Consider the following 56,752-nt stretch of genomic DNA (forward strand, 5'->3'; position numbering starts at 1 on the left):
CGAAGAAGCCCATGTGCCCCACCCCCCAGTCGAAACCCGGTCAGACGCCGCGGGGGGGGCGGGGGCGCCCGCCCCCCCCCCCGGGACTCTCTTCGTCCGGCCGTCAGTCGCCGCGTGTCACGACCCCGCGCACGATCCCCAGGTCCACCAGGTCCTGGGGCCGCAGCCGGAGCTGGTCGGCGGTGGCCGGGGCCTGGTCGTCGGGCCTCTTGAGGATGGCCGAGGCGAGTTCGGGGGCGATCACCGAGAAGTAACCGTCGGGCGTGGACCAGGTGTTGTCCCGCGCGGCAAGCGCCAGGGCACCGCCCGAACCGCCCTCGCCGACCAGGAGCGAGGTCACCGGGACCCGCGCCTCGGCGACCGCGGTGAACGCGTCCGCGATGGCCGGTCCCGCCCCGGCCCGTTCGGCCTCGGCGTCGTTGGCGGCGCCCGGTGTGTCGATCAGGGTCAGCACGGGGATCCCGAGCCGGTCCGCGAGCCGGATCAGCCGGGCGGCGGTGCGGAAGCCCGCGGGCCGCGTCGCCGACCCGTCCTGCGCGGCGTACGCGACGGTCCGCCCCTCATGGAGGCCGAAGCCGCACTCCACCCCGGGGTCCACCCCGCCCGCCCGGTCGCCGCGGAGGGCCGCTCGGGCGGTGAAGTAGGCGTCCAGATAGGCCCCGGCCCGGGGGCGGCCGGACGACCGGGCCCGTACGACGGCCTCCCAGCCGCTGCCGGGCGGCGCGGCCTCGGTGAGCGCGCGGGGCGGGGGAGCCGGGAGGGCGGGCGAGGAGCCTTCCTCCGGGACCGTCAGCAGACGCAGCCACAGGGAGAGCGCCGTCCGCAGCTCCTCCGGTGCGACGAGCGCGTCGACATGCCCGTACTCCCACTGACTCTCCGCCGTGTACGCGGCCGGGTCGGCGTCCCGCGGACGGACCCGGGAGCCGGCGAAGGCCACCTGGGCGGAGGGGAGGGCGAGGACGACGTCGGCGCCCGCGCCGACGGTCGCCCAGCCGCCGCCGGTGGACGGGTCGCGCAGCACCGTGACATGAGGGACGCCGGCGCCTCGCAGCCGTACCGTCGCCTCCGCCACGCGCTGGAGCTGGGCCAGGGCGATCATGCCCTCCTGCATCCGGCTGCCGCCCGTCGCCACCAGCGACACCAGCGGGACCCGGGCCTCCACGGCCGTGCGGTACGCGGTGACGAGCCGGTCGCCGGCCGCCTGCCCGAGCGACCCGCCGAGGAAGCCGAACTCGAAGGCGACCAGGACCACCCGGCGCCCGTCGATCGTCGCCCTGCCGTGCAGGACGGACTCCTCCTCGCCGGTCCTGGCGGCCGCACGCGCGCGTGCGGCGTCGTACCCCGTCCAGCCGATCGGACCGTCGGCCGGCGGCGGCGCCAGGGGGGCGGGGGTGGGCAGCGGGGTGAAGTCGTCGGTGACCAGCGCGATCACCTCGCGGGCCGTGAGGCGCTCAGCCATGGAGGGCCCCAGGGAGGGCCTTCTTCAGGAGCTTGCCCATGTCGTTGCGGGGCAGCGCCCGGAGGAAGCGGACCGCGCGCGGGCGCTTGTGCGGCGCGAGGAGCCCGGCGACATGGTCCGCCAGCTCGTCGGCCGTCGGCGGCTTCTCCGCGTCGGCCGGCACCACCCAGGCGACGATCCGCTCCCCGAGATCGGGGTCCGGCTCACCGGTCACCGCGGCCTCCCGCACCGCCGGATGGTCCAGGAGCGCGTTCTCTATCTCGCCGGCGCCTATCTTGTACCCGCCGCTCTTGATCAGGTCCGTGGCCTTGCGGCCCACGATCCGTACGTACCCGTCGGGTTCGCGGACCGCCATGTCGCCGGTGCGGAACCAGTCCCCGTCGAAGGCGGCCGCCGTCGCGTCCGGCCGGTTCAGATACGCGGTGAACAGGTTCGGCCCCTTGACCTGGATCTCGCCGACGCTCTCCCCGTCGTACGCCCCGAGCTCCGTGCCGTCCTCCTCCACGAGCCGCAGCTCCACGCCCCGGAGGGGGAGCCCGACGGACCCGGGGCGCGGGCGGGAGTCCACGGGGACGGAGGTGTTCATGAGCGTCTCGGTCATGCCGTACCGCTCGATCACCGTCCGGCCCGTCGCCGCCGTGATCCGCTCGTGGTCGTGGACCGGCAGCGCTGCCGAGCCCGAGACCAGCAGCCGCGCCGCGGCCAACGCCCGTACCAGCGCCGGATCGTCACCGAGCGCGTCCGCGATCCGGTGGTACATCGTCGGTACGCCGAACAGCATCGTGCCGCCCGCACCCAGTTCCCGCGCCACACCCTCGACGGAGAACGTGCCGAGGTGCCGCACCGATCCGCCACGCCGCAGCGGCCCGAGGATCCCCAGGATCAGCCCGTGGACGTGGAAGAGGGGCAGCGCGTGGACGAGCACGTCGTCCTCGGTCCACGCCCAGGCCTCCTCCAGCGCGTCGAGTGAGGCGGCGATCGCCCGGTGGGAGAGGACGACGCCCTTGGGCGGGCCGGTGGTGCCGGAGGTGTAGACGATCAGGGCGGGCGACTCGGCGTCCACCGGCCGCCCGTACGCCGTCCCCCGCTCCCGTACGTCGACGTCGATCCGGGGCAGCTCCGCGAGCCCCGCCGGCAGAACGTCCTCCGGCCCCGCCAGGACGGCCCCCGGAGTGCTGTCGCCGAGGATGTGCGCCAGTTCCCGGTCCCCGGTGCGCGGGTTGAGCGGGATCGCCGGTACGCCGGCCAGCAGCGCGGCCACCACCGCGACCGCCGTCCCGGCGGTCGGCGTGGTCCAGACGGCGACCCGCCCCGCGCCCCCGATCCGCGCGGCCAGAGCCCCGGCGGCCCCGGCCAGTTCCTTATAGGTCAGGGCGTCCGCGCCGAAACGCAGCGCGGGTTGGTCCGAGCCGGCCACCAGGGCCGGGAAGAGCGCGCTCAACGGTCGTCCTCCTCGCGTAGCGGGATGCGAGAGGCATTCTTCCCCCCACTCAGTTGGGGCGCGCTGCGACCTTGCTCACCTCCGGGGAGCCGCCGCCGTCCTCGGTCGGCCGGATCGTCCGCATCCGCCCGTACGCGTACACGCAGCCCGCGAGCGCCAGGTCGGACAGGAGCATGAAGCCGATCGAGTAGGAGTCCTTGGCGCTGTAGATGGCTCCCATCACCAGCGGCGGCACGAACCCGCCGAGTCCGCCCATCGCGCCGACGATGCCGGTGACGCTGCCGACCTGCGGCTGCGGGGTGACCTGGGAGACCAGCGCGAAGACCGATCCGCTCGCCGTGCCCAGCCCGGCGGCCATGCAGAGCAGGGCGATCGTGCCGCCCGGGTTCAGCGGCGGGTCGAAGGCCTGGACGATGGCGAAGAGCGCGGCGATGCCGAGCGCGGCGGCGGTGACGAGCGCCGGGTGGATCCGGTCCGAGAACCAGCCGCCGATCGGCCGGAAGACGACGGTGACGAGGGCGAAACCGGCGGCCTTGGTGCCGGCGTCGGTCGGGTCGAGCTCGTACCAGGTCTTCAGATACGTCGGCAGGTACACCCCGAACGCGACGATGCCGCCGAAGCCGATCGCGTACAGCGCCGACAGCTCCCAGGTCACCCGCAGCCGGCCCGCCTTGCCCAGCCGGGAGCCGAGGGAGGCCGTGGGGACCGGCCGGTCGGGGCGGTCGGTGATCAGGAACACGGCGAGGACGGCGTAGGCGGCGAGGGCGACCGCGACGACGAAGAACGGCAGATCGTCGCCGTGCTTGGCGATGCGCGGGGTGAAGTACCCCGAGAGCGCCACACCGCCCATGCCCATGCCGAAGACGCCCAGCGCCAGGCCCCTCTTGGCGGGCGGGAACCAGGAGTTGACCAGCGGGATGCCGATGGCGAAGGTCGTGCCGCCGAGACCGAGGAGGAAACCGACCGCGAGCATCGCGCCGTACGAGTTCTTCGCCGGGATCAGCAGCAGCACGGGCACGATCGTGAGCGCCGACACCAGGGGGAACATCACCTTGGCGCCGTAGCGGTCGGTGAGCGCGCCGGCCGGGATCCGGCCCAGGGAGCCCACCAGGACCGGGACGGCGACGAGAAGCGACTGCTGGAACGAGCTGAGGTTCAGCCGCTCCCCGTAGTCGCCGGCCAGCGGCGCGATCAGGTTCCACGCCCAGAAGGTGAGAGTGAATCCGATCGTGGCCATGACCAGGTTCCGGTAGGCGGTGCCGGAGGGCTTCTCGAGGGTGTCCACGTGATCAGTCAAGTTCGCGGAGGCGGGCGGGGCGCGCCGGATTGGGCCGTACGGGGGCGCGCCGGGCGGCCCCGTACGGCGTCCGCTACGGCCAGTCCACCGTCGTCGGCGGGCTGCCGTCGTCCGTCACCACCAGGCGCGGGCCCTCCGGGGTCGCCGCCACCCCGACCGTGATCGCCGTGACGCCCGGCCTGCGGTGGGCGGCCGCCAGGGCGCCGCGCAGGGCGGACAGGAGCCGGTCGGCGTCGGCGGGCTCGACGAGCGTGTCGACCGCGCCGGAGAAGTGCACCGAGGGCTGGAAGCCGAGCAGCACCGCCGCGCCGCCCGTCTCGCGCAGGACCCGCCCCCGGAACGTCGTCGGCGCGTCCGCGGGCGGCTGCTGGAGGGCGAAGATGGCCGTCCGCACCTCCTGGATCGTGGAGTCCAGCTCGTCCACGGCCCGCGCGAGCAGGGCGGCCTCCTCGGCGTCGGCCCCCGCCTCTGCCGGGCTCGCGTCGGCAGCCGCGCGACGGCGGGTCGACTCCAGCATCATCTCGGTCGCGAAGAGCCGCTGGACCACGAGATCGTGCAGGTCACGGGCGATCCGGTCGCGGTCCTCGTACACCGCCAGCTGCTCCCTGTTGTGCTGTGCGTCCGCCAGGACCAGCGCGAGCGCGGCCTGGGAGGCGAACTGCGAGGCGAGCAGCCGCTCCACCTCCGTGTACGGGCGTCCGCCGCGTCGCCGGGGGAGGGCGAGGGTGCCGATGAGCCGGCCCCCGCTCTGCAGCGGCAGCATCATCGACGGCCCGAACCGCGACCGTACGTGCGTCGTCATCCGCGGATCGGTCGCCGAGTCGTCGAGGAACACCGGCTCCCCGCCCAGCAGTTGCTCGAGAACCGGCGACCCCGGCGCGATCGTCGTGCCGACCAGGTCGCCCGGGTCGTCCACCGTCGACGCCGCCACGATCTCCATGCCGCCCTCCTCGGTGGGCTGGAGGACGACCCCGGCCGAGGCGTCGGCGAGCAGCCGCGCCCGCTCGGCGACCGCCATCAGCGCGTCCGCCGCCGGCTCTCCGGTGAGCAGCGCCGTGGTCACCGCCGCAGCGCCCTCGATCCAGCGCTCGCGCTGCCGGACGGTCTCGTACAGCCGGGCGTTGCCGATGGCGATGCCGGCCTGCGAGGCGAGGACGCGCAGCATGGCCAGGTCCTCGTCGGTGAACGGGCCACCGTGCTTCTCGGTGAGGTAGAGGTTGCCGAAGACCTCCGTGTGGACGCGGATGGGGACGCCGAGGAACGAGTGCATCTCGGGATGCCCCTCGGGCACCCCGCCGGAGCGCGGATCCGCCGTCAGATCGTCCAGCCGCAGCGGCTGGGGGTCCTGGACGAGGACGCCGAGGAGCCCGCTGTGCCCGTCCGGCAGCCGGGGGATCCGCTGCCGCTCGGCCTCCGTCATCCCGGCGGTGAACAGCTCGGTGAGCCGGCCGCGCTCGGGGTCGACGACCCCGAGCGCTCCGTAGCGCGCTCCGATCAGTTCGATCGCGGAGTCCACGAGGTGCTGGAGCGTGGCCCGCAGTTCGAGGTCGCTGCCGACACTCAGGACCGCCTGGAGGAGGAGAGGCAGACGGGGGGCCGGTTCGTCGTCCTGGGCCTTGAGTGACATAGGACCATTGTCCGCGGAGCGGGGGTTCGCGACGGTCAGTGGGCGTCGGCCAGCGGGTCGAGGACCATCGGCTGGATCTTGCCCTCCAGCATCGCGCCGAGACCGAGGATCGCGCACACGTCGGGGCGTTCCGCGATGGCCACGGGCATGCCGGTCGCCTCGCGCAGCATCTGGTCGAGGCCGGGGAGCAGCGCGCTGCCGCCCACCATCATGACGCCGCGCTCGGCGAGGTCGGCGACGAGGTCGGGCGGGCAGTCGCGCAGGATCTTGCCGATGCCGTCGAGGACGGCGGTCAGCGGGGTGTGGATCGCCTCCCGTACGGCGGCGGTGTCGACGGTCACCGAGCGGGCGAGGCCGGTGGCCACGTCGCGGCCGTGGATCTCGGTGTAGCTCGGGCCCTGGAGGGTCAGGCCGTTGCCGCTCAGGGCGAGTTGCAGGGGGCGGACGGACTGGCTCGGCAGCATCAGCTCGTGCTGGTGGCGCAGGTGCTGGATGACGGCGTGGTCGATGGCGTCGCCGCCCACGGGGATCCGCTCGGCGGTCACGATGGAGCCGAGGGAGAGCACGGCGACCTGGGTGGTCGCCGCCCCGCAGACCATGATCATGGTCGCGGTGGGCTGCTCGACGGGGAGCCCGCAGCCCACGGCGGCCGCGATCAGGGTGTCGACCAGCTCGACCCGGCGGGCGCCGAGCCCGACGAGGGTCTCCACGGCGGCGCGCTGGGCGAGCGGGTCGCTGTCGTGCGGGGTGCTGGCGGCGGCGCGCAGCCGGGGCTTGCGGCGCAGCTGGCGGCGGAGCTTCTCGCCGAGGAGATGACGGAGCATCCGCTGGGCCATCTCGATGTCGACGACGGTGCCGCCGGAGACGGGCCGCACGACGCGGATGTAGTCGGGAGTTCGGCCGGTCATCTTCTCGGCGAGGGCGCCGACGGCGATGAGGGCGCCGGTACGGGTGTTGACGGCGGCGACACTGGGCTCGTCGACGACGAGCCCGGCGCCCTTGACGAAGACCCGGGTCCTGGCGGCCCCCAGGTCGACGGCGACATGGCAACGGCGCAGCTGCTCAAGGCTGACGGTCACGGCAGATCCTCCGGAGTGCGGTGCTGGCACGGAGCGAGGCAGGAGCGCTCTGGCGCCCTTGTTCGCATCGTGCGACCCCCGCACCCCCGGCGCGCGCTGGGCTGAGCCGCCCGGGGGTGCCCCTCCGCCTGACGGCGGCTCAGCGGGTCGCGCGCACGTCGGGGTGGTGGGCTCGGGTCAGAGAAGACGCTGGAGGAGGCCCCAGGTGAACTCCGCCGCGCGGGGGGTGCCGTCCGGGAGGGTGAAGTCCAGGCGGAGGCGCGTCGGGGCGCTGCCGTCGCGGGCCCGGGCCGGAGGGAAGGCGTTGCCGACCTCGGCGAGGGTGCAGCCCCAGGGCCGGAGGTCGGACTCGCCGCGCAGCTCGGGCACCGGGGCGCCCGGCGCGCGGACCAGACCGCTGCCCCAGACCGCCGCCCGCTCTCCCACGATCACCTGCCACCGCAGCTCCGGCCAGAGCGGAAGCTCCCACTCCAGCAGCTCCGCCGCCAACTTCGGCACCGCGCGCCGCGCCACGGGATCGCCCAGGACGGACCGGTAGCGGGCCAGTTCGCCGCGGCCTGCGCGGCCGTGCGCCCACGCCTGCCAGCGGCGGTTCGCCTCACGCGACTCGGCCCTGGTCGCCCCCAGCTCCCGGAGCGCGTCCTCGACGAGATCCGGCTGGTGGTCGGCCATGCGGCGCAGCAGGACGAGCTGGAACTCGCGGGGCCCGAAAGGCTCGGACGGTGTCATGAGCCCATCCTGCCCGAAGCGGGAGATTCACGACGACACGCCGCCCACCTGGGGTTTCCTCACAGGATCCTCACGTTCCCGCCTACCTCTGGTGTCCCGTCGACACATACTCTGCGGCAGCCATGGACTACTGCCACCAGTGCCGACGGCACCTCAACGGCGCACTCGCCTGCGCCGGATGCGGGACCCCCGTCGAGGAGCTGCGGTAGGAGACCCCGCAAACGGCCGCGCCCCGCGCGGTCGCGGCCGAGCGTGTCGAGTACGTCGAGCACGGTGCGCGTGCGGAGCGCGAGGAGCGGGCCGAGCACGTCTACGAACTGGACCCGCTGGAGCCGCCGCGCGCGGCCGCCGCTCCCGGCGGTCGTGCCGCCCGTCGCGGCGCGGCGCCCGGTCGCGCCGGTGCCCGCCGCAGCCGGCGGGCCCGCAGCCGCAAGGGGCGCAACCTTCTCGTGGGCACCCTCGGGATCGTCCTCGCGGCGGGCGCGCTGAGCATGGCCAAGCTGGCGCTCGAGCCCCCGGACGAGGGCGGCGCCGCCACTGCCGTACAGGAGGAGGAGGTCGTCGAGACCTCGCTCCCGCCGGTGCCTTCGGAGACCGTCCAGCCGACGGGCGGTACGACTCCGGTCGAGGTCACCACGTCCACCGCCCCCCGGGACACCGAGACGCCTGCCCCCGGCCACACGGGCATACCCGGCGCCGGGTCCGGGGGGTCAGGTTCCGGCTCCGGCGGATCGGGCTCCGGTGGGAGCGGGAGCGGCTCCGGGAGCGGGAGCGGGAGCGGGGGCGCGGGCCCGCAGGGCTCGGACGGTGGTCAGGGCGGCCCGACGAGCGCCCCGCCGACCGTTTCGCCGTCGGCGCCGCCGCCCGGCCCCGCGCCGACCGCCACGGATGGCGGCAGCCCGACCTCGACGCCGCCCGGCGAACCGCCGGCGCCGACCACCCCGACACCCACGCCCGCCCCGAGCTGCTGGCTCTGGATCTTCTGCTAGGCGACCGGGGTCGCGCTAGAGCACGTCCTCGCCCAGCATCCGCTTCAGCAGATCCCGCAGCAGCGTCCGCTCGACGTCCGTGAGCTGTCCCAGCGGCTCGCGCGCGAAGTCCAGCGACTCCCCGAGCCGGCGAGCCGTGTCCAGCCCCTCGGGCGTCGGCGCGGCCAGCTTGACGCGGCGGTCGGCCGGGTCGGGGCGCCGCTCCACCAGGCCGCGCGATTCGAGGCGGTCGACGATCCCGGTGACGTTGGACGGCTCGCACTGGAGCTTCTGGGCGATCTTCCGCATCGGGACCGGCTCCAGGGAGAGGAGCCCGAGGACACGGGCCTGGGCGCCCGTGAGCGAGTGCTCCGAGGCCGCCTGCTCGTACTCCTGGTGGTACCGCGCCACGACCGCGCCGATCAACTCGACGACTTCGAGGGTCAGGGGGTCTGTGCGTGAGGTGGCCATGTGGTTCATCGTACCCAGATACTTGACAACATGAAATATCCAGGCGCATGGTTGTTTCAGGTAGTGAAGTAATTTTCTTTTTCCAGGAGGCAGTGCTGATGTCCGTTCTTCCCGCGACCAACCGTGAGTGGCACCTCGTCGCCCGTCCGAACGGCTGGCCGACCCCCGCGGACTTCGCGCTCCGTGAGACCCCCGTCGCCGCGCCCGCCGAGGGCCGGATCCTGGTCAAGAACCTGCACTTCTCCGTCGACCCGTACATGCGCGGCCGGATGAACGACGTGAAGTCGTACATCCCGCCGTTCAAGCTGGACCACCCCATGGACGGCGGCGCGGTCGGCGAGGTCATCGCCTCCAACGCGGAGGGCTTCGCCGTCGGCGACCACGTCCTGCACGGTCTCGGCTGGCGTGAGTACGCCGACGTGCCCGCCCAGCACGCCACCAAGGTCGACCCCGAGCTCGCACCCCTCTCCACGTACCTCGGCGTCCTCGGCATGACGGGCCTCACGGCCTACGCCGGGCTCTTCGAGGTCGCCTCCTTCAAGGAGGGCGACGCGGTCTTCGTCTCCGGCGCGGCCGGCGCCGTAGGCAGCCAGGTCGGCCAGATGGCGAAGCTCAAGGGCGCCTCCCGCGTCATCGGCTCCGCCGGCTCCGACGAGAAGGTCAAGCTGCTCGTCGAGGAGTACGGCTTCGACGCCGCGTTCAACTACAAGAACGGCCCGGTCAAGGACCAGCTGCGCGAGGCCGCCCCGGACGGCATCGACGTCTACTTCGACAACGTCGGCGGCGACCACCTCGAAGCCGCGATCTCCTCGCTCAACGTGCACGGCCGCGCCACCATCTGCGGCATGATCGCGCAGTACAACGACACCGAGCCGGTGCCCGGACCGCGCAACATGGCCATGATCATCGGCAAGCGGCTGCGTCTCCAGGGCGTCCTCGTCGGCGACCATTACGGCATGCAGCAGCAGTTCGTCCAGGAGGTCGGCGGCTGGCTGCGCTCCGGCGAGCTGAAGTACGGCGAGACCTTCGTCGAGGGCATCGAGAACGGCACGGACGCCTTCCTCGGACTGCTCCGCGGCGAGAACACCGGAAAGATGATCGTTTCGCTGACCCGTTAGTCTTCCCTCAGCCGTCGCGATCGTGGGCGCGAGTCGCGGCGAACCAGCAGAAGGAAGACCCAGATGTCGATCCAGCACTCCGACGTCCTGTACACCGCCGTCGCCACCGCCGAGAACGGCCGGGACGGCCGCGTGGCCACCGACGACGGTCAGCTCGATGTCGTCGTGAACCCGCCGAAGGCCATGGGCGGCTCCGGCACGGGCACCAACCCCGAGCAGCTCTTCGCCGCCGGGTACAGCGCGTGCTTCCAGGGCGCGCTGGGCGTCGTCGCCCGCAACGAGAACGCCGACATCTCGGGCTCGACGGTCACCGCCGAGGTCGGCATCGGCAAGAACGACGACGGCTTCGGTCTCATCGTCAAGATCTCGGCGTCCATCCCGAACGTGGACGTCGAGACCGCGAAGAGCCTGATCGAGAAGGCCCACCAGGTCTGCCCGTACTCCAAGGCGACCCGCGGGAACATCACGGTCGAGCTGGCCGTCTGATTTTGCGCGTAGGCTGAAGAGGACCGCACCCCGACCGACCGGGGTGCGGTCTTCTGCGTCCCGGCCTGCGGGGGGCGCCCGATAGGGTGATCGACATGCGCGATTTCGGGGCCGGGTTCGGTTATCTGGTACAGGGGCAGAAGTGGGTGGGCCGGCACGGCCGGTGGTTCGGCTTCGGGCTGCTGCCCGGGCTCGTGACCCTCCTGCTGTACATCGGCGCGATCATCGGCCTCGGCTACGGCGCCGACGACCTGACCGCCTGGGCGACGCCGTTCGCCGACGACTGGACCTCCCCCTGGCAGGGGATCTTCCGAGGCTTCCTCACCGGCCTCGTCTTCGCCCTCGGGCTCTTCCTCGCCGTCATCACCTTCACGGCGGTGACCCTGCTGGTCGGCCAGCCGTTCTACGAGTCGCTCTCCGAGCAGGTCGACCGCACCGAGGGCGGCGACGTCCCCGAGTCCGGCCTGCCGCTCTGGCGCGAGCTGTGGATCTCGGCCCGCGACAGCCTGCGCGTCCTGCTGCGGGTCGCGCTGTACGGCATCCTGCTCTTCGCCTGCGGCTTCATCCCGGTCGTCGGCCAGACGGTCGTCCCGGTCATGGGCTTCTGCGTCTCCGGCTTCTTCCTCACCCAGGAGCTGACGTCCGTCGCCCTCCAGCGCCGCGGCGTCGAGCTGAAGGACCGCCTCGGCATGCTCCGTGGCCGCAGGATGCTCACGCTGGGCTTCGGCGTCCCGCTGGCCCTGTCGTTCGTGGTCCCGTTCGTCGCCGTGTTCCTGATGCCGGGCGCGGTCGCGGGCGCGACGCTGATGGCCCGCGACCTGACGGGCGAGGCGCACACGGACCAGAAGCGGTCCGCTCCCGTACCGGCGGGCTCCCCGCACCCGCACCCGTACCCGTACCCCCCGAACGCGTAACCCGGGAGCCCCGGCGGCCATGTAACCCAGGAGCGCCGGCGGTCGCGTAACCCGGGAGCCCCGGCGGACCCGCGCCCGTACCACCACCCGGGCGCACAGCCCCCGGGAGCCCCGGTTCGGCGGTGCCTCAGCCCACCTCGGCGAGGGCGAAGCCCTCACGGTCGGGTCCCGCGTCGGCGATCAGCTGGCCGTCCGGGCCCCAGACACCGCTGTGGCCCTCGCACGTGCCCTCCTCGCTCTCGCCGAAGACGTTGGCCATCGCCACGTACAGCCCGAAGTCCCTGGCCCGCGCCGGATAGACCGTCTCGAACGAGTCGTTGCCGACCGAGAGCACCGAGCTCGCCAGATAGACCGTGCAGCCGTCGGCCGCCGCCCGCTCCGCGAGCTCGGGGAAGCGGTTGTCGTAGCAGGTGGCGAGCGCGAAGCGGATGCCGTCGAGCGTGAAGCGGCCGTCGGCCGTGCCCGCGGTGAAGACCTCGTTCTCGAAGCCGTGCAGATGGGTCTTGTCGTAGCGGGTGAGGAGACCGCCGTCCGGGCCGAGGACGAGCGAGGTGATGCCCGGCGGCAGGCCCTCGGCCGTGAGCACCGGGCCGTTCACGACGGCCGCCGCGCCGACGGCTCGGCAGGCCTCCCGTATCGGATCGAGCCGCCCGTCGTCCTCGGTGAGATGCGTGGCGGGGGTCTTGTGGACGAGGGTCGGCTCGTAGCCGGTGAGGGCCAGCTCGGGGAGGACGACGACCCGCGCGCCCTCCGCGCCGGCCCGGCGGATCAGGTCGGCCGTCGTACGGACGTTGGCGTCGATGTCCCCGGCGACCGGGGCGAACTGCGCTGCTGCGACGATCATGACCCCCATCATCCCGCCCGCCCGGCCCGCCGGGAAACCCCCGGGCCGGGCCGGCAGGGGCGGCGGGCCCGGGGGACAGGTGTCAGGAAGCCGCCACCGCGATGATCGCCCGCACCTGGTCGATGATGTCCACCCGATTGCGTACGAACTCGGGGTCCGTGACCGTGCCCGTGGCCGGATCCGTGTTCCCGGCGCCGAACTGCAGCACCGGCGTGTGGACGTGACCGCCCGGCAGCTGCCGCAGGCCGAGCCGGTCGCGGAGCAGGGTCGCGCGGTAGGCGATCTCGTTGGAGAGGTAGTCCCCGCCGCCGCCCGCGCGGGCCGTCGAGCCCGGCGTCGGACCGTCCGCGCGGACCACGGGCCCGGTCCCGCCCGCCGGGATCTCGGTCACCGCGGTGTTGTCCCGGACCGGGAAGCGTCCGGTGTCCGCCGCGACGATCGAGGCGTACGGCAGGGTCGTCGCCGTCCACTGCGGCTGCGCGGCCGGGTCGGCGACCGGGACGGTCTCCGTGCGCGAGAGGTTCTCGTTGTCGGGGAACCCGCCCCGCCAGGCCCCGTTGAACCGCTCGATGTCGAAGCGGCCGATCCGGCCCTGGCTGACCGTGGTGAAGAGGTCCGCCTCGGGCAACTGCCCGCGCAGCGTCCGCTCGACCGTGCCGTCGGCGAAGTCCTGCCAGCGGACGGGGAAGACGGCCGTCTCGATCCGGGCCGGACTGCCGTCCGCCGTACGGATCCAGGTACCGTCCAGGGCGAGGGCGGTGGCCCCGGAGGGGTTGGAGATCCGGGCGTCCCGGTCGAGCGTGAACGGGTCGAAGCCGGTCATCAGGATCCGCTTCACGCCCTTGCCCAGGGGGAAGCGGATCGAGTCCTGGCCGCGCGAGGAGCGCTCCAGCCGGTCGAGCAGCCGGGCGCGGCCCTCCGGGGAAAGCGTGAACTCCGGGCTCCAGGAACGCAGTTCGCGCGTCATCGACAGCCGCGCCCAGTACAGCGGCCGGTCGTCGTCCCGGCTCAGGTCGCCGCGTACGAGACGCCCCTGCGCCCGGTCGACGGCGTCCCGCCAGAGCCGCTCCCCGTGCCGTACGACCGCGCGCTCGGCCTCCCGGTACGACTCCGCGCCCGCGAGGGCACCGGCGAACTCCGGCGCCACGGAGGCGAATCCGCCCCGCCGCAGGATCTCCTGGGGTGCGGCCCGGTCGAGCCGGGCCTCCTCCACCGTGCCGGCGAGCGTGCCCACGTCGTCGGCCGATGCGGGTGGTGTCGCCGCGACCAGCGTGGCGGTGATGAGGGCGAGACCGAGCGAGGCATGGCGTATCCGGGACAGCACGGGTGAGCCCTCCGGCGGGTCGGGAACACGGGTCGTGGAACACCGGTCGGTGACCGGCCCGCGCAGTATCCCGACTCACCCGCAACTCCCGCTACGGTGCCCTCACTTGTCGCTTCCGTGCAGGAGGCGCAGAAAGTCCCGGAACGCCTCCGGCATGTCCACCGACGCCGGGTCGAGCAGCCACTGGTACTGCAACCCGTCCATCACGGCCGTCAGGAGGGGCGCCGCCCGCTCCGGGGTCAGCCCGCTCGGCAGGCGCTCGCCGAACTCCAGGCGCAGGACGTTCGCCATCTCGTCGCGGACCTGGGTGTAGCGCTCGGTGAAGAAGGCGCGCGCCGGATGGTCCTCCGTCACGCTCTCCCCGAGCAGGGCGGAGAACGTCTGCACGATCCCCGGCCGCATCGCGTTGTACTCGACGAGCGAGTCGATCAGATCGAGCCGCCAGCCCTCGCGCGTCCCCGCCCCGCTGGTGTCCCACTTGTCGCGCTCGGCGAGGACCGCGACGAGCAGGGCCTCCTTCGTGGGGAAGTAGTGCAGCAGCCCCTGCTGCGTCAGCCCGACGCGCTCGGCGACGGCGCCGAGCGACGCGCCCCGGTAGCCGCGCTCGGCGATCACTTCCAGGGCCGCGCGCACGATGTCCGAGCGCCGCTCCTCGCTCCTGGCCCGCACCATCGCCGTGGCCCCCCTCTCCCTGTGTTCCTGCCGCCGCCATCCGGCGGACGTCCGGCCCCGCGGGACCGTACGAGGACCGTACGACATCTCATGGTAACGAAACGATAACCAAACCTACCGCTCTACAGGCATCGGGTCCACCATGGGCGCCACTAGGGACGTCAACAAGGAGGTACGGCCGTGTCGGAGATCAGCGCGGAGACCGTCCGGGAGCAGGCCGTCGAGACGGCGCTCGGCAAGCTCGACCTGGACACCAAGGCACGGCTCCTCGCCGGCCAGGACATGTGGTCACTGCCGGCCGTGCCCGAGATCGGGCTGCGGTCGATCGTGATGTCGGACGGCCCGATCGGAGTTCGCGGCGTCCGCTGGACCGCCGACGACCCCTCCGTCGCCCTGCCGTCCCCGACCGCGCTCGCCGCCGCCTGGGACCCGGCCCTCGCCCGCCGCGCCGGCCGGCTGCTCGCCCAGGAGGCGCGCCGCAAGGGCGTCCACGTCCTCCTCGCACCCACCGTCAACCTGCACCGCTCCCCGCTCGGCGGCCGCCACTTCGAGGCGTACAGCGAGGACCCCTACCTCACCGGCGCCATCGGCACCGGCTACGTCCAGGGCGTCCAGGACGGCGGGGTCGGCACGACGGTCAAGCACTTCGTCGCCAACGACGCCGAGACCGACCGCTTCACCGTCGACAACAAGGTCGCCCCGCGCCCGCTGCGCGAGCTCTACCTCGCCCCCTTCGAGGCCATCGTCAAGAACGCCCGCCCGTGGGGCATCATGACCGCCTACAACCAGGTCAACGGCGTGACCATGACCGAGCACCACGAGCTCGTCAACGAGGTCCTGCGCGGCGAATGGGGCTTCGACGGCTACAACGTCTCCGACTGGATGGCCGCCCGCTCGACCAAGGGCGACATCGAGGGCGGTCTCGACGTCGCCATGCCCGGCCCGCGGACCGTCTACGGCGAGGCGCTCGCCGCCGCCGTCCGCGCGGGCGAGGTCGAGGAGTCGACCGTCGACGCGGCCGTACGGAACGTACTGCGGCTCGCCGCCCGCGTCGGCGCTCTCGAAGGCACCCCGCCGGTCGTCACCGAGACCCCCGAGACCATCGACGGCGACGCCCTCGCCCGCGAGATCGCCCACCGCGGCTTCGTCCTCGTCCGGAACGAGAACGCGGCCCTGCCGCTGGCCGCGAGCGGCACCGTCGCCCTCTCCGGCGCGGCCGCCCGCGACGCCCGCGTCCTCGGCGGCGGCTCCGCCCAGGTCTTCCCCGACCACACCGTCTCCCCGCTCGCCGGCCTCACCGCCGCCCTGCCCGAAGGCGCCCTCACCTTCACCGTCGGCGCCGACCCCAGCGACGAACTCACCCCCGCCGACCAGGGCTTCACCCTCCGCGCGGTCTGCCGCGGCGCCGACGGCGCCGTCCTCGGCGAGGGCACCCTGCCCAACGGCCAGGTCCAGTGGATCGGCGACGACCTCCCGGCGGGCGTCACCCACGAGACCCTGCACTCCATCGAGGTCACCGGCACGTTCACCCCGCGCGAGTCCGGCGAGCACTCCTTCGGCACCCGCGGCCTCGGCGCCTTCACCCTCGGCGTGGCGGGCGAGACCCTCTTCGAGGGCGTCCAGGCGATGGGCCCGGAGACCGACCCCTTCGAGGCGTTCTTCGGCGCCCCCGTCGAGCGCGCCAAGGTCGCCCTCACCGCGGGCGAGTCCGTCGAGGTGTCCCTGCTCCACACGCTGGACAAGGAGTTCGCGGCCCCCCTCGCGGCGGTCATGTTCTCCTTCGTCCACCTCGGGCCGCGCCGCGACCCCGACGAACTGATCGCCGAAGCCGTCGAGGCCGCCCGCGGCGCCGACACCGCCGTCGTGGTCGTCGCCACCACCGAGCGCGTCGAGTCCGAGGGCTTCGACCGCAAGGACCTCGCCCTGCCCGGCCGCCAGGACGAACTGGTCCGCGCCGTGGCCGCCGCCAATCCGAACACCGTGGTCGTCGTCAACGCCGGCTCCCCGGTCGAGATGCCCTGGCGCGAGGACGTCGCCGCCGTCCTGCTCAGCTGGTTCCCCGGCCAGGAGGGCGGCGCCGCGCTCGCCGACGTGCTGACCGGCGCCGCCGAGCCCGGCGGCCGGCTCCCCACCACCTGGCCCGTCGCCCTCGCCGACGTCCCCGTCACCGAGGTCACCCCGACCGACGGCGAGCTCGACTACACCGAGGGCGTGCTCATCGGCTACCGCGCCTGGGACAAGGCCGGCGCCACCCCCGCGTACCCCTTCGGGCACGGCCTCGGCTACACCACATGGAGCTACGACTCCCTGGAGGTCACCCCGACGACGGCCAAGGTCGCGCTCACCAACACCGGCACCCGCACCGGCCGCGAGGTCGTCCAGATCTACCTGGCGCCGACGGCCGACAGCGTCGAGCGTCCGGCGCGCTGGCTGGCCGGCTTCGCCTCCGTCGAGGCGGGCGCCGGCGAGTCCGTCGAGATCGGGATCCCGCTGCCACGCCGCGCCTTCGAGATCTGGGACGAGGAGCAGCACGACTGGACCTTCGTCCCCGGTTCGTACGAGGTCCGGGCCGCGCACTCGCTCGGCGACGCGCGTGTCACCGCCACGCTGGAGGTCTGACCTCCCCGTGTCCGGCCCCGGGGCGGAACCTGACAACCGCCCCGGGGCTCCGCCCCGTCCTTCAGCGCGTTCCGAAGCGGAAGACCGTGGCCGAGGCGTAGACATCCCCCGGCCGCAGCACCGTCGACGGGAACTCCGGCCGGTTCGGGGAGTCCGGGAAGTGCTGGGTCTCCAGGGCGACCCCGCCCAGCTCCCCACTCGCGTACACCTGAATCCCGGGCTCGGTGGTCTCCACCGTCACGGTCCGCCCGGTCTCCGGCGCGTACAGCTCCGCCGCCTCCGGCCCCCCGTGGTCCAGCACGAAGTTGTGGTCCAGCGGGATCGCGAGCGGCCTGCCCGTACGGAAGTCCAGCTCCGTGCCCGCGACCTCGGCAAGCTCCCCGGTCGGAACGCCCGTCGCGTCCGTCGGCGTGTACCGCTCGGCGGCGATCCGCAGCGCGTGGCCGCCACCGCCCAGGTTCCAGTACGTGTGGTTCGTCAGCGCCACCACCGTCGGCGCGTCGGTCTCCGCCCGGTAGCCGATCCGCAGCGCGCCGTCGTCGTCGAGCGTGTACGTCGCCGAGACCTCCAGCCGCCCGGGGAAGCCCTCCTCGCCGTCCGGGCTCACCCGGGACAGCCGTACCCCGCCCTCGACCTCCTCCGCGTCCCACACCCGCTTGTCGAAGCCCCGCTCCCCGCCGTGCAGCGAGTGCGGACCGCCGTTGCGGGCGAGGCGGTACTCCGTGCCGTCCAGGGCGAAGGTCCCGTCCGCGATCCGATTGGCGTAACGGCCCACCAGAGCGCCGAAGTACGGCTCCGGGCGCTTCAGGTACCCCTCCAGATCGGGGAAGCCGAGGGCCACGCCGTCCGGGACGCCGTCCCGGTCGGGGGTCTCGACCGACTGCACGATGCCGCCGTAGGTCAGCACCCGTACCCGCACCGCGCCCCGCTGGAGCGTCCAGCGCGTGACGTCCGTACCGTCGACCGAACCGAAGGGCTCACCCGTGATCCTCATGATCCGGAACCCTACGCGGGCGGTTCCGGCGCCGTCACCTGCCGGTGGGCGATCTCCGCGAGCCGCGCCTGCCCGTTCTTGCTGGGGTGGAACCAGTCCCACGGGCTGAGCTGCCTGCCGTCGAAACGGAAGCCGAACACCGCGCCGCCGTCGTACCGGCAGCGCCGGTCCTTCGCGCAGACCTCCTCCAGGACCGTGTTGTACGCCACCACCCGGTCCCGCACGAGCGTCCGGCGCCGCTCGGCCGGGGCGCTCAGATCCTGTGCGTCGGCCAGCATCGAGGCGCAGATGCCCAGCTTCCAGACCTGGCGGCCCATCGGGCTGTCCTTGCCCTGCGCCCACAGCCGCTTCAGGTCCGGCACGCTCGTGACGTACACCTGCGCCTTGGGCGCGGTCTTCCGCAGCGCGGCGAGGGCCGCCTCGAAGTCGGCGCGGAACTCCTCGACCGGGGTCATCAGTTCGACGCGGTCACGGCACGCGTCGTTGGCGCCCATCATCACCGTGACCAGCTCCGGCTTCCGGGCCCCCGCCCGCGCCATCTGCTGGGGCAGCTCCGCCATCCGGGCCCCGGTCCGCGCCAGGTTCCAGCTGCTGTCGGTGACACGCTCGGCGCCGAGGAGCCGCAGGGCCAGGCTGTTGACGCCGGCGTCCGTGCCGGTCGCCCAGGACACCTCGGGGCAGTCCGCCAGGACCGAGCAGGCGTCGAACGCGCGGGTGATGGAGTCGCCGACGGCGGCGAGGGAGGCGGGCGTACGGTCCCAGACGGGCGTGGGCCGCGGCGTCGGCGACGCCGTCACGGCCGGTCCGGCCGTCTCACACCCCGTCAGGGCGCCCGCGCACAGCAGCAGCGCGGCTCCCGCCGCGGCGACAGTGGTACGGAAACGGCGTCTGCCGCGCATCCCTCGGCTCCTCCTCCGGCGTCCGTTCGGCGTCCTGGCGAGTGAAAGCTTGGTGTCCACCCCACCCCGGACCGACCGTACGTCACCCCAAGGGCGGTGCGGCACGGTAGCTTTTCCCCCGTCGAACCAGAGGCACCTTTGCCAATCGGCTCCGGTAAATTACATCACGTCACATGCTGTCCCTTTTTCGGGGGTTTACGGAGTTTCACTCCCGATGCTGTTTACTGAGGCCGCTGGGAAGGCGAACCTCGTCCCACACTGGAGGTCCCGGTGACGACACGTGGAGTCCTGTACGTACACTCCGCACCGCGCGCGCTGTGCCCGCACGTCGAATGGGCGGTCGCGGGTGTCCTCGGTGCGAGGGTCCAGCTCGACTGGATCCGCCAGCCGGCGTCGCCCGGCACCTGGAGAGCCGAGTTCTCCTGGCAGGGCGAGACCGGCACCGCCTCCAAGCTGGCCTCCGCGCTGCGCGGCTGGCAGATGCTCCGCTTCGAAGTCACCGCGGAACCCTGCCCGACGGCCGAGGGCGAGCGCTACAGCGCCACGCCCGAGCTGGGCATCTTCCACGCCGTCACCGGCATGCACGGCGACATCCTGATCCCGGAGGACCGCCTGCGGGCCGCCCTGGCCCGCTCGGTGCGCGGCGAGACGGAGCTGGAGTCGGAGATCGCCAAGCTCCTGGGCAAGCCCTGGGACGACGAACTGGAACCCTTCCGCTACGCCGGCGAGGGCGCCCCGGTCCGCTGGCTCCACCAGGTGGTCTGACCCCCGACCCACCGAAGGCCCACCCCGGTCTCGGGGTGGGCCTCAGGCATCCGTCCGGGGCGCCCCGCACCGAAACCCGAACCCACGCACGGCTGAGGCCCACCCCGGGTGTGGGGTGGGCCTCGCAGATGGGTGCGGGTCAGACCGTGCGGAAGGCCAGCACCACGTTGTGGCCGCCGAAGCCGAAGCTGTTGTTGATCGCGGCGATCGTGCCCTGCGGGAGGTCGCGGGGCTCGTCGCGGACGATGTCCGCGTCGACCGCCGGGTCCAGGTCGTCGACGTTGATCGTCGGCGGGGCCACCCGGTGGTGCAGCGCCAGGACCGTCGCGACGGTCTCGATGCCGCCCGCGCCACCGAGCAGGTGACCCGTCATCGACTTCGTCGCCGAGATCGCGACATGGTCCAGGTCGTCGCCCAGCACCTTGCGCAGCGCCTTGATCTCCGCCACGTCACCCTGCGGCGTCGACGTCGCGTGCGCGTTGAGGTGGACGACCTCCGCCGGCTTCAGGTCCGTCGAGTCCAGCAGGTTCTGCATCGCCGCGGCGATGCCCCGGCCGGTCGGCTCGGGCTGCGCGATGTGGTGGCTGTCGGCCGACAGGCCCTGGCCGAGCACCTCGCAGTAGATCCGCGCGCCACGCGCCTTCGCGTGCTCCTCGGACTCGAGGATCACCACGCCCGCGCCCTCGCCGAGCACGAAGCCGTCACGGCCCGTGTCGTACGGACGCGAGGCCTTCGTCGGCTCGTCGTTGTTCTTGGACATCGCCATCATGTTGGCGAAGGCCGCGATCGGCAGCGGGTGGATCGCCGCCTCCGTGCCGCCGGCCACGACCACGTCGGCCCGGCCGGTACGGATCATCTCGACGGCGTAGCCGATCGCCTCGGCACCCGACGCACACGCCGAGACCGGGGTGTGGACGCCCGCCCGGGCGTTCACCTCCAGGCCGACGTTGGCGGAGGGGCTGTTCGGCATGAGCATCGGCACGGTGTGCGGGGACACGCGGCGAACGCCCTTGTCCTTGAGCACGTCGTACTGGTCGAGCAGAGTCGTGACACCGCCGATACCGGAGGCGATGACGGAGCCGAGCCGCTCGGGCGCGATGCTCTCGTCCTCACCGGCCGGGGCGGTGTAGCCCGCGTCGGCCCACGCCTCACGGGCCGCGATCAGCGCGAACTGCGCCGAGCGGTCCAGCTTGCGGGCGAGCGGGCGGGGCAGAACGTCACCCGGGTCGACCGCGGCGAGCGCCGCGATCTGTACGGGCAGTTCGGCGAATCGTTCGCCCTCGAGGGGCTTGACGCCGGAGCGTCCCGCGAGCAGACCTTCCCAGGTCGAAGCGGAGTCGCCACCCAGCGGTGTGGTTGCGCCGATACCGGTGACGACCACGGTGCGATTGGTCGAGTTCACAGGAATTCTTTCTCCACGTGTGTGATGGTCGAAATACGGCGCCACCGCCGGGTGGCTGACCGAGTCAGCAGGGGCCGAATCAGCCCTGGTGCTTCAGGATGTAGTCGGTCGCGTCGCCGACCGTCTTCAGGTTCTTGACGTCCTCGTCCGGGATCTTGACGTCGAAGCGCTCTTCGGCGGCGACAACGACCTCGACCATGGACAGGGAGTCGACGTCGAGGTCGTCCGTGAAGGACTTCTCGAGCTGGACGTCCTCGGTCGGGATGCCGGCGATCTCGTTCACGATCTCGGCGAGACCTTCGACGATCTCTTCCTGGGTGAAGGCCATGTTGGCGCTCCTTCTGTGATTGCTTCGGTAAATGGCTTCCGGAAGATCCGGAGTGCCTAGGGGAGAGTAACGACCGTCGCGGCGAAGACGAGACCCGCCCCGAAGCCGATGATGAGCGCCGTGTCGCCGCTCTTCGCCTTTCCGGTCGCCAGGAGCCGCTCCATCGCGAGCGGAATCGAGGCGGCCGAGGTGTTGCCGGTGGTCTCGACGTCACGCGCGACCGTGACGTGCTCCGGCAGCTTCAGCGTCTTCACCATCGAGTCGATGATCCGCATGTTCGCCTGGTGCGGAATGAAGACGTCAAGGTCGTCCGCCGAGATTCCGGCGGCGTCCAGCGCCTGCTGGGCGACCTTCGCCATCTCGAAGACGGCCCAGCGGAAGACCGCCTGACCCTCCTGCGTGATGGCGGGGAACTTGATCTCGCCCTGCTCGTTGAGGGGGAGCTTCGAGACGTCGCCGATGTGGAACTCGTTCCACGGGACGGTCTGCTTGATCGTCTCGGACTTGTCGCCCTCCGAACCCCACACGGTGGGGCCGATGTGCGGCACGTCGGACGGGCCGACCACGACCGCGCCGGCGCCGTCGCCGAACAGGAAGGCCGTCGCGCGGTCCTCCAGGTCGGTCAGGTCGCTCAGCCGCTCGACGCCGATGACGAGGACGTACTCGGCCGAACCCTCGACGATCATGCCCTTGGCGAGGGTCAGGCCGTAGCCGAAGCCCGCGCAGCCGGCGGAGATGTCGAACGCGGCGGGCTTGCCCGCGCCGATCTTGTCGGCGATCTCGGTGGCGACGGCCGGGGTCTGCTTGAAGTGCGAGACCGTGGAGACGACCACGGCGCCGATCTGCTCGGGGACGATCCCGGCGTCGGCGATGGCCTTCCCGGAGGCCTCGACGGACATCGCGGTCACGGTCTCCTCGGGGGAGGCCCAGTGGCGGGTGGAGATGCCGGAGCGCGAGCGGATCCACTCGTCGGAGGAGTCGATCTTCTCGAGGATCACCTCGTTCGGCACGACCCGGGTGGGGCGGTAGCCGCCGACACCCATGATCCGCGCGTACGGGGCGCCCTTGCTGGGCTTGATCTTCGACATGCTCTACGGCTCCTTACTCAGGCTGCAGTGTGCTCGGCGACGAGCGTGCGGGCCGCGTCGAGGTCGTCGGGGGTCTTCAGGGCGACGGTCGCCACGCCCGGAAGCGCGCGCTTGGCCAGACCGGTCAGGGTGCCACCCGGGCACACCTCGATCAGCGCCGTCGCGCCCAGGGCCTTGAAGGTGTCCATGCACAGGTCCCAGCGGACCGGGTTGGCCACCTGGCCGACGAGGCGCGCGATGACGTCCGCGCCCTCCGTGACGACCTGGCCGTCCTTGTTCGAGACGTAGCGCACGCGCGGAGCGGCGACCGTCAGCTCCTTCGCGGCGGCCTCCAGCTTCGTCACCGCCGGTGCCATGTGGTGCGTGTGGAACGCGCCGGCCACCTTCAGCGCCACGACACGGCGCACACCCTCGGGCTTGTCCGCCTCCAGGGCGGCCAGCTGCTCCAGGGTGCCGGCGGCCACGATCTGGCCCGCGCCGTTGACGTTGGCCGGGGTCAGGCCGAGCTTCTCCAGGTGCTGAACCGTCACATCAGGTTCGCCGCCGAGCAGCGCGGACATGCCGGTCTCGGTGACCGCGGCGGCCTCGGCCATCGCCAGACCACGCGTCCGTACGAGACGCAGGGCGGCGGTGTCGTCGAGGACGCCGGCGAACGCGGCGGCGGTGATCTCACCGACGCTGTGACCCGCGACGGCCCCGGGGGACACGTCGCCGAGCGCGGCCGCGGAGAGCAGGCCGGCGGCCACGAGCAGGGGCTGGGCCACGGCGGTGTCGCGGATCTCGTCCGCGTCCGCGTTCGTGCCGTAGTGGACGAGGTCGAGCCCGATGACCTCGGACCAGGCCGCCAAGCGGTCGGCGGCACCGGGGAGTTCGAGCCAGGGGGTCAGGAAGCCGGGCGTCTGGGCGCCTTGGCCGGGAGCGACGAGTACGAGCACCCTCACACTCTCTCGTGGGGACGGCTTCAAGCGCCCGTGGGGACTAGCACGAAGAACCGTCGGGGGAATTGTTGGTATTCGACAAAAGTCTAGGGCTGCGAATCTCCGTCGGCCAAGCGCCCGAGAATGAGCGCGATCCGCAGCGTGAACGCGGAGCGCACATCGGAGGGTGACCATCCGGTGACGTCTGTCACACGTCGAAGCCGGTAGCGCACGGTGTTGGGGTGGACGAAGAGCATCCGAGCCGCGCCTTCGAGGCTGCTCGCCTGCTCCAGATAGACACTCAGTGTTTCGAGCAGCGCCGAGCCCGCTTCCTCCAGCGGTCTGTAGATCTCCTCCACCAACTGCTCACGCGCCGAAGGGTCGGAGGCGATCGCACGCTCCGGAAGCAGATCGTCCGCCAGAACCGGCCGTGGCGCGTCCTGCCACGCCGAACAGGCCTTGAGACCGGCCGCGGCGGCCTGCGCGGAGCGGGTCGCCGCGAGCAGGTCGGGGACGACGGGGCCCGCGACGACCGGCCCGGCGGCATACGGCCCGATCAGCGCCTTCGCCACTGCGAGCGGATTGTCGTTGCCGCCGGCGATGACGACGAGCCGATTGCCGAGGACGCCGGTGAGGACCTGGAGCTTGGCGTGCCGCGCGGCGCGGCGGATGGCCTCCACGGTCAGCTCGCTGTCGCCGTCGGGGGCGGTGCCGAGGACGACGCAGACATGCTCGGGGGAGTTCCAGCCGAGGGCGGCGGCCCGGGAGACAGCGCCCTCGTCGGCCTCCCCGGAGAGGACCGCGTTGACGACGAGCGACTCCAGGCGGGCGTCCCAGGCGCCGCGTGCCTCGGCGGCCTGGGCGTAGACCTGGGCGGTCGCGAAGGCGATCTCCCGGGCGTAGACGAGGAGCGCCTCGCGGAGGATCGACTCGTCGCCGGGGGCGGCGACCTCCTCGATCGCCGTCTCCATGACCTCGATGGTCGTGCGGACCATCTCGACGGTCTGCCGCAGCGTGATGGCGCGGGTCAGCTCACGGGGAGCGGTGCCGAAGACGTCGGTGGAGATGGCCTGAGGGGTCTCCGGGTGCCGGAACCACTCGGTGAACGCGGCGATACCGGCCTGGGCGACCAGACCGATCCACGACCGGTTCTCGGGCGGCATCGCCCGGTACCACGGCAGCGTCTCGTCCATCCGGGCAATGGCGTTGGCGGCCAGCCGCCCGGAGGACTGTTCGAGGCGCTTCAGGGTCGCGGAGTGCGGATGGGAGGCGTTCATCGGTTCAGACACGGACTAAGGGTGCCTCATCGGGCCACGGATATGTGGCCGGGGGGCGGTGGGCCTTCTGTCCGCGCGGACCCCGCGACCGGCGGGGGCCGGGGATACCGTGGCTCCGTGATTCGTATCCAGCGTGCCGCCGACCGCTACCCCGGGGGTGATCCGCAGGCCGGGATCGAGACCCGCCACGCGCTCTCCTTCGGCGCGCACTACGACCCCGACAACCTCCGTTTCGGCGCGATCCTCGCCTGCAACGAGGAGCGGCTCGCGCCCGGGGCCGGGTTCGACGAGCATCCGCACAGCCACACCGAGATCGTCACCTGGGTGGTCGAGGGCGAGCTGACCCACCACGACACGGCCGCCGGACACAGCACGGTCGTCCGCCCCGGGGACGTCCAGCGGCTCAGCTCCGCGGCGGGCGTACGGCACGAGGAGCGCAACGACGCCGAGGTGCCGCTGGTCTTCGTCCAGATGTGGCTCGCGCCACTGGCGCCGGGAGGCGACCCCGCGTACGAGATCGTCCGCGGCATCGCCGACTCCACGCCGTACGCCCTCCCGGAGGCGGCCGCGATGCTCCACGTCCGCCGTCTGGAGGCGGGCGAGCGCACGGCGGTCCCGGACGCGGACTTCGTCTACGCCCACGTCGTGCGGGGCACGGTCCGCCTGGACGGCGAGGAACTCGCCCCCGGCGACGCCGCCCGTGTCACCGACGCGCGGGCCCTCGCCCTCCTGGCCACCTCCGACGCGGAAGTGCTCCTCTGGGAGATGCGGCGCGTCTGACCGCTGCCGCCACGCCTGCCGGGCTGAGGGGCCGTGGCTGCCGGGACCTCCACCGTCCGCGGGCGGCGGGGCGCGCGGGCCGCGGGACCCGGGGCGCGCACACTCACCGGGCCCGCGGGCCGGGCGCGCACACCCACCGGGCCCGCGGGCCGGGGCGCGCATGCTCACCCCCGGGCCGTGGGGTCGCGTGGGCCCCGCCGCGACGCCCGCGCTCGCGACCGAGGCAGCGTCAGCGGCCCGCCGCGCTCTTCGCCTGCCACTGCTCCCAGGTCAGGTTCCACGCCCCGTAGCCGTTGCCCTCCGCGACCGTGCCCTTCGTGTCCGCGCCGCGGATCTCGAAGGGGTCGCCCGCGCGGACCTGCCCGTAGAACCACGCCGCGTCGGCGTCGCTCATACCGATGCAGCCCGAGCTCTTGTTGGCCCGGCCGAACCAGGCCGCGTTCCACGGCGCCGCGTGCGCGTACATCCCCGACCAGGTCAGGCGCATCGAGTAGTCGACCATCTTGTCGTAGGCGTCGCCGAGCCCGACCGTCTCCGAGTTCATGTTGATCGTGCCCTCCTTCGCCATCAGCACCGCCGTCCCCCGCCACGACCGCTTGTCACCGCCGGGCGTCCCGCCCGACACGGGGATCGTGCGCACCGCGCGCCCGTCCCGCTCCAGCACGAGCTTCTTGCGGTCCAGGTCGACCTTCACCACCTGCGCCGCGCCGCCGACCGTGAACCCGGTCCGGTAGTCCCGTACGAACCAGCCCCCGCCCGAGTCCGTACCGTTCAGCGCCGCGTCGAGCGTGATCTTCGTGCCCGGCTTCCAGTACTCCTTCGGCCGCCAGTCCACCCGGTCCTTGCCCGAGTAGTCCTTCAGCCAGCCCCACGACCCGACCGTGCCGTTCGACGTGGTGACCTTGAGCTGCTTCTCCACCTCGGCCTTCCGGGTCACCGGCCGGTCGAAGACGATCGACAGCGGCTGCGCGACCCCGACCGTGGTGTCCTTCCCGGGCGCCAGCGTCAGCTTGTTGACCTCCGACGCCTCCGCCGTCGTGAACGTCGACCGGGTCGTCGCCTCCTGCCCGCCCGGCGTACGGGTCGTCGCCTCCACCCGGTACGACGTGCCCGGCACCGCCTTCCGGTCCGAGACCCACGACGTCCCGCCCGCCCCGGTACGGCCCGCCAGCGCGGCACCCTCCGCGTCGACGACCTTCACCGACGTCAGTTTCCCGCCCGTCGCCGTGACCGTGACGGTCCGTCCCGCCGCGGGGCTCACCACGGTCACCTTCGCCGGCGACTCCATCGACTCCGCGCTCCCCTCGTCACGGGGCGCGCCCACCGCCCCCGCCGAACAGGCGGTGAGGGAGCCGCAGAGGGCGAGGGCCGCCAGCGCCGGGCGTATTCGGGCGCGGGCTCGGGTGCGTACGGACATCACGGAAGCCTCCGGAAAAGGTGTGGGATGCCCGGACTGTAGGCCGCGGGAAGCACCTCCGACGCTGTGTGACAAGGGCTGGTGAGGAACGGTCATCGTCCGGTCACACACGACGCGCGGCACGGTCAAGGACGGCTGTGAGCATCCTGTGCGCCCCACGACCGAGGGGCGGAAACAAGGAGGCTCCCGTTGTGTCAGCTCTGCTCGTGACGGCCGCACCCCAGCACGCCACCCGCGTGCGGCCCCTCACCTCGGAGGAGTACCGCGCCCACCTCGCCCGCACCGGTGCGGCTGCCGGGTTTCTCCAGCTCCCCTCCTGGGCCGGGGTGAAGGACGGCTGGAGCCATCAGCTCCTCGGCTGGGGGCCGGAGAACGGCCACTTCACCGGCGTCGCCCTCGTCCTGCTGCGGGCGTTCCCCGGCACCCGCAAGTACTTCGCCTACCTCCCCGAAGGGCCCGTCGCCGACTGGGCCGACCCCGACATCGACGGCTGGCTCACCCCGCTGCTCCGGCACCTGCGCGCCGCCGGCGCCTTCGCCGTACGCATCGGACCCTCGCCCGCCTTCCGCCGCTGGAACGCCGCCACCCTCAAGGCGAACACCGGGCCGGGCCGGCGCCTCGCCGACGTCCTCGCCGACGAGGTCGACCCGCTCGGCACCGCCGTCGCCGAGCGGCTCCGCTCCCGCGGCTGGCGCCGCTGCGGAGGCGACTCCACCAGCGCCTCCGACGGCGCCGACGCCCAGCCCCGCCACGTCTACCAGGTCCCCCTCGCCGGCCGCGGCGCCGACGACCTGTGGAAGGGCCTCAACCAGGAGTGGCGGCGCAACGTACGCAAGGCACGCGCGTCGGGTGTCGAGATCGTCGTCGGCTCGGCGGCCGATCTGCCCGAGTTCTTCCGGCTCCTGCGGATCACCGAGGAGCGCGACGGCTTCCGGCTCGGCCGCTCCCTCGCGTACTACGAGCGCCAGTACGCGGTCCTCAACGCCGAGGAACCGGGCCGGATGAAGCTCTACCTCGCCCGCCACGAGGGCGAGACGCTCGCCGCCCACACCATGATCACGGCGGGGAAGCGGGTCTGGTACCAGACCGGCGCCTCCGCCGACCACCGCCGCGAGGTCCGCCCCTCCAACGCCCTGCAGTGGCGGATGCTGCTCGACGCCCAGGCGCTCGGCGCCGACGTCTACGACATGCGCGGGATACCCTCCACCCTTGATCCGGACGACCGCGCCCACGGTCTGCTGCGCTGGAAGCTCGGCACGGGCGGACAGGCCGTCGAGACGCTGGGGGAGTGGGAGACACCGTTGGACGGCACGACGAACCACACGCTGTACCGGGCCTTCCAGGCCTACCTGGCCCGTCGATGACGGCGACCGTGCTGGAGGCGCCGAAGCAGCGCGCGTCCTCCGTGCTCCGCAGCGGCGCGCTGATGGCCGCCGGGTCGCTGGTCTCGCGCGCCAGCGGATTCGTACGGTCCGCGATCGTCGCCGCCGCGCTGGGCGTCGGGGCTGTCGCCGACGGCTACGCGGTCGCCAACTCCATCCCCACCATCGTCTACATGCTGCTCCTCGGCGGGGCCCTCAACGCGGTCTTCGTGCCCGAGCTGGTCAAGGCGGCCAAGGAGCACGACGACGGCGGTGTCGCGTACACCGACCGGCTCCTCACGGTCTGCGTCGGCGCGCTCCTGGTCCTGACGGCCGGCGCGGTGCTCGCGGCGCCCGCGATCGTCGACGCGTACACCGACTACAGCGGCGCGCGGCAGTCCATGACGGTCGCCTTCGCCCGCTACTGCCTGCCGCAGATCTTCTTCCTGGGGCTCTTCACCCTCCTCGGCCAGGTCCTCAACGCCCGGGGCCGGTTCGGCGCGATGATGTGGACGCCGGTTCTCAACAACGTCGTCGTCATCGGGGTGTTCGCGCTCTACCTGGCGACCGCGTCCGGCGGCGGACTGACGGCGGGCGAGACCGCGCTGCTCGGCTGGGGCACGACGGCGGGCATCGCGCTGCAGGCGCTGGCGCTGGTGCCGTCGCTGCGGGCGGCCGGCTTCCGCTTCCGCCCGCGCCTCGACCTGCGGGGCAGCGGGCTGACGGCGCCGCTGCGGTCGGCGGGATGGCTGGTGCTTCTGGTCCTCACCAACCAGGCCGCGTACTGGGTGACGACGAAGCTGGCGACGGCGGCGGGCACGCGGGCGGAGGAGCTCGGCGCGGGCGGGGGCTTCGGCTTCGCCGCGTACAACAACGCCTATCTGCTGTGGGCGGTCCCGCACGGCATCGTCACCGTCTCGCTCGTGACGGCGCTGCTCCCGCGGATGAGCGGGGCGGCGGCGGACGGCGACCTGACGGGGGTGCGGCGGGACGTCTCGTACGGCCTCCGCACGAGCACGGCGGCCGTCGTCCCCGCGGCCTGCGCCCTGTTCGCGCTGGCGGTGCCGCTGATGGGCCTGGTCTTCCAGTACGGCAGGACCGGCGCGGACGACATCCGGGCGATGGCCTGGATCCTGATGGCGTTCGCGCCGGGGCTGATCGCCTTCTCCGGCCAGTACGTCTGCACCCGCGCCTTCTACGCGCTGCGGGACACCAGGACGCCCTTCCTCCTCAACCTGGTGATCGCGGCCGTCAACGCGGGCCTGTCCGTGACCGCGTACACGTTCCTCCCGCCGACCTGGGCGGTGGCGGGCATGGCGGCCGGCTACTCGCTCGCCCTGTGGTCGGGCTGGGCGCTGACGGCGTACGCACTCCGCCGCCGCCTGAGCCGCACCCGGCGGGGCGGGGAGGGCACGTCGGGCGCGGTGGTCCCGGGCGCGCCCGGTTCCGGCTCTCGGGGCGCGGCGACGTCGGGCGTGTCCGGTGCGGCGTCCACACTCGGCGCGGGCGTGTCCGGTTCCGGCTCTCCGGGCGCGGCGGGCGTGTCCGGTTCCGGCTCTCCCGGTTCGGCCTCCGCGCTCGTGCGGCTGCTCGTGGCCGCCGTGCCCGCGGCGGGGTTCGGGCTGCTCGCCGCCGACACGACCGCCCCGGCCGGCGCGCTCGCCGCCGGCGCGGCGGGGGGCCTCGTCATCCTCGCCGTCTTCGCGCTCCTCGCCCGGCCGCTCCGGCTCACGGAGGTCCAGGCCCTGATGGCGGGCGCGGGCGGGCGCCTGCGCGGTCTCGCCCGCCGCGCCTGATCCGTCCCCGACGCCCCACCCGACCGGACCGACGCCCGACCCGACCGACGCCCGACCCGACCCGACCGGACCGACGCCCGACCCGACCCGACCGGACCGACGCCCGACCCGACCGGACCGGGGCCCCGAACCGACCGGGGCCCCGAACCGACCGACGCCTCGACCGGCCCACCTGCCCCTCTCCTCACCCTGGGATACTGCCGATATGCCTCGCGTTCTTCTCATCGAAGACGACCCCTCCGTCCGCGAAGGGGTCGAACTCGGGCTGCGCCGACGTGGGCACGACGTCCGCGGCGCCGCGACCGGCGAGGCGGGGCTCGCGCTGCTCGCCGAGTTCCGGCCCGATCTCGTGCTGCTCGACCTGATGCTCCCCGGCGTGAACGGGGTCCAGGTCTGCCGCCGGATCCGGGAGACCAGCCAGCTGCCGATCATCATGCTCACCGCGCGCGGTGACGACTTCGACATCGTCGTCGGCCTGGAGGCCGGCGCCGACGACTACATCGTCAAACCCGCCCGTACGGAGGTGATCGAGGCCCGCATACGCGCCGTCCTGCGGCGCATCGAGGAGCCCGGCGCCGGCCGCCCCGCCGTCGAGTTCCACGGCGACATAGCCATCGACCGCGCCGGACTCACGGTCGCCAAGTCCGGTGAGCGCATCGCCCTCGCCCCCTCCGAGCTCAAGCTCCTGCTGCATCTGACCGCCCACCCCGAGCAGGTCTTCAGCCGCCAGCAACTCCTCGAACACGTCTGGGAGCACAGCTACCACGGCGACGCCCGCCTCGTGGACGCCTGCGTCCGCCGGCTGCGCACCAAGATCGAGGACCCGGCCGGTGCGCCCCGCTACATCCAGACCCTCCGCGGTTTCGGCTACCGCTTCGGGCCGCTGTGAGCCGCCGCGCCCCGCGACGCCGCCACCGCCCCTTCGGTCTCCGCACCCGGCTCGTCCTCGCCTTCCTCCTCGTCGCCGCCGTCGGCTGCGGCACCACCGCCGCCCTGACCTACCGCGCCGCCCGCAACGCCATCCTGGAACAGGCCCAGGACACCGCCGTCTCCGCCTTCCGCGAGCAGGTCCAGACTCTCGGTGTCTCGCTGCCCATCGAGGCGGACTCGCTGCGCGACGTACTCCTGCACATCGCCCGGCAGGGCAAGCCCCGGCAGTGGCGCGTCTACGCCGAGTACGGCTCCGTCCGCGTCTCGTCCGCCGAACGCCCCACCTCCACCGTCATCACCGCCGAGCTCCGCTCCCGGGCCAAGGCCTCCGCCCACGGCAGCTTCCAGCGGGTGGTCAAGAACGGCCGGCCCTACCTCACCATCGCCGTCCCCGCCGTCTTCAGGGCGCACACCCCGGCCACCGCCATCCACCGCACCGGCCTCGTGCTGTACGCCGTCATGGAACTCGACGAGGAGGAGGCCAACGTCGAGGCGATGGTCCTCGCCGCCCGCGACGGCGCCCTGCCCGCCCTGGCGATCGCCCTGATCCCGGCTCTGCTCGCCGCCCGCAGCGTGCTGCGGCCGGTGCGGGAACTGCGGCGCGCCGCCGACTCCATGGGACGCGGCCGGCTCGACACCCGGATCCTCGCCAAGGGCAGCGATGAACTCGCCGACCTCGCCCGTACGTTCAACGAGTCCGCCGCCGCGCTCGAACGCTCCGTCGTCGAGCTCCAGCACGCCGAGGCGCGCGCCCGCCGGTTCGCCTCCGACGTCTCCCACGAGCTGCGCACTCCGCTCGCCGGGATGCTCGCGGTCACCGAGGTCCTCGACGAGGACGCGGCCGGCCTCGACAGCGACACGGCCCGGGCGGTACGGCTCATCAGCGCCGAGACCGGCAAGCTGGCGGTGCTCGTGGAGGACCTCATGGAGATCTCCCGCTTCGACGCGCGCGCCGCCGAGCTCCACGTGGACGAGGTCGACGTGGCCGACAGCGTCCGCAAGACACTTCAGCACCGCCACTGGACCGACCCCGAGCTGGTCCGCACCGAGCTGCCCGTCGGGGTGCGCGCCCGGCTCGACCCGCGCCGCTTCGACGTCGTCGTCGCCAACCTCGTCGGCAACGCGCTGCGGCACGGCCGGCCGCCGGTGACCGTACGGCTGCGGGCCGAGGGCGACTGGCTCGTGACCGAGGTCGCCGACCGGGGGCCCGGCATCGCCGAGGAGGTCCTGCCGCATGTCTTCGACCGCTTCTACAAGGCGGACCTGGCCCGCACCCGCTCCGCGGGAAGCGGACTCGGCCTCGCCATCACCCTGGAGAACGTCCGGCTGCACGGTGGCACCGTCACGGCCGCGAACCGCCCCGACGGCGGAGCCGTCTTCACGGTGAGGATCCCGCGATGAGGCGCCGGACCGGGCTCGCGGCCCTCTTCGCGGGCGTCCTCGCGCTCACCGGCTGCGGTATCCAGCAGAGCGATGTCGTCGAGGCCGGCGGGCCCGCGACGATCGCCGTCCTCCCGGTCGACGACAGCCGGTTCCTCCTCTTCTACGTCGACGCCGACGACAGGCTGGTCCCGGCCGCCCGCGCGCTGGCGGGGCCGTTCGGGGAGGAGTACCAGTTGCCCGACCAGGGCGTGGCCACCCATCCGCTCGGCAGCGGGTCCGTCGCCCCGAAGGCGCTCACCTTGCTGCTCGCGGGCCCGTCGGAGGCGGAGCGCGCGGCGGGCCTCCGGACCCGGCTGCCGCAGCCGAGCGCGTGGAAGAACGCCGAGGCGGGTCTGCACGTGTCCCTCGAGCACGACACGGCCGACGGCGTTGGCGAGTTCACGCTGCGGATCAGACTCCCCTTCCCGCTCGACGAGCTGGACGGCGCGGCGATCCGCCAGCTGGTGTGCACGGCGGCCTACGCGGAGGAGTCGGACGGCCGGGCGTCGGTCATCCTGTCGGGACCGGGCGGCTCGCTCCCGGCCGAGCGCTGCGACGACTTCATCGTCGACAAGCCCGCCACGACGACATCGGACGCCCCGAGCGTCACCGGCCGGGCGACGGGGACCACGGACTCGCCGGACACCCGGCGCGACCCGAACGCCACAGGCACCGGGCGCCCGGGGGCATCCCTGACACCCCCGGAGACCCCGCGCACGACGCCTACGCCGACAGCTCCCTGAAGGCCCGGGCACGAGCCCATGCGGGGCCTCCGCCCGCAGCCCCCTGAACGGCCGGGAACCAGCCGTCCGGCGGGGCTTACGCCGGCAGCTCTCTCAGGGGCCGGGGCGCCGACCGCCCGGCGGGGCCTACGCCGCCCGCAGCTCCCTGATGCTGCCGCCGCCCTGGGATCCCCGGGGTAGGACGCCTACGCCCGCAGCTCCCTGAGCACCGCGTCCGTGAACGGCGGCCACGCCTCCACGGCCCACGGTCCGAAGGGCCGGTCGGTCAGCGCCACGCACGCGGCGCGCGCGTCCGGGTCGATCCACAGGAACGTGCCCGACTGCCCGAAGTGCCCGAACGTCCGCGGCGAGGACGAGGCCCCCGTCCAGTGCGGCGCCTTGCCGTCCCGGATCTCGAAGCCGAGCCCCCAGTCGTTCGGCCGCTGATGGCCGTACCCGGGCAGAATGCCGGTCAGTCCGGGGTACGACACCGTCATCGCGTCGAGCACCGTGCGCGCGTCGAGCAGCCGGGGCGCCTGCACTTCGGCCGCGAACCGCACCAGGTCGTCGACCGTCGAGACGCCGTCCTTGGCGGGCGAGCCCTCCAGCGATGTCGAGGTCATGCCCAGCGGCTCCAGGACGGCCTGGTGGAGGTAGTCGCCGAACGGGATGTCCGTCGCCTTGGCGACATGGTCGCCGAGCGCCTCGAACCCGGTGTTGGAGTAGATACGCCGCGTGCCCGGCGCGGCCATGACCCGCGGTTCGTCGAAGGCGAGCCCCGAGGTGTGCGCCAGCAGATGCCGGACCGTCGCGCCCTCGGGCCCGGCCGGCTCGTCGAGCTCGATCGCCCCCTCCTCGTACGCGACGAGGACGGCGTACGCCGCCAGCGGCTTGGTGACGGAGGCGAGCGGGAACCGCTGTCCGGTGGGGCCGTGCGCCCCGGCCAGGGTGCCGTCCGCGCGGACGACGGCGGCGGCCGCGGTCGGGACGGGCCAGTTCTCGATCAACGCCAGGCTCTGCAAGGACATGGAGCCGAGCCTACTTGCTTAGAGTGCACTCAAGGGTTCTAGCGTGGAGGCCATGAGCGTGATCGAGAGCAGCGCCGCCCACTTCACCATCAGCGAGGTGGCCGCCCTGACCGGCCTGTCGGCGCACACCCTGCGCTGGTACGAGCGGATCGGGCTGATGCCGCACGTCGACCGTTCGCACACCGGCCAGCGGCGCTTCTCACAGCGCGATCTGGACTGGTTGGCGTTCGTCGGCAAGCTCCGGCTGACCGGGATGCCGGTCGCCGGGATGGTGCGGTACGCGGAACTGGTGCGGGAGGGCGACCACACCAGGGACGAGCGGCGCGAGCTTCTGGAGAGCACCCGCCGGGACGTCCTTTCCCGGATCGGCGAACTCCAGGACGCGCTCGCCGTGCTCGACATCAAGATCGGGCACTACGGAACCATCTGCGGAGGCACGACCTCATGACCACCAGGATCGACACGGTACGGCTCGGCGGCCAGGACGGACCGGAGATCGGCGTCCAGGGCTTCGGCGCCATGGGCATCAGCGAGTTCTACGGCGACACGGACGAGGCCGCGGCCCGCGACACCCTCGACGCCGCACTCGAGGCCGGCGTCACCCTGATCGACACCGCGGACGTCTACGGCAGCGGCGCCAACGAGGAGTTCCTGGCGCCGTTCCTCGCCCAGCACCGCGACGAGGTCACGCTCGCCACCAAGTTCGCCATCGAGCGGCGCGCCGACGACCCGCACTACCGGGCCATCCGCAACGACCGGGCGTACATCCGCCAGGCCGTGGAGGGGAGCCTGCGCCGTCTCGGCATCGAGACGATCGACCTCTACTACATGCACCGGCACGACCCGGAGGTCCCCTTCGCGGAGTCGGTCGGGGCGATGGCGGAGCTCGTACAGGAGGGCAAGATCCGGTACGTGGGCCTGAGCGAGGTGACGGGCGCGGAGCTGCGCGAGGCGTACGCGGTGCACCCGATCACGGCCCTGCAGTCGGAGTGGTCGCTCTTCTCGCGCGACGTGGAACGCAGCGCGGTGGGGGCGGCGGCGGAGCTCGGGGTGACGTTCGTGCCGTACTCGCCGCTGGGCCGGGGCTTTCTCACGGGCGCGTTCGCGGACGCCTCGAAGGAGCTGTCGAGCGGCGACTTCCGTGCGTACCAGCCCCGCTTCTCGGGCGAGAACGCGGTGCGGAACGCCGCGCTGCTGGCACCGGTCCACAAGATCGCGGCCGATCACGGTGCGACGGCGGCGCAGGTGGCCCTGGCCTGGGTCCAGCAGCGTGCCACGGTCCACGGCCTGACGGTGGTCCCGATCCCGGGCACCCGCAAGCGCACGCGCCTGGAGGAGAACGCGGCGGCGACGCGCCTGAAGCTGACGGAGTCGGAACTGGCGGAACTGGAGCCGATCGCGTCCCAGGTGGCGGGCGACCGCTACCCGGACATGCGCTCGACGGCGACGGCGAGGGAGTAGGCGCCCGAGGACGCGAGCTCCTGCCGGCCGGCCGGGAGGGAGGGGCCCCGGGGCCCACCCGCCGGGCCGGCCGATCCGCCGGGGTGGACCGATCCACCGGTTTTCCCGGCTCCCGCCCCGGGCTGCTCGCGCAGCCCTGGCTGCTCATGCCAGCCCCAGGGCGAAGGCGGCGAAGCCCGCGGCGAGGAGGCCTGCCACTGTGCGGCGGGCGGGGCCGGTGCGGGTCCAGGGGGACTCGAAGTGGCGGGTGAACCGCCCGATCAGGACCAGCAGCCCGGCGAAGAGCGGCATCCAGGCGAACCTGGCCAGGATCCAGCCGACCGCATCCGGCGCGCCGACGAGGCCCGGGACCTCACCCCCGTACGACGCGGGGATCGCGGCGGCGAGCATCGCCGTCTGGTGCCAGCACAGGATCGTCATCGCGGACAGGTTGACGACCACGACCGGCGCCCACAGCGCGGGCCGCCGCAGCAGCTTCCCGAACCGTTCGCGGAGCAGGATCGCGGCGCCGCTCTGTGCGGCGGCCAAGGCGAGGACGAGCAGCGACGGCGGGTGGGAGTTGGTACGGGCCTCGCCAGGCACACCGACCATCGAGGCGGGGTAGCCGAAGGCGAGGAGCAGGGCCGCGAAGAGCGCGGCGCCGCCGAGCAGCAGACCCCAGGCGTGGCGCCGGGTGACCCGCCCCTCGCCCCAGGAGACACCGAGCTGGTAGGCGAAGAGCCAGCCGGGGAGGATGTTCAGGACGCTCAGCCAGGACGGCATGGCGTCCGCGTACGGGCCGTAGCGCAGGAAGTCGACGACGGCGACGGAGCCGAGCAGGGGCGCTGCGGCCCAGACGCCGGCGCGGCGGGCGGCGCGGACGCACAGGGGGGTGAGGGCGGTGACGACCGTGTACACCCCGACGAACCAGAGCGGCTGGATGACCAGCGTGGAGGCCGTCCGCAGGGTGTCGCCGGGGACGTCGAACCCGTAGTGGAGGAGCGGGAGGAGCAGGGCCCAGACGGCGGTGACGCCGAGGACGGGCCGGCCGAGGCGGGCGACGCGGCCCTTGAGCCAGGCGGCGGTGGACCCCTCGTGGCGGCGGTAGGACAGGACGGAGGCGTAGCCACCGACGAGGAAGAAGATCCCGAGCATCTGGAGGATCCAGCTGGCGGGGGCGAGGGCGCCGAAGGCGGAGAGCGGGCTGGCGTTGTGGATCGCGCCGTCGGAGGAGAGCGTGAACCCGCCGAGCAGCCAGTGGCCGGTCGGCACGGCGAGGAGGGCGAGGGCACGCAGGCCGTCGATCGCGCGGTCGCGATGGGCGGGGGTACGGGCCTCGATGCGTTCGGCGAGCGCGTTCATCGGGCATCCCCCTGGGCGATGGCGGCGAAGGTACGGAGGGACTGCGTGCCGGTCGCGAAGTAGCCGTTGTGGCCCTGGGCGTCGTCGGCGGGGACGCGACGGGCGCCGAACGCGGGCTCGGCGGGGTCGGCGCCGTGGCCGAGCCCGGCGAACGAGACGTTGGGGACGCGGTCGATCCAGTCGGACGGGTCCTTGGCGGCCCAGACGCGGGCGGAGGTGCGCAGCTCGCCCACGTTGGCGGCGCGCATGCCGGGGGAACCGAAGACGACGAGGTCCTTGGCCTTGAGGTCGTGGGCGGCGAGGCCGCAGACGACGGAGCCGTAGCTGTGGCAGAACAGGGAGGGGGCGGGCGCCCCGACGGCGGCCAGGCCGTCGGTGAGCCGGGCCAGCCGCTCGGCCCCGGCCTCGGCGAGGTCGCCCGTGGCGGCGTCGACGCCGACGCCGACGGGGGTGGTGTAGCCGGCCCAGGCGATGACGGCGGTACGGCTGTCGGTGGCGCGGCGCAGGGCGTCGGCCATGTCGGTGAGGGGCCGGATGTTGCCGGCGTCGATGTCGGAGCCGGGGACGACGACGGCGACGTGCTCGGCGGTGGTGAGGTCGCCGGAGACGAGGGCGATCTGGCCGCGTCCGCGCGGGTCGGAGGCGAGGACCTGCTGACCGGCGTACTGGCCGCCGAGGGTAAGGGCGTTGGCCTCGTACCGAAGCGTGGGCGGCACGCCGTCGAGGTTGCCGACGACGGAGGGGTGGGCGCGGAGCAGTTCCTGCTGCCGGGCGGGGCTCAAGCCGTGGAAGAACGCGGCGACTTCGGAGGGGCTGGTGCGCTCGGGGTCGGGAAGCCCGGCGGCCGTCCAGGCCTCCGCCCCGACGGGCGGCCCGGTCACGGCCCGCTGCGCGCTCCCGGACGCCCACCCGGCGGTCCCGGCGACGACAGTGACGGCGAGCGCGGCGGCGACCAGAGTCCTCGTGTAACGGCGCATGCGGCGCCCTCCCTCTTCATGTCTCGTTGCGATGGCGAGAGGAAGGTAGGAAGACGACGCCTGACACGACGTCACACCGGAGGGCCAACTCGGGTCTCATACCGGGGTAGGGGCGGGAGGAGGCGCCAACCCCCGCGAGGGGGTGGGGTTCTCCCCCGTGGCGGTGGGGGGCGGGGACGGGGGTTCTCCCCCAGGGGAGGTACGGGGCGGGCACGGGGCGACGGGTCCGGCGGGGGCCACCGTTCCGAGGCGGGTACGGCCGCGGACGCCCGCGACGGTTCGGGTGGGGCCACCTCTCCGAGGGGGCGTGGGGACGGGGGTTCCCCGGGGGAGGTCCGGTGGGCGCGCGGCGGGGCGGGCCCAGCTCTCCGAGGCGGGGTGGCCGGGGACGGGGGTTCCCCGGGGGAGGACCCGTGGGCTCGCAGCGGGCCCGGCGGGGACGGGGGCTTCGGTGAGCCCGCGACGGTTCGGGTGGGGCCCCGTACGCCCCACCCCCGCGGCTGGCGGACATCGCCCGAGGCGCCGCGGTCAAGGCGCCCTGGGAACCCGGCCCCCACGCCCGCCCCCGTGGCGGCCCGTGGCTAGCGGGCGTCGCCGGGGGTCACCAGGCCTGATTCGTACGCGAAGATCACCGCCTGTGCCCTGTCCCGCAGGTCCAGCTTCGCCAGCACCCGGCCGATGTGGGTCTTCACCGTCTGCTCCGCGAGGACGAGCCGCTCCGCGATCTCCTGGTTCGACAGGCCCCGCGCGATCAGTTCGAGGACCTCCGTCTCACGCGGCGTCAGACCGTTCAGCCGCAGCGCCGCCCGGTCCGCCCGCGGCGCCGGCCTCGACGCCGCGAAGTCGGCGATCAGACGCCGCGTCACCGACGGCGCCAGCAACGCCTCGCCCGCCGCCACCACCCGTACCGCCGCGATCAGATCCGCCGGCGGCGCGTCCTTCAGCAGGAAACCGGACGCGCCCGCGCGCAGCGCCTCGTACACGTAGTCGTCCACGTCGAACGTCGTCAGCATCAGCACCTTCGGACGGTGCACCACCCCCGCCGGCGGGTCCAGGATCTCCCGCGCCGCCGCCAGCCCGTCCATCTCCGGCATCCGTACGTCCATCAGCACCACGTCCGGGTGCGTCGCGCGCGCGACATCCACCCCCTGCCGCCCGTCCGGCGCCTCGCCCACCACGTCGATGTCGGCCTGCGCCGACAACAGCGCGGCGAACCCCGCCCGCACCATGGCCTGGTCGTCGACGATGATCACGCGGATGGGGGTCACGGAAGTCCGTCCTTCGTGCGCAGCGGGAGCCTGGCCGCGACCCGGAAGCCGCCGTCCGGCAGCGGCCCGGTGTCCAGCGTGCCGCCCGTCAACCGTACGCGTTCCCGCATGCCGACCAGCCCGTGACCCGTCCCCGTCCCGCCCTCCAGCGGCGAAGTCGGCCCAGGTGCGGGCCCGTTGACGACCACCACGGTCAGCGCGCCGTCCTCGGACCGTACCGACACCCGGGTCTCCGCGCCCGGCGCGTGCCGGACCACGTTCGCGAGCGCCTCCTGCACGATCCGGTACGCCGACAGATCCACCGCCTGCGGTACGTCGCCGCGGTCCTTGAGGTCTGCCGCCATCGACAGCTCCGCCGGCACCCCCGCCCGTACCGTCGCCTCGATCAGCTGCTGCACCCGGTCCAGGCCCGGCTGCGGGGCCCGTTCGCCCTCCGTACCCTCGCTGCGCAGCACCACGAGCAGCCTCCGCATCTCCGCGAGCGACTCGCGCGCGCTCGCGGCGATCGAGGTGAACTCCTCGCGCGCCGCCTCCGGCAGATCCGGAATCCGGTACGGCGCCGAGTCCGCCTGCACGGTGATCACGGACATGTGGTGGGCGACGACGTCGTGCAGCTCGCGCGCGATCCGGGCGCGTTCCTCCAGGAGCGTCGTACGGGCCCGCTCCTCCTGTGTGCGGCGCTCGGCGTCCCCGCGCTCCCGCAGCGTCGCCGTGATGAGCAGGACGACGCCGCTCAGGACGAAGAGCAGGATGTGGACGCTGTCGTCCCGCTCCGGCCAGAGCGCGACGAGGACGAACCCGGCGGCCCCCGTCACCAGCCACACCCCGAGCAGGGCCTTGCGGGACTCGCGGAGCCCGAGGGCGAGCATCAGAGCGAGGTACCCGACGACGACCATCGGCGTCCACGGCCAGGACCGTCCGTCCAGACCGTCCGCGCCGAGCAGCACGACCGCGCCGAGGACGTCGGCGATACCGATGATCCACCAGGCCTGAAGGGGACGGGTGACGGCGAGCAGCAACGGCGCGGTCTGCGCGGTGGCGAGCGCACCCGCGACGGCACCGTTCACTTCGTAGTCCTGCACGAGGACGGTGACGGTGACGGGGAGCAGCGAACAGACGAAGCCGAGCGCGACGGCGTACGGGAGCATCCTCAGCCACCGGTTGCGCACATCGGCGAACAGGGGTGCGCCCGGCTCGGTCGGGGTCGCGAGAGCGACCCCGAAGGACCGCAGCGCCAGGCGCGCGGGCGCGAGTCGCGCGGCGAGGCCGGGGGAGGTGGGTGTCTTCTTCATGGCCCGCCCAGGTTAGGCAGCCGGGCCCGCGCGGGACGTCATACCGAGGGGCCGGTCCAGGGGTGATACCTGGGTATCACCCGAGCCCGCCACGGGCTCGTCCCCGAGGCCGCCCCCGGACTCGTCCCCGAGTTCGCCCCCTGGCCCGTCCCCGAGGCCGCCCGTCCCCAAAGCCCCCAACTCGCCCCCGAGGCCCCCCAACTCGCCCCCGAGGCCCCCCTCACAGCTCCGCCAGCAGCTCCGCCTTCTTCACCGTGAACTCCTCGTCCGTCACCAGCCCCGCCCGGTGCAGCTCCCCCAGGTGCCGGATCCTCTCCGCGATGCCCGCCGGGTCGCGGGGCTCCGGCGCCGGCAGCGCGTCCGCGGGCTCCGGCGCCGCAGTGCGTCCCGCGCCTCGGATCGCCGCCAGGACCGCCGCGGCGAACGGCAGGGACTCGTGGACCGGGCCGTAGCCGAGGCCGAAGACCACGGCCGCCGGGTCGCGGTCCGCCTGCGCCGAGCGGGGCTCCCCAGCGCGGGGCAGCAGCCGCAGGTACCCGTCGAAGATGTCCGGCGAGCGCCACTCGACCCCGCTGAGCTCCCGTACCGAGAACGTCTGGTCGCCGGCCTTCCACTTCTCGGAGGACGCGCCCGTCCAGAACCAGCGGAACGCGACCTTCGACGTGCCGTCGAAACTCGCCTTGCCGTCGTACGCCTTGAAGGACTGCGGCCCCTGGGGCGCCGCCACCAGAAAGCCGTCGGTCGGCTCGTCGCCGAGGAGGTCCGACGCGACGTCGGACGAGCCGTCGGACAGGGCACTCGGCGAGCCACTCGCCGAGACGTGCGCCCCGTCGCCCCGCCCGAGCCGTTCCCGCAGCTCGTCCCGGTAGTACTCGGCCAGCGTCTCCCGCTCCGCCGGCAGCACCAGCCGGTACGGGTCGTACCCCTCCTTCAACTGCCCCGCGGCCGCCTCCATCAGCGGATCGGCGCCCCGTCTCGGCACCGCGTGCAGCACGACCGTGCCCCGCTTGCCCGGGACGAGCGTCACCGACGCCAACGCCTCGTGCGGGATACGTCGTTCGCCCAGCGCCTGGAAGAGTTTCGGTGTGCGGATCCCCCGTTCGAAGCGGATGACGAGGGCGTCACTCTCGAACTCCCAGGTGGCATGAATTCCGGCCAGCACATCACCCATGTGCCTCATCGTAGGCGGCGTGCGCCCGCGCGTCGCCCCTGCGCGGGCAGCCGAAACGCCTCGCTCTACGCGCGTCAGACCCCTTCCGCGCCGGAAATTCCCCTGCGGCAAGCGCTGTCGGCGCTCGCACATGTCAGGCTCTCGTACGAACCGACGCCTATGGCCGCGAAGTTGTCCAGGCTGCCGGTGCCCGGCTCGAAATAGCCGGTGTGGCCCTTCGCGCCCTCCGACGAGAGCAGCCGCGCCCCGAACTCCGGCTCCACCGGGTCCGCTCCGTGCCCGACCCCGCCGACCGCGAGGTGAGGTACGTCCGCGATCCAGTCGTCCGCGTCCCGCATCGCCCACACCCGGGCCCGGGTCGACAGTTCGGCCGCGCTCCCCACCCGCATGCCGGGGCTGCCGGCCACGACGACGTCCGTCACCCGGGAGGGCAGCTCGTCCGCGGCGACCCCGCAGAGCACGGAGCCGTAACTGTGGCAGAACAGGCTGACGCGCGAGTCTCCGGGCAGGGCGTTCGTCATGCCGAGGAGCCGTACCGCACCCGCCGAGGCGAGGCGCCCCATCGCGGCGTCGATGCCGACCCCGACGGGCGCGGTGTAGTCGGCCCAGGCGATCACGGCCGTACGGCTCCGGGGCGCGGCCCGGCGCTCGGCGGCGTACAGCGACTGCGCCATCCCGACGGGCGCCGAGTACTTGCGGCTCGTCTTCTGGAAGGTCAGCAGATTGGTGTCGACGCCCGGCACGATCACCGAGACCCGGTCCGCCCGGTCGAGATCGCCGAGCACCTCGGCCATCCGGCCGCCGCCGCTCGGGTCGAAGGCGAGGATCTGCCGGTCGGACCGCATCAGCGAGGTGAAGCGGTGCGCCCGGCGCACGGCCTCGCGCCGGCCGTCGGCGGTCAGCTTGGCGGTCTCGATCCTGTGGCGCTCGGCGTCGAGTGCGCGGCCGAGGGAGATCCGGTTGGCGCGGTAGCGGAGGGCGACCGGGGCGCCGTCGAGATTGCCGACGACGAGGGGGTGCGCGTCGGCGAGGAAGGCGCCCTGCGACGGTCCGACGGAGGCGAAGTACGCGGAGATCGTCCGGGCGGGGGCGGAGGGGGCGGGCAGTGCCCGATGGCCGATCCTGCTGTGCACCCAGGAGGCGAGCGCGGCCTCGCGGGACTCGCCTGGCCCGCGCTGATGGCTGATCGTCGTCCAGCCGGTGGTCGCGAGGAGCACGAACACGACGGCCAGCGCGAGCAGCAGGCGCCAGAAGGAGAGCGTGGGGGAGGAGTCGAAGGAAGTCACTGCGGCTCACCCTAGGAGACGTGGGAGGTGGGCTGGGGCGGCAGGTGACACGGATCACGGGGGGTGTCGGCGCGGGATGACGATCCGTACGCGCGGGCGTACGCCACGGGTTGTGGGGTGACGCGGGCGAGTCCGTAAGGGACAGGCGGTGACGGCAGGCGCGAGCCCTCCTTCGTCCTTACGGGAGGGGCGGGTTCGCGCCACCGGACGGGGCGCGGCCGTGCCCGCACGAGAGTCGCCCGTACGAGACCTCCGGCACGGGCTGGTTCCCGGGTCTCCGGTCCGCCACGGGCCTGGTTCTCGGGACTTCCGGTCCGCCACAAGCCTGGCTCCCGTACCGAGCCGCCTCACCGGCCCGCGGACTCCTACGCGCCCTCAGGCACGCCAGTCACGGGCCAGCGCCGGCGCCAGTTGGTCCAGGTAGTCCGCCGTCAGGGCGCGGATGCCCTCCAGGCTCAGGTCGGTGCCCCGGCCCCAGAGCTGGCCCGTCACCCGCATCACGCCGCTGAACGCCGCGACCACGATCCTCGGGCGGGGGTCCTCGTCCACGTCGACGCCCTCGCGCTCGGCGACGACCCGGGCGATGGTGTCCTCCATCTCGGTCGTGCGGCGCAGATGCGCGGCGAGCAGCGCCGGCGTCGACTCGATCATCTGGAAGGTCCGGAGGTACATGTCGACGGGCACGACCTCCATGATCGCCTCGCCGATCGTGTCCCACGAGGCGAGCACGGCGTTGCGCATCGCGTCGAGCGGACCCTCCTGCGCGGGGCGTTCCACCAGCGCCTGGACGAAGCGCTCCTCGACCATCTGCTGCACGGCGAAGGCCACTTCCTCCTTGGAGGTGAAGTAGCGGAAGAACGTGCGCTGGGAGACCTCGACCGCGTCGGCGATCTCGTCCACGGTGGTCTGCTCGTACCCCTGTGTCGTGAACAGCTCCAGGGCCACCCGGAGGAGCGCGTTCCGTGTGCGCTGCTTCTTCCGTTCCCGCAGACCGGAAACCGTCACCTCATGGCCCTCATTCCGCCACTTTCCAACGTTTCGTGCGGCTCAGCGTACCTGTGAGCCAAGTGACAGTTACCGGCGTGTGAATTGCTTTGTCAATTGTCAGTCACTGACATTAGCCTCCCTCGTATGACTAGTCAGACCACCGTGGAAAAGGCCCCGCAGGGCCAGGGGGGCGACCGGAGCCCCGTTCCGGCACTGTCGAAGGGCCTGCGAGGCCACCCCTGGCTGACCCTGTTCGCAGTCGCTGCCGGCGTGATGATGGTCGCGCTCGACGGCACGATCGTCGCCATAGCCAACCCCGCCATCCAGGCGGACCTCGGCGCCACCCTCGACCAGCTCCAGTGGATCACCAACGGTTATCTGCTCGCGCTGGCCGTCGCGCTGATCACGGCCGGCAAGCTCGGTGACCGTTTCGGCCACCGCCAGACGTTCCTCATCGGCATCGCGGGCTTCGCCGCCGCCTCCGGGGCGATCGGCCTCTCGGACTCGATCGGGCTCGTGATCGCCTTCCGCGTCCTCCAGGGCCTCTTCGGCGCCCTGCTGATGCCGGCCGCGCTCGGCCTGCTGCGCGCCACCTTCCCCGCCGAGAAGCTGAACATGGCCATCGGCATCTGGGGCATGGTCATCGGTGCCTCCACGGCCGGCGGCCCGATCCTCGGCGGCTTCCTCGTCGAGCACGTCAGCTGGCAGTCCGTCTTCTTCATCAACGTGCCGGTCGGCGTCCTCGCGCTCGTCCTCGGCCTGGTGATCCTGAAGGACCACCGAGCCGAGAACGCCCCGCGCTCCTTCGACATCCTCGGCATCCTGCTGCTCTCCGGCGCGATGGGATCCCTCGTCTGGGGCCTCATCAACGCCGGTGCCAAGTGGGGCTGGGCGAGCGGCAACACCGTGGGCTGCCTGGCCGCCGCGGTCCTGCTCTTCGCCCTCTTCGCCTTCTGGCAGACGAAGGTCAAGGAGCCGCTCATCCCGCTGGCCATGTTCCGCTCCGTCCCGCTCACGGCGGGCGTGGTGCTGATGGTCCTGATGGCCTTCGCCTTCATGGGCGGCCTGTTCTTCGTGACCTTCTACCTGCAGGGCGTCAAGGGCCTGAGCCCGATCGACAGCGGTCTGCACCTGCTGCCGCTGACGGCGATGATGATCGTCTCCTCGCCGCTGGCCGGTGCGCTCATCACCAAGTTCGGCCCGCGCATCCCGCTGGTGGGCGGCATGATCTGCACCGCCGTCGCGATGTTCGGCATGATGTCCCTCTCCGCCGAGACCGGCACGTTCACGATGTCGCTCTGGTTCGCGCTGCTCGGCCTGGGCCTCGCCCCGGTCATGGTCGGCGCCACCGAAGTCATCGTCGGCAACGCCCCGCTGGAGCTCTCCGGTGTCGCGGGCGGCCTGCAGCAGGCGGCTATGCAGGTCGGCGGCGCGCTCGGCACGGCCGTGCTCGGCGCGGTCATGTCCTCCAAGGTCTCCGGCGTGTTCGCCGAGAACTGGACGGCCGCCGGGATCCCGGGCGCGCCCGCGCCGGGTCTCGAGGAGGCCGCCGAGTTCGGCATGGTCCCGCAGGAGCTGGCCAAGGCGCCCAACATGACCCCGGACATGTTCGACAAGATCGGGGGCGTCATCCACGACACGTTCTTGGACGGCATGGGCCTGGCCTTCACCGTCGCCGGTGTCGTCGCGGTCGTCGCGGCCCTGGTCGCCACGCTGACCAAGCGCGGCGAGAACGCGGAGGCGGGTGCGGGCGCCGCCCACATCTGACCTGCCGTATCTGCCTGGTGAAACGACAGCCCCGCCGGACTTGGTCCGGCGGGGCTGTCACCTGTCCGGGTGAATCGAGCCTTGGCCTCTTCCCAACGGGCTGTGACCTCCGTCAGAGTTCTGATTACAGAGAGTTACGGACACGGGGGGTTCACCGACATGTATACGAAGCACGCAGGGACGAGGCACGCACGGGCGACGGAGCCGGCGCCGACGGAGGCGGCGCGCACGGAGGCGGCGCGAACGGAGGCGGCGCGAACGGAGGCGGCACGCACGGAACCGGCCCGTCCGAAGCCGGCACGCACTGAGTCAACGCGCACGGAACCCGCATGCACGGAGCCGGTACGCACAGAGCCGGCACGCACGAAGCCCGTACGGACGAAGTACGTACTCCGCGCCGCACTGGCGGCCGCTCTGCTCACCGCCGCGCCGCCGGCGGCCTGGCCGGCCACCGCCGCCCCGGCTGCCCCGGCCACCAAGCTCGGGGCCTGTGGGCCCGGGCAGCTGTGTCTGTGGCCGAAGGCGGATTTCAAGGGCCCGGCCTGGAAGCACGAGCTGGCCGACACCGACATCGAGAGCTGCGTCGCCCTGCCACCGGGCGCGAGCGCCCACGCTCTGGCCAACAGGACGGGGCGGCCGGTGACGACGTACCAGTCCGCGGAGTGCGGGGAGACGGGCGAGTTCGAGACCTACCCGGGGCGCGGGACCTGGGTGCCCCAGAGTCCTTACGCGGTCAGAGCCTTCAAGCTCTGGGAGCGGTAGGCACCGCGCCCTGGCGCGGCACGGGGTCGGCCGGCGTGGCAGGGACTGGAGCCGAGAGCCGGGACACCTCGGCGCGCAGTTCCTGGACCTCCCGGGTCAGGGCCTCCAGCAGCTCGGTCTGCCGGCGCTCCTGGGCGTCGTCCCGCTCGAAGCGGGAGATGAACCAGGCGGCGATGTTGGCGGTCACCACACCGAGCAGGGCGATCCCCGAGAGCATCAGCCCCACCGCGAGGACGCGGCCGAGTCCCGTGGTGGGTGCGTGATCGCCGTACCCCACGGTCGTCATCGTCGTGAACGACCACCAGACCGCGTCGCCGAGCGTCTTGATGTTCCCGTCCGGGGCGTTCCGCTCCACATGGAGCACGGCGAGCGAGCCGAACATCATCAGCCCGACCACCGCGCCCGCCACATAGGTGGTGAGCGTTATCTGCGGGGCCATCCGGGCCCGCCGGCCCACGAGGAGGAGTGTCGAGACGAGACGCAGCAGCCGCAGCGGCTGCACGAGCGGGAGCAGGACCGCGAGAAGATCGAGCGGGTGGCCACGCACGAACTGCCACTTGGCCGGGGCCAGCACGAGCCGCACGGCGTAGTCGACCGCGAACGCGCCCCACACCACCCACTCCACGGCCAGACACAGCTCATGGATCCAGCGGTCGGCATCCGGCGCCACGATCGGTACGGCATAGGCGACGCCGAACGCCACTGCCAGGATCAGCAGTGGCGTCTGGGTGCGCTTCTCCCAGCGTTCCATCATGCCGGGAATCGTATGGGGGGTGCGGGGGCGCAGCAGCCCCCGCACCCGCACCACACACATGCGCCGTTACGCGTCTCCGCCGGCCGGGCCGGGGTCGGCGGCGGCCACGTCGAGCAGCTGGTAGCGGTCCACGGCCTGCTTCAGCGCCGACCGGTCGACCTTGCCCTCGCGGGCCAGCTCGGTGAGGACCGCGAGCACGATCGACTCGGCGTCGATGTGGAAGAAGCGGCGGGCGGCGCCCCGTGTGTCGGCGAAGCCGAAGCCGTCCGCGCCGAGCGAGGTGTAGGTGCCCGGCACCCAGCGGGAGATCTGGTCCGGCACCGAACGCATCCAGTCGGAGACGGCGACGAACGGGCCCTGCGCGGAGGACAGCTTGCGCGTCACGTACGGGACGCGCTGCTCCTCCTCCGGGTGGAGCAGGTTGTGCCGGTCGACGTCGACGGCCTCGCGGCGCAGCTCGTTCCAGGACGTCGCCGACCAGACGTCGGCGCGCACGTTCCACTCCTCGGCGAGGATCCGCTGCGCCTCCACCGCCCACGGCACGGCGACACCGGAGGCCATGATCTGCGCGGGGATCGCTCCCGCCTCGCCCGCCTTGTAGCGGTAGATGCCCTTGAGGATGCCCTCGGCGTCCACGTTCTCGGGCTCGGCCGGGTGCTGGATCGGCTCGTTGTAGACGGTCAGGTAGTAGAAGACGTCCTCGGCGTCGGGGCCGTACATCCTCTTCAGGCCGTCCTGGACGATGTGCGCGATCTCGAAGCCGAAGGCCGGGTCGTAGGCGACACAGCCGGGGTTCGTCGAGGCGAGCAGGTGCGAGTGGCCGTCCGCGTGCTGGAGGCCCTCACCGGTCAGCGTCGTACGGCCCGCGGTGGCGCCGAGCACGAAGCCGCGCGCGAGCTGGTCGGCCATCTGCCAGAACTGGTCGCCGGTCCGCTGGAAACCGAACATCGAGTAGAAGACGTAGACCGGGATCAGCGGCTCGCCGTGCGTGGCGTACGCCGAACCGGCCGCGATCAGCGAGGCCGTGCAGCCGGCCTCGGAGATGCCGTCGTGCAGCATCTGGCCGGTCGGGGACTCCTTGTACGCGAGCAGCAGTTCGCGGTCCACGGCCTCGTACTGCTGGCCGAGCGGGTTGTAGATCTTGGCGCTCGGGAAGAACGAGTCCATGCCGAAGGTGCGGTACTCGTCGGGGGCGATCAGCACGAACCGCTTGCCGATCTCCTTGTCCCGCATCAGGTCCTTGAGCAGCCGGACGAAGGCCATCGTGGTGGCGATCGACTGCTGGCCGGAGCCCTTCTTCACCGGGGCGTAGGTCTTCTCCTCGGGGAGGACCAGCGGCTTCGCCCGCACGACACGGGTCGGGACGTACCCGCCGAGCGCCTTGCGGCGGTCGTGCATGTACTGGATCTCCTCGGAGTCCCGGCCCGGGTGGTAGTACGGCGGCAGGCCGTTCTCCAGCTGCGTGTCCGTGATCGGGATGTGCAGACGGTCGCGGAAGCGCTTGAGGTCGTCGGTCGTCAGCTTCTTCATCTGGTGGGTCGCGTTGCGGCCCTCGAAGTTCGGGCCGAGCGTCCAGCCCTTGACCGTCTGCGCGAGGACGACGGTCGGCTGGCCCTTGTGGGCCTTGGCCGCCGCGAAGGCCGCGAAGATCTTCTTGTGGTCGTGACCGCCACGGCCCAGGTGCAGGATCTGGTGGTCCGACATGCCCTCGACCATCGAGCGCAGCCGCTGGTCGTCGCCGAAGAAGTGGTCGCGGATGTACGCGCCGGTCTCCGTGGCGTACGTCTGGAACTGGCCGTCGGGCGTGGTGTTCAGCTTGTTGACCAGGATGCCGTCGCGGTCCTGGGCGAGCAGCGGGTCCCAGGACCGGTCCCAGATGAGCTTGATCACGTTCCAGCCGGCGCCCCGGAACTGCGACTCCAGCTCCTGGATGATCTTGCCGTTGCCGCGCACCGGGCCGTCGAGGCGCTGGAGGTTGCAGTTGACGACGAAGGTCAGGTTGTCCAGGCCCTCACGGGCGGCGATGGACAGCTGGCCGAGCGACTCCGGCTCGTCCATCTCGCCGTCGCCGAGGAACGCCCAGACGTGCGACTTGGAGGTGTCGGCGATGCCGCGCGCCTCCATGTAGCGGTTCATCCGGGCCTGGTAGATCGCGCCGAGCGGGCCGAGGCCCATCGACACGGTCGGGAACTCCCAGAAGTCCGGCATCAGCCGCGGGTGCGGGTACGAGGAGAGCCCGTTCGGGAACTTGGACTTCTCCTGGCGGAACGCGTCGAGCTGCGTCTCGGACAGCCGGTCGAGCAGATAGGCGCGCGCGTAGATGCCGGGCGAGGCGTGGCCCTGGAAGAAGATCTGGTCGCCGCCGTCGCCCTCGTCCTTGCCGCGGAAGAAGTGGTTGAAGCCGACGTCGTACAGCGAGGCGGAGGAGGCGAAGGTGGCGATGTGGCCGCCGACCCCGATGCCCGGGCGCTGGGCGCGCGAGACCATCACGGCCGCGTTCCAGCGGGTCGCGTTGAGGACCTTGCGCTCGATCTCCTCGTTGCCGGGGAAGAACGGCTCGTCCCTGGTCGCGATCGTGTTCACGTAGTCCGTGCTGCGCATCTCGGGCACGGCGACGCGCTTCTCGCGGGCGCGCTCGATCAGGCGGAGCATCAGGTAGCGGGCCCGCTCGCGACCGCGCTCGTCGACCGCCGCGTCGAGGGAGTCGAGCCATTCCTGGGTCTCTTCGGGATCAAAGTCCGGGACCTGGCTGGGAAGGCCGCCAATGATGATCGGGTTGCGATCGGATCCGGAAGCCACGCTGTTCCTTCTGTTCGGTGGAGCCCACGGAGGCCGGGACGCCGGCCGGGATGTCCATCGTGTACCCCGTCGGTGTCAAACGTCATCTCTACCGAGGGGTAACCCCCGCTGGGCGCCTGGTTGGGTCAAATCGCAACCTTACGCCCAACCCGCGCATGCGTTTCGTCAGCACGTTCGGCAGACTGAAGCCGCGGAACACCGTAAAACAGGACCAAGCGTGTGCCGTACGTCACGGAGCGGAGTGGAAGCGGCTCGGAAGATGCGGCGAGACGGCCCCAAACGTCACCGTTTCGGCGGTCTCGGCGGCCGGGTACTTGCGCGATCCGCCCAGCCCGTGTGGACTACGGCCAGCGCCGCGCGTACGCGCGTGGCCGAAGCATTTTCCGATACATGATCAGGAGGCAAGCCGTGAGCGCGACCGCGGACCACGCGGAGGAGCGGACCAACCCGGCAGCGAGGCTGGGGTTCGAGCCCGGACAGGTGGTCCAGGAGATCGGTTACGACGACGACGTCGATTTCGATCTCCGCGAAGGCATCGAGTCCATCATCGGGTCGGACCTTGTGGACGAGGACTACGACGACGTCGCTGACGCCGTCGTGCTCTGGTTCCGCGACGAGGACGGAGATCTGACGGACTCCCTGGTCGATGCCATTGGCCTGCTGGAGGACGGCGGGGTCGTTTGGCTGCTGACGCCCAAGACGGGCCGAGACGGCTACGTCGAGCCGAGCGACATCAGTGACGCCGCGCAGACCGCCGGCCTCTCCCAGACCAAGAGCATCAGCGTGGCAAAGGACTGGGCGGGCAGCCGCCTGGTCGCACCCAAGCGCTGATCCCCCCAAGCAGCAGGAGCCCCCACCGGACGTGTCCGGTGGGGGCTCTGTGCGTGGTGGGGGCGGCGTGGCGAGGCGGGCCGTCGCGCCGCTGTGAGTGGTGGGGGCCGTGGGTCTTCGGCGGGGTTCTAAGCTGGGCCTTCACCTGTTCGGTCCAGTGAAGGGACACGTACGCCATGGCGATCGAGGTCGGCACGAAGGCGCCGGAGTTCGAGCTCAAGGACAACCACGGCCGCACCGTGAGGCTCGCCGACTACCGGGGCGTGAAGAACGTGGTCCTGCTCTTCTACCCCTTCGCCTTCACCGGGGTCTGCACCGGCGAGCTGTGCGAGCTGCGCGACAACCTGCCGAAGTTCGTCAACGACGACACCCAGCTGCTCGCCGTCTCCAACGACTCGATCCACACCCTGCGCGTCTTCGCCGACCAGGAGGGCCTGGAGTACCCGCTCCTCTCCGACTTCTGGAAGCACGGCGAGGCCTCCCGCGCGTACGGAGTATTCGACGAGGACAAGGGCTGCGCGGTGCGCGGCACGTTCATCATCGACAAGGAGGGCGTCGTCCGCTGGACCGTCGTCAACGCCCTTCCGGACGCCCGCGACCTCAACGACTACCTCAAGGCGCTCGACACTCTCTGAGCATCGGGGCTAATCGTCTGTCCAGGCCGGGAACCCCTCACTAGGATCCACTCGTTGATCCGATGCCAACGCACGACGGGGGCGCTGCCCCTGGAAACCACATGGAGGGACTCGTGGGAGTCAGCCTCAGCAAGGGCGGCAACGTCTCGCTGACCAAGGAGGCCCCTGGCCTGACCGCCGTCACCGTCGGTCTGGGCTGGGATGTCCGCACCACCACCGGGACGGACTTCGACCTCGACGCCAGCGCCATTCTGGTCAGTCCGGAGGGCAAGGTCCGCAACGACCAGGACTTCGTGTTCTTCAACAACCTGAAGAGCGCCGACGGCTCGGTCGAGCACACCGGTGACAACCTCACCGGCGAGGGCGAGGGTGACGACGAGCAGGTCAAGGTCAGCCTGGCCACGGTGCCCGCCGATGTCGCCAAGATCGTCTTCCCGGTGTCGATCTACGACGCCGAGAACCGCCAGCAGTCCTTTGGCCAGGTGCGCAACGCGTTCATCCGCGTCGTGAACCAGGCCGGCGGTGCCGAGATCGCCCGGTACGACCTCTCCGAGGACGCCTCGACCGAGACGGCCATGGTCTTCGGCGAGCTGTACCGCAACGGCGACGAGTGGAAGTTCCGCGCGGTCGGCCAGGGGTACGCCTCGGGCCTGCGCGGCATCGCTCAGGACTTCGGCGTCAACGTCTGATCCGACAGTCCGATCCGTCCGGCGTCGCACGCTCCGTGCGGCGCCGGACGTGCCTCATCAGCACGACCATCGCAGTTTCACCGGGGAGGAAACACACATGGGCGTCACGCTCGCCAAGGGAGGCAACGTCTCCCTCTCCAAGGCCGCACCCAACCTCACCCAGGTGCTGGTCGGCCTCGGCTGGGACGCGCGCTCCACCACCGGAGCGCCCTTCGACCTCGACGCCAGCGCCCTGCTGTGCCAGTCGGGACGAGTGCTCGGCGACGAGTACTTCGTCTTCTACAACAACCTCACGAGCCCCGAAGGCTCCGTCGAGCACACCGGCGACAACCTCACCGGCGAGGGTGACGGCGACGACGAGTCGCTGATCGTGGACCTCATCAAGGTCCCCGCCCACTGCGACAAGATCGTCTTCCCGGTCTCGATCCACGAGGCCGACAATCGCGGCCAGACCTTCGGCCAGGTCAGCAACGCCTTCATCCGCGTCGTGAACCAGGCGGACGGCCAGGAGTTGGCCCGTTACGACCTCTCCGAGGACGCTTCCACCGAGACCGCGATGATCTTCGGTGAGCTGTACCGGTACGGGGGTGAATGGAAGTTCCGGGCGGTGGGGCAGGGGTACGCGTCCGGACTCCGGGGCATCGCTCTAGACTTCGGGGTCAACGTTTCGTAAAGCCGCGTAATTACACGATGGGGTAGACAGTGGTACTGAAAACCTTCGGCTGGTCGTTCGCCATCACGGCGCTCGGACTGGTCGCAGCGGTGCTCTACGGGGGGTGGGAAGCGTTCGGGATCGTCGCGATCCTGTGCATCCTCGAGATCTCGCTGTCCTTCGACAATGCGGTGGTCAACGCCGGAATCCTGAAGAAGATGAACGCCTTCTGGCAGAAGATCTTCCTCACCATCGGCATCCTGATCGCCGTCTTCGGCATGCGCCTGGTCTTCCCCGTCGTCATCGTCGCGATCAGCGCCAAGATCGGTCCGATCGAGGCGGTCGACCTCGCACTGAACGACGCCGAGCGCTACGAGCAGCTCGTGACCGACGCTCACCCGTCGATCGCCGCGTTCGGCGGTATGTTCCTGCTGATGATCTTCCTCGACTTCATCTTCGAGGACCGCGACATCAAGTGGCTCGGCTGGGTGGAGCGGCCGCTCGCCAAGCTCGGCAAGGTCGACATGCTGTCGGTCTGCATCGCCCTGATCGTCCTGGCGATCAGCGCCATGACCTTCGCGACCCAGGCCCACCAGCACGGTGGAACCCACGTCGACAAGGCGTCGACCGTCCTGCTCTCGGGCGTCTTCGGTCTCATCACGTACCTCGTCGTCGGCGGCCTCTCCGGCTACTTCGAGAACAAGCTGGAGGAGGACGAGGAGCGCGAGCACGAGGCCGAGGAAGAGGCCAAGCGCGCCGGCAAGCCGGTCTCGGCGGTGAAGCTCGCCGGCAAGGCCGCGTTCTTCATGTTCCTGTACCTCGAGGTCCTCGACGCGTCGTTCTCCTTCGACGGTGTCATCGGCGCCTTCGCCATCACCAACGACATCGTTCTGATGGCGCTCGGCCTCGGCGTCGGCGCGATGTACGTCCGTTCGCTGACGGTCTACCTGGTCCGCCAGGGCACCCTCGACGACTACGTCTACCTGGAGCACGGCGCCCACTACGCCATCGGCGCGCTCGCCGTGATCCTCATGATCTCCATCCGCTACCAGATCCCCGAGGTCGTCACCGGCCTCATCGGTGTCGCCCTGATCGGCTGGTCCTTCTGGTCCTCCGTCCGGCGCAACAGGGCCCTGGCGGCGGCCGAGGGAAAAGCTGACTCCTCGGGCAAGACCGAGGTGTCGTCCGGGGTGTGACACCCCCGGCAACGAGGAACGCTTCACTGCGGGGCGGCCGGTGCACCCGGCCGCCCCGCGGCGTCTGACCGGGTTTCGACTGGGGGGTGGGGCACATGGGCTTCTTCGACGGCCTGTTTCCGGGGAGGGCCGCGCAGTTCGATTCGGGCAGCGCCTCCAGCAACACCATCGACCTCACCAAACGGCGCCCGGCGGTCTCCCTGACCAAACAGGGCGCCGCCACCGGCAATCTGCGCGTCAACCTCTCCTGGCGGATGCGCACCTCCGACATCGAGGGCCGCTCACGCCAGAGCGGCCAACTGCTCCGCCATCCCTCGAAGCTCTTCAAGCCCGAGGTCGTCCAGGCGCATACCCAGAGCATGGTCAACGTCGACCTGGACCTCGGCTGCATGTACGAGCTCGCGGACGGCAGCAAGGGCGTGGTGCAGCCGCTCGGCGGCTTCTTCGGGTCCCTGAACGCGGCGCCGTACGTCAACCTGAGCGGCGACGACCGGTTCGGCGGTTCGTCCGGCGAGACGATCTTCGTCAACCTCGACCACCGGGACGAGATCAAGCGCCTGCTGTTCTTCGTCTACATCTACGACCAGACCCCGGCCTTCGACCGGACGCACGCCAAGGTGACGCTCTACCCCAGCAACGGACCGCGGATCGAGATCGAACTGGACGAGCGCGCCCCGCAGGCCCGCTCCTGCGCGGTCTTCACCGTCGAGAAGGTCAAGGACGAGCTGATCGTCCGCCGCGAGGTGAAGTTCGTGTACGGCTTCCAGGCGGAGCTGGACCGGCTGTACGGATGGGGCCTGCAGTGGGGGCGCGGCTACAAGACCAAGGCGTAGCCGATGCGCTTACTGGCGGACGAACTGCGGGCCCATCGGGGGCATCCGGAAGTTCGGGTCCGGGGCGGCCGCGGCGGCCGCGGCGGGCTGGGGATAGCCGTACGCCGGCCGGTCGGACGCGACCGGCTGCGGGTAGCCGTAGGCCGGTACGGGCGCGGGCGGACTGGTCGGCTGGGGCGGCACGGCCACGGGCGGATGGACGACGGTCGCGTCGAGATCCGTGCCGGGCGCGCCGGGCGGAGCCGTCCGCGTGGCCGGATCGTGTTCCTGGACGGGGGCCCCGGCCGGGGCCGAGCCGGCGTCCCGCGTGCCGGAGCCGGGACCGCCGGAGCTCCCCGGGCCACCGGCGGCCTCGGAGCCGTCGGCACCCTCGGAGGCCTCGTCGACCGAGATCCCGAAGTCGGTGGCGAGCCCGACGAGGCCGGTCGGGTAGCCCTGCCCCACCGCGCGGAACTTCCAGCCGTCCCCGCGCCGGTACAGCTCGCCGCAGATGATCGCCGTCTCCTCGCCCGTCTCCGCCTTCACGTCGAAGAGGGCCAGCGGCTCCCGGTCCGGCGAACCCGCGTCGTACAGCAGGATCCGCAGGTCGGAGACGGAACGGAAGGTGTCGCCGTCCGAGGAGGCCGCGATCACGACCTGGTCGACCGTCGGGTCGAGCCCGCCGAGATCGGCCTCGACCGTGTCGGTCAGCCCCTCGGCCACCCGCTTCTTGGGCAGGCGGCGCACCAGGCCGGAGGGGTGGCGCGGCTGGTTGTAGAACACGAAGTCCTCGTCGGAACGCACACGCCCGTCGGCGCCCAGCAGCAGCGCGGAGGCGTCGACGTCGGGGACCCCGGGGCCCGGGGTCCAGCGGAGCACGGCCCGTACGGCCGCGGTGTCGAGAGGGACGTTGGAGCCCTTCAGCATCGCGTGCGTCATGACCGTCATCCTGCCTTCCCGGCCGACCGCCGGACAACGCGGGGGCCGTACCGATCCGCGCGTCCCGGCATTCGGCGAAGTGCGCGGCATGCGCCGGATGCGGACGAGTTACCTGGATTTCATACTCGAAGGGAACTGAGTACACCCGTACCTACGTACTATTACCGGCCACATGTCGTCACGGCCACAGAGGCAGTCGGGGGAGTTACATTGCGTCATTTCGGGCACATCCCGTCCGCCACGCGGGCCGGGCTGTTCCACCAGGAGCCGGCCGAGTTCACGGCCGACTCCCCTGCGAGCACGCTCGCCGTGGCCCTGGGGGCCACCCTCTACAGCCCCGCCACCCGGCCGCGGCTCGCCGACGACGTGCGCAAACAGGCCGCACGCGGGGTCGTCTCCATGGTGCTCTGCCTGGAGGACTCCATCGCCGACGCCGACGTGGAGGCCGCCGAGACCAACCTCGTGAACCAGTTCGCCGACCTCGCGCGGGGCCTCGCGTCGGACCCCGCCACGGGCCTCGCGACGGACCCCGCGACGGGCTCCGACGCCGCCGGCTCCCAGGCCGACGGCGCCGCCGCGACGGACGGACCAGCCCTCCAGGACGTGCCCCTGCTCTTCATCCGGGTCCGTGAACCCCACCAGATCACCGATCTGGTCGCACGCCTCGGCGACGACGTCCGCCTGCTGTCCGGATTCGTCCTGCCGAAGTTCACCGAGACCCGCGGACGCGCCTTCCTGGAGGCCCTCACCGCCGCCGAGAAGGCGTGCGGACGGCGACTCTTCGCCATGCCCGTCCTGGAGTCTCCCGAGCTGCTGCACCTGGAGACCCGCGCCGAGACCCTCGCCGGGATCGCCGCGACCGTGGACAAGTACCGGGAGCGGGTCCTCGCGCTGCGCCTGGGCGTCACCGACTTCTGCTCCGCGTACGGACTGCGCCGCTCGCCCGACATGACGGCGTA

52 protein-coding genes (1 of these 52 running past the window's edge) are annotated in these 56,752 nt (G+C 72.2%); 23 read left to right on the plus strand and 29 right to left on the minus strand.

Going from position 1 to position 56,752, the window contains the following annotated elements:
- Positions 1-103 precede the first annotated feature (103 nt).
- The 6 genes from ACFY8U_RS20270 to ACFY8U_RS20295 form a co-directional block, all read right to left on the minus strand.
- Positions 104-1,459, minus strand: a complete 1,356-nt coding sequence (locus ACFY8U_RS20270; RefSeq protein WP_389571934.1) for a carboxyl transferase domain-containing protein — start codon at positions 1,457-1,459, stop codon at positions 104-106.
- Positions 1,452-2,900, minus strand: a complete 1,449-nt coding sequence (locus ACFY8U_RS20275) for an acyl-CoA synthetase (protein ID WP_389571936.1) — start codon at positions 2,898-2,900, stop codon at positions 1,452-1,454. The genes ACFY8U_RS20270 and ACFY8U_RS20275 overlap by 8 nt, the downstream gene beginning before the upstream one ends.
- Positions 2,901-2,949: 49 nt before the next feature.
- The gene (locus tag ACFY8U_RS20280; protein ID WP_389572115.1) at positions 2,950-4,137 is read right to left on the minus strand and encodes a nitrate/nitrite transporter; all 1,188 of its coding nucleotides are present in this window, start codon (positions 4,135-4,137) and stop codon (positions 2,950-2,952) included.
- A 133-nt stretch (positions 4,138-4,270) separates the two neighbouring features.
- Positions 4,271-5,824 carry a GAF domain-containing protein gene (locus tag ACFY8U_RS20285; protein ID WP_389571937.1) on the minus strand — a complete coding sequence of 518 codons (1,554 nt, stop codon included), beginning with the start codon at positions 5,822-5,824 and terminating at the stop codon, positions 4,271-4,273.
- Positions 5,825-5,859: 35 nt separating this feature from the next.
- A complete protein-coding gene (locus ACFY8U_RS20290) occupies positions 5,860-6,903 on the minus strand; it encodes a rod shape-determining protein (RefSeq protein WP_361765947.1) in 1,044 nt (347 codons plus the stop codon).
- A 177-nt stretch (positions 6,904-7,080) separates the two neighbouring features.
- Positions 7,081-7,632 (minus strand): hypothetical protein, encoded by a 552-nt coding sequence (locus tag ACFY8U_RS20295; RefSeq protein ID WP_389571939.1) that lies wholly within the window; start codon positions 7,630-7,632, stop codon positions 7,081-7,083.
- A gap of 449 nt (positions 7,633-8,081) precedes the next feature.
- Here ACFY8U_RS20295 and ACFY8U_RS20300 point away from each other — a divergent pair, with 449 nt between their 5' ends.
- Positions 8,082-8,621 (plus strand): hypothetical protein, encoded by a 540-nt coding sequence (locus ACFY8U_RS20300; protein WP_389571942.1) that lies wholly within the window; start codon positions 8,082-8,084, stop codon positions 8,619-8,621.
- Positions 8,622-8,636: 15 nt separating this feature from the next.
- Here ACFY8U_RS20300 and ACFY8U_RS20305 read toward each other — a convergent pair whose 3' ends face one another.
- The gene (locus ACFY8U_RS20305; protein ID WP_389571945.1) at positions 8,637-9,071 is read right to left on the minus strand and encodes a MarR family winged helix-turn-helix transcriptional regulator; all 435 of its coding nucleotides are present in this window, start codon (positions 9,069-9,071) and stop codon (positions 8,637-8,639) included.
- Positions 9,072-9,169: 98 nt separating this feature from the next.
- Between ACFY8U_RS20305 and ACFY8U_RS20310 the strand changes: the two genes are divergently transcribed.
- The 3 genes from ACFY8U_RS20310 (at position 9,170) to ACFY8U_RS20320 (ending at position 11,589) form a co-directional block, all read left to right on the plus strand.
- Positions 9,170-10,189: an NADP-dependent oxidoreductase gene (locus ACFY8U_RS20310; RefSeq protein ID WP_389571947.1), complete on the plus strand. Its 1,020-nt coding sequence runs from the start codon at positions 9,170-9,172 to the stop codon at positions 10,187-10,189.
- Between the two features lie 63 nt (positions 10,190-10,252).
- A complete protein-coding gene (locus ACFY8U_RS20315; RefSeq protein WP_389571950.1) occupies positions 10,253-10,675 on the plus strand; it encodes an organic hydroperoxide resistance protein in 423 nt (140 codons plus the stop codon).
- Positions 10,676-10,770: 95 nt separating this feature from the next.
- Entirely contained in the window at positions 10,771-11,589 is an 819-nt protein-coding gene (locus ACFY8U_RS20320; RefSeq protein ID WP_389571953.1) for an EI24 domain-containing protein, read from the plus strand.
- Between the two features lie 127 nt (positions 11,590-11,716).
- Here the strand turns inward: ACFY8U_RS20320 and ACFY8U_RS20325 are convergent, their stop codons facing one another.
- The 3 genes from ACFY8U_RS20325 to ACFY8U_RS20335 all read right to left on the minus strand — a co-directional run bounded on the left by ACFY8U_RS20325 (position 11,717) and on the right by ACFY8U_RS20335 (position 14,429).
- Positions 11,717-12,433, minus strand: a complete 717-nt coding sequence (locus ACFY8U_RS20325) for a carbon-nitrogen hydrolase family protein (protein WP_389571955.1) — start codon at positions 12,431-12,433, stop codon at positions 11,717-11,719.
- An 82-nt stretch (positions 12,434-12,515) separates the two neighbouring features.
- Positions 12,516-13,754, minus strand: a complete 1,239-nt coding sequence (locus tag ACFY8U_RS20330) for a pyroglutamyl peptidase (RefSeq protein WP_389572117.1) — start codon at positions 13,752-13,754, stop codon at positions 12,516-12,518.
- Positions 13,755-13,859: 105 nt separating this feature from the next.
- On the minus strand, positions 13,860-14,429 hold the full coding sequence (locus ACFY8U_RS20335) for a TetR/AcrR family transcriptional regulator (protein ID WP_361593882.1): 570 nt from the start codon (positions 14,427-14,429) through the stop codon (positions 13,860-13,862).
- Positions 14,430-14,609: 180 nt separating this feature from the next.
- Between ACFY8U_RS20335 and ACFY8U_RS20340 the strand changes: the two genes are divergently transcribed.
- Positions 14,610-17,048: a beta-glucosidase gene (locus tag ACFY8U_RS20340; RefSeq protein ID WP_389571958.1), complete on the plus strand. Its 2,439-nt coding sequence runs from the start codon at positions 14,610-14,612 to the stop codon at positions 17,046-17,048.
- A gap of 61 nt (positions 17,049-17,109) precedes the next feature.
- On the opposite strand, the gene ACFY8U_RS20345 is transcribed toward ACFY8U_RS20340, so the two are convergent.
- Positions 17,110-18,042 carry an aldose epimerase family protein gene (locus ACFY8U_RS20345; protein WP_389571960.1) on the minus strand — a complete coding sequence of 311 codons (933 nt, stop codon included), beginning with the start codon at positions 18,040-18,042 and terminating at the stop codon, positions 17,110-17,112.
- Between the two features lie 11 nt (positions 18,043-18,053).
- Positions 18,054-18,941 (minus strand): SGNH/GDSL hydrolase family protein, encoded by an 888-nt coding sequence (locus tag ACFY8U_RS20350; protein ID WP_389571963.1) that lies wholly within the window; start codon positions 18,939-18,941, stop codon positions 18,054-18,056.
- A gap of 270 nt (positions 18,942-19,211) precedes the next feature.
- Here ACFY8U_RS20350 and ACFY8U_RS20355 point away from each other — a divergent pair, with 270 nt between their 5' ends.
- A complete protein-coding gene (locus ACFY8U_RS20355; protein ID WP_361434878.1) occupies positions 19,212-19,706 on the plus strand; it encodes a DUF3145 domain-containing protein in 495 nt (164 codons plus the stop codon).
- 139 nt (positions 19,707-19,845) lie between these two features.
- Here ACFY8U_RS20355 and fabF read toward each other — a convergent pair whose 3' ends face one another.
- From fabF to fasR, 5 genes are all read right to left on the minus strand, one after another.
- On the minus strand, positions 19,846-21,108 hold the full coding sequence (gene fabF / locus ACFY8U_RS20360) for a beta-ketoacyl-ACP synthase II (RefSeq protein WP_361758289.1): 1,263 nt from the start codon (positions 21,106-21,108) through the stop codon (positions 19,846-19,848).
- A 79-nt stretch (positions 21,109-21,187) separates the two neighbouring features.
- Positions 21,188-21,436 carry an acyl carrier protein gene (locus ACFY8U_RS20365; protein ID WP_260226435.1) on the minus strand — a complete coding sequence of 83 codons (249 nt, stop codon included), beginning with the start codon at positions 21,434-21,436 and terminating at the stop codon, positions 21,188-21,190.
- A gap of 56 nt (positions 21,437-21,492) precedes the next feature.
- Entirely contained in the window at positions 21,493-22,524 is a 1,032-nt protein-coding gene (locus ACFY8U_RS20370; RefSeq protein ID WP_389571965.1) for a ketoacyl-ACP synthase III, read from the minus strand.
- Positions 22,525-22,541: 17 nt separating this feature from the next.
- On the minus strand, positions 22,542-23,459 hold the full coding sequence (locus tag ACFY8U_RS20375) for an ACP S-malonyltransferase (protein ID WP_389571967.1): 918 nt from the start codon (positions 23,457-23,459) through the stop codon (positions 22,542-22,544).
- An 89-nt stretch (positions 23,460-23,548) separates the two neighbouring features.
- Complete coding sequence (fasR, locus tag ACFY8U_RS20380) at positions 23,549-24,718, minus strand: fatty acid biosynthesis transcriptional regulator FasR (protein ID WP_361435161.1); 1,170 nt, start codon at positions 24,716-24,718, stop codon at positions 23,549-23,551.
- A gap of 117 nt (positions 24,719-24,835) precedes the next feature.
- On the opposite strand from fasR, the gene ACFY8U_RS20385 reads away from it, so the two are divergent.
- On the plus strand, positions 24,836-25,498 hold the full coding sequence (locus ACFY8U_RS20385; protein WP_389571968.1) for a pirin family protein: 663 nt from the start codon (positions 24,836-24,838) through the stop codon (positions 25,496-25,498).
- Positions 25,499-25,727: 229 nt separating this feature from the next.
- Here ACFY8U_RS20385 and ACFY8U_RS20390 read toward each other — a convergent pair whose 3' ends face one another.
- Positions 25,728-26,915 (minus strand): Ig-like domain-containing protein, encoded by a 1,188-nt coding sequence (locus ACFY8U_RS20390; RefSeq protein WP_389571971.1) that lies wholly within the window; start codon positions 26,913-26,915, stop codon positions 25,728-25,730.
- A gap of 191 nt (positions 26,916-27,106) precedes the next feature.
- Here ACFY8U_RS20390 and ACFY8U_RS20395 point away from each other — a divergent pair, with 191 nt between their 5' ends.
- The 5 genes from ACFY8U_RS20395 to ACFY8U_RS20415 all read left to right on the plus strand — a co-directional run bounded on the left by ACFY8U_RS20395 (position 27,107) and on the right by ACFY8U_RS20415 (position 33,167).
- Positions 27,107-28,279 carry a lipid II:glycine glycyltransferase FemX gene (locus tag ACFY8U_RS20395; RefSeq protein ID WP_389571974.1) on the plus strand — a complete coding sequence of 391 codons (1,173 nt, stop codon included), beginning with the start codon at positions 27,107-27,109 and terminating at the stop codon, positions 28,277-28,279.
- Positions 28,276-30,072 carry a murein biosynthesis integral membrane protein MurJ gene (gene murJ, locus ACFY8U_RS20400; protein WP_389571976.1) on the plus strand — a complete coding sequence of 599 codons (1,797 nt, stop codon included), beginning with the start codon at positions 28,276-28,278 and terminating at the stop codon, positions 30,070-30,072. The genes ACFY8U_RS20395 and murJ overlap by 4 nt, the downstream gene beginning before the upstream one ends.
- A gap of 205 nt (positions 30,073-30,277) precedes the next feature.
- On the plus strand, positions 30,278-30,961 hold the full coding sequence (locus ACFY8U_RS20405) for a response regulator transcription factor (protein ID WP_361434870.1): 684 nt from the start codon (positions 30,278-30,280) through the stop codon (positions 30,959-30,961).
- Positions 30,958-32,403 (plus strand): ATP-binding protein, encoded by a 1,446-nt coding sequence (locus ACFY8U_RS20410; protein WP_389571977.1) that lies wholly within the window; start codon positions 30,958-30,960, stop codon positions 32,401-32,403. The genes ACFY8U_RS20405 and ACFY8U_RS20410 overlap by 4 nt, the downstream gene beginning before the upstream one ends.
- A complete protein-coding gene (locus tag ACFY8U_RS20415) occupies positions 32,400-33,167 on the plus strand; it encodes a hypothetical protein (protein WP_389571979.1) in 768 nt (255 codons plus the stop codon). The genes ACFY8U_RS20410 and ACFY8U_RS20415 overlap by 4 nt, the downstream gene beginning before the upstream one ends.
- A gap of 185 nt (positions 33,168-33,352) precedes the next feature.
- Here the strand turns inward: ACFY8U_RS20415 and ACFY8U_RS20420 are convergent, their stop codons facing one another.
- The gene (locus ACFY8U_RS20420) at positions 33,353-34,174 is read right to left on the minus strand and encodes a serine hydrolase domain-containing protein (protein WP_389571980.1); all 822 of its coding nucleotides are present in this window, start codon (positions 34,172-34,174) and stop codon (positions 33,353-33,355) included.
- Between the two features lie 52 nt (positions 34,175-34,226).
- Between ACFY8U_RS20420 and ACFY8U_RS20425 the strand changes: the two genes are divergently transcribed.
- A complete protein-coding gene (locus tag ACFY8U_RS20425) occupies positions 34,227-34,622 on the plus strand; it encodes a MerR family transcriptional regulator (RefSeq protein ID WP_361434866.1) in 396 nt (131 codons plus the stop codon).
- Entirely contained in the window at positions 34,619-35,635 is a 1,017-nt protein-coding gene (locus ACFY8U_RS20430) for an aldo/keto reductase (RefSeq protein ID WP_389571983.1), read from the plus strand. The genes ACFY8U_RS20425 and ACFY8U_RS20430 overlap by 4 nt, the downstream gene beginning before the upstream one ends.
- Positions 35,636-35,779: 144 nt before the next feature.
- Here the strand turns inward: ACFY8U_RS20430 and ACFY8U_RS20435 are convergent, their stop codons facing one another.
- The 7 genes from ACFY8U_RS20435 to ACFY8U_RS20465 form a co-directional block, all read right to left on the minus strand.
- A complete protein-coding gene (locus tag ACFY8U_RS20435; protein ID WP_389571985.1) occupies positions 35,780-36,976 on the minus strand; it encodes an acyltransferase in 1,197 nt (398 codons plus the stop codon).
- Complete coding sequence (locus ACFY8U_RS20440; protein ID WP_389571986.1) at positions 36,973-37,953, minus strand: alpha/beta hydrolase; 981 nt, start codon at positions 37,951-37,953, stop codon at positions 36,973-36,975. Before ACFY8U_RS20440 ends, ACFY8U_RS20435 begins: the two co-directional genes overlap by 4 nt.
- A gap of 581 nt (positions 37,954-38,534) precedes the next feature.
- Complete coding sequence (locus tag ACFY8U_RS20445; RefSeq protein ID WP_361593848.1) at positions 38,535-39,221, minus strand: response regulator transcription factor; 687 nt, start codon at positions 39,219-39,221, stop codon at positions 38,535-38,537.
- Positions 39,218-40,513, minus strand: coding sequence for a sensor histidine kinase (locus ACFY8U_RS20450; RefSeq protein WP_389571989.1), 1,296 nt, complete (start codon positions 40,511-40,513; stop codon positions 39,218-39,220). The genes ACFY8U_RS20445 and ACFY8U_RS20450 overlap by 4 nt, the downstream gene beginning before the upstream one ends.
- Positions 40,514-40,733: 220 nt before the next feature.
- Positions 40,734-41,684 carry a DUF4429 domain-containing protein gene (locus tag ACFY8U_RS20455; protein ID WP_389571993.1) on the minus strand — a complete coding sequence of 317 codons (951 nt, stop codon included), beginning with the start codon at positions 41,682-41,684 and terminating at the stop codon, positions 40,734-40,736.
- Positions 41,685-41,758: 74 nt separating this feature from the next.
- On the minus strand, positions 41,759-42,970 hold the full coding sequence (locus ACFY8U_RS20460) for an alpha/beta hydrolase (protein ID WP_389571999.1): 1,212 nt from the start codon (positions 42,968-42,970) through the stop codon (positions 41,759-41,761).
- Positions 42,971-43,345: 375 nt separating this feature from the next.
- Complete coding sequence (locus tag ACFY8U_RS20465; RefSeq protein ID WP_389572001.1) at positions 43,346-43,975, minus strand: TetR/AcrR family transcriptional regulator; 630 nt, start codon at positions 43,973-43,975, stop codon at positions 43,346-43,348.
- A 255-nt stretch (positions 43,976-44,230) separates the two neighbouring features.
- Between ACFY8U_RS20465 and ACFY8U_RS20470 the strand changes: the two genes are divergently transcribed.
- Positions 44,231-45,724 carry an MFS transporter gene (locus ACFY8U_RS20470; RefSeq protein WP_389572120.1) on the plus strand — a complete coding sequence of 498 codons (1,494 nt, stop codon included), beginning with the start codon at positions 44,231-44,233 and terminating at the stop codon, positions 45,722-45,724.
- A 402-nt stretch (positions 45,725-46,126) separates the two neighbouring features.
- Positions 46,127-46,486 (plus strand): peptidase inhibitor family I36 protein, encoded by a 360-nt coding sequence (locus tag ACFY8U_RS20475; protein ID WP_389572123.1) that lies wholly within the window; start codon positions 46,127-46,129, stop codon positions 46,484-46,486.
- On the opposite strand, the gene ACFY8U_RS20480 is transcribed toward ACFY8U_RS20475, so the two are convergent.
- Positions 46,467-47,240: a potassium channel family protein gene (locus tag ACFY8U_RS20480; protein ID WP_389572004.1), complete on the minus strand. Its 774-nt coding sequence runs from the start codon at positions 47,238-47,240 to the stop codon at positions 46,467-46,469. The genes ACFY8U_RS20475 and ACFY8U_RS20480 overlap by 20 nt on opposite strands.
- Before the next feature lie 66 nt (positions 47,241-47,306).
- Positions 47,307-50,039 carry a pyruvate dehydrogenase (acetyl-transferring), homodimeric type gene (aceE, locus tag ACFY8U_RS20485; RefSeq protein WP_361434855.1) on the minus strand — a complete coding sequence of 911 codons (2,733 nt, stop codon included), beginning with the start codon at positions 50,037-50,039 and terminating at the stop codon, positions 47,307-47,309.
- 408 nt (positions 50,040-50,447) lie between these two features.
- Between aceE and ACFY8U_RS20490 the strand changes: the two genes are divergently transcribed.
- The 6 genes from ACFY8U_RS20490 (at position 50,448) to ACFY8U_RS20515 (ending at position 54,875) form a co-directional block, all read left to right on the plus strand.
- Entirely contained in the window at positions 50,448-50,870 is a 423-nt protein-coding gene (locus ACFY8U_RS20490) for a DUF3052 domain-containing protein (protein ID WP_361434854.1), read from the plus strand.
- Between the two features lie 176 nt (positions 50,871-51,046).
- A complete protein-coding gene (locus tag ACFY8U_RS20495; RefSeq protein WP_389572008.1) occupies positions 51,047-51,505 on the plus strand; it encodes a peroxiredoxin in 459 nt (152 codons plus the stop codon).
- Positions 51,506-51,618: 113 nt separating this feature from the next.
- On the plus strand, positions 51,619-52,194 hold the full coding sequence (locus tag ACFY8U_RS20500) for a TerD family protein (RefSeq protein ID WP_073917948.1): 576 nt from the start codon (positions 51,619-51,621) through the stop codon (positions 52,192-52,194).
- 97 nt (positions 52,195-52,291) lie between these two features.
- Positions 52,292-52,867 (plus strand): TerD family protein, encoded by a 576-nt coding sequence (locus ACFY8U_RS20505; protein WP_361434852.1) that lies wholly within the window; start codon positions 52,292-52,294, stop codon positions 52,865-52,867.
- A 29-nt stretch (positions 52,868-52,896) separates the two neighbouring features.
- Positions 52,897-54,042: a DUF475 domain-containing protein gene (locus tag ACFY8U_RS20510; RefSeq protein WP_361434851.1), complete on the plus strand. Its 1,146-nt coding sequence runs from the start codon at positions 52,897-52,899 to the stop codon at positions 54,040-54,042.
- 95 nt (positions 54,043-54,137) lie between these two features.
- A complete protein-coding gene (locus ACFY8U_RS20515; protein WP_361434850.1) occupies positions 54,138-54,875 on the plus strand; it encodes a Tellurium resistance in 738 nt (245 codons plus the stop codon).
- Positions 54,876-54,884: 9 nt separating this feature from the next.
- Here the strand turns inward: ACFY8U_RS20515 and ACFY8U_RS20520 are convergent, their stop codons facing one another.
- A complete protein-coding gene (locus tag ACFY8U_RS20520) occupies positions 54,885-55,802 on the minus strand; it encodes a TerD family protein (RefSeq protein WP_389572012.1) in 918 nt (305 codons plus the stop codon).
- Positions 55,803-56,003: 201 nt separating this feature from the next.
- Here ACFY8U_RS20520 and ACFY8U_RS20525 point away from each other — a divergent pair, with 201 nt between their 5' ends.
- Positions 56,004-56,752, plus strand: the 5' portion of a protein-coding gene (locus ACFY8U_RS20525; RefSeq protein WP_389572014.1) for an HpcH/HpaI aldolase/citrate lyase family protein. The gene runs 517 nt beyond the window's last position; 749 of the gene's 1,266 nt are visible here — the first part of the coding sequence; its start codon is at positions 56,004-56,006; its stop codon lies beyond the right edge, outside the window.

Source organism: Streptomyces sp. NPDC012508 (assembly GCF_042902595.1).
GTDB lineage: Bacteria > Actinomycetota > Actinomycetes > Streptomycetales > Streptomycetaceae > Streptomyces.

Coding starts and splice junctions, on each gene's coding strand:
- ACFY8U_RS20270 (WP_389571934.1), bottom strand. CDS start 1,459: ATGGCTGAGCGCCTCACGGCCCGCGAGGTGATCGCGCTGGTCACCGAC.
- ACFY8U_RS20310 (WP_389571947.1), top strand. CDS start 9,170: ATGTCCGTTCTTCCCGCGACCAACCGTGAGTGGCACCTCGTCGCCCGT.
- ACFY8U_RS20415 (WP_389571979.1), top strand. CDS start 32,400: ATGAGGCGCCGGACCGGGCTCGCGGCCCTCTTCGCGGGCGTCCTCGCG.
- ACFY8U_RS20350 (WP_389571963.1), bottom strand. CDS start 18,941: ATGCGCGGCAGACGCCGTTTCCGTACCACTGTCGCCGCGGCGGGAGCC.
- ACFY8U_RS20295 (WP_389571939.1), bottom strand. CDS start 7,632: ATGACACCGTCCGAGCCTTTCGGGCCCCGCGAGTTCCAGCTCGTCCTG.
- ACFY8U_RS20370 (WP_389571965.1), bottom strand. CDS start 22,524: ATGTCGAAGATCAAGCCCAGCAAGGGCGCCCCGTACGCGCGGATCATG.
- ACFY8U_RS20520 (WP_389572012.1), bottom strand. CDS start 55,802: ATGACGGTCATGACGCACGCGATGCTGAAGGGCTCCAACGTCCCTCTC.
- ACFY8U_RS20505 (WP_361434852.1), top strand. CDS start 52,292: ATGGGCGTCACGCTCGCCAAGGGAGGCAACGTCTCCCTCTCCAAGGCC.
- ACFY8U_RS20365 (WP_260226435.1), bottom strand. CDS start 21,436: ATGGCCTTCACCCAGGAAGAGATCGTCGAAGGTCTCGCCGAGATCGTG.
- ACFY8U_RS20495 (WP_389572008.1), top strand. CDS start 51,047: ATGGCGATCGAGGTCGGCACGAAGGCGCCGGAGTTCGAGCTCAAGGAC.
- ACFY8U_RS20280 (WP_389572115.1), bottom strand. CDS start 4,137: ATGGCCACGATCGGATTCACTCTCACCTTCTGGGCGTGGAACCTGATC.
- murJ (WP_389571976.1), top strand. CDS start 28,276: ATGACGGCGACCGTGCTGGAGGCGCCGAAGCAGCGCGCGTCCTCCGTG.
- ACFY8U_RS20335 (WP_361593882.1), bottom strand. CDS start 14,429: ATGGTGCGGGCCAGGAGCGAGGAGCGGCGCTCGGACATCGTGCGCGCG.
- ACFY8U_RS20470 (WP_389572120.1), top strand. CDS start 44,231: ATGATGGTCGCGCTCGACGGCACGATCGTCGCCATAGCCAACCCCGCC.
- ACFY8U_RS20405 (WP_361434870.1), top strand. CDS start 30,278: ATGCCTCGCGTTCTTCTCATCGAAGACGACCCCTCCGTCCGCGAAGGG.
- ACFY8U_RS20315 (WP_389571950.1), top strand. CDS start 10,253: ATGTCGATCCAGCACTCCGACGTCCTGTACACCGCCGTCGCCACCGCC.
- ACFY8U_RS20390 (WP_389571971.1), bottom strand. CDS start 26,915: ATGTCCGTACGCACCCGAGCCCGCGCCCGAATACGCCCGGCGCTGGCG.
- ACFY8U_RS20435 (WP_389571985.1), bottom strand. CDS start 36,976: ATGAACGCGCTCGCCGAACGCATCGAGGCCCGTACCCCCGCCCATCGC.
- ACFY8U_RS20430 (WP_389571983.1), top strand. CDS start 34,619: ATGACCACCAGGATCGACACGGTACGGCTCGGCGGCCAGGACGGACCG.
- ACFY8U_RS20515 (WP_361434850.1), top strand. CDS start 54,138: ATGGGCTTCTTCGACGGCCTGTTTCCGGGGAGGGCCGCGCAGTTCGAT.
- ACFY8U_RS20425 (WP_361434866.1), top strand. CDS start 34,227: ATGAGCGTGATCGAGAGCAGCGCCGCCCACTTCACCATCAGCGAGGTG.
- fasR (WP_361435161.1), bottom strand. CDS start 24,718: ATGAACGCCTCCCATCCGCACTCCGCGACCCTGAAGCGCCTCGAACAG.
- ACFY8U_RS20455 (WP_389571993.1), bottom strand. CDS start 41,684: ATGGGTGATGTGCTGGCCGGAATTCATGCCACCTGGGAGTTCGAGAGT.
- ACFY8U_RS20305 (WP_389571945.1), bottom strand. CDS start 9,071: ATGGCCACCTCACGCACAGACCCCCTGACCCTCGAAGTCGTCGAGTTG.
- ACFY8U_RS20420 (WP_389571980.1), bottom strand. CDS start 34,174: ATGTCCTTGCAGAGCCTGGCGTTGATCGAGAACTGGCCCGTCCCGACC.
- ACFY8U_RS20440 (WP_389571986.1), bottom strand. CDS start 37,953: ATGCGCCGTTACACGAGGACTCTGGTCGCCGCCGCGCTCGCCGTCACT.
- ACFY8U_RS20345 (WP_389571960.1), bottom strand. CDS start 18,042: ATGAGGATCACGGGTGAGCCCTTCGGTTCGGTCGACGGTACGGACGTC.
- ACFY8U_RS20450 (WP_389571989.1), bottom strand. CDS start 40,513: ATGAAGAAGACACCCACCTCCCCCGGCCTCGCCGCGCGACTCGCGCCC.
- ACFY8U_RS20285 (WP_389571937.1), bottom strand. CDS start 5,824: ATGTCACTCAAGGCCCAGGACGACGAACCGGCCCCCCGTCTGCCTCTC.
- ACFY8U_RS20325 (WP_389571955.1), bottom strand. CDS start 12,433: ATGATCGTCGCAGCAGCGCAGTTCGCCCCGGTCGCCGGGGACATCGAC.
- ACFY8U_RS20480 (WP_389572004.1), bottom strand. CDS start 47,240: ATGATGGAACGCTGGGAGAAGCGCACCCAGACGCCACTGCTGATCCTG.
- ACFY8U_RS20320 (WP_389571953.1), top strand. CDS start 10,771: ATGCGCGATTTCGGGGCCGGGTTCGGTTATCTGGTACAGGGGCAGAAG.